Annotated in this window: 57 protein-coding genes, 1 other RNA gene and 1 pseudogene (1 of these 59 only partly in view); 32 read left to right on the top strand and 27 right to left on the bottom strand. The window is 51.1% G+C overall.

All coding sequences use genetic code 11. The features are described 5' to 3' along the window. From gatD to garD, 7 genes are all read right to left on the bottom strand, one after another. On the bottom strand, positions 1 to 539 hold the 5' portion of the coding sequence (gene gatD, locus ACLJZ5_RS08675; RefSeq protein WP_000844174.1) for a galactitol-1-phosphate 5-dehydrogenase. Its footprint begins 505 nt before the window's first position; only the first 539 of its 1,044 coding nucleotides appear in the window; the start codon lies at positions 537 to 539; its stop codon lies beyond the left edge, outside the window. A 43-nt stretch (positions 540 to 582) separates the two neighbouring features. Further along, entirely contained in the window at positions 583 to 1,947 is a 1,365-nt protein-coding gene (locus ACLJZ5_RS08670; protein WP_410958910.1) for a galactitol-specific PTS transporter subunit IIC, read from the bottom strand. A gap of 3 nt (positions 1,948 to 1,950) precedes the next feature. Continuing rightward, positions 1,951 to 2,235 carry a PTS galactitol transporter subunit IIB gene (gatB, locus tag ACLJZ5_RS08665; RefSeq protein ID WP_000824293.1) on the bottom strand — a complete coding sequence of 95 codons (285 nt, stop codon included), beginning with the start codon at positions 2,233 to 2,235 and terminating at the stop codon, positions 1,951 to 1,953. Positions 2,236 to 2,265: 30 nt separating this feature from the next. Further along, a complete protein-coding gene (gene gatA / locus ACLJZ5_RS08660) occupies positions 2,266 to 2,730 on the bottom strand; it encodes a PTS galactitol transporter subunit IIA (protein ID WP_000080445.1) in 465 nt (154 codons plus the stop codon). A 14-nt stretch (positions 2,731 to 2,744) separates the two neighbouring features. After that, positions 2,745 to 4,016 carry a tagatose-bisphosphate aldolase subunit GatZ gene (gene gatZ, locus ACLJZ5_RS08655; protein ID WP_024797477.1) on the bottom strand — a complete coding sequence of 424 codons (1,272 nt, stop codon included), beginning with the start codon at positions 4,014 to 4,016 and terminating at the stop codon, positions 2,745 to 2,747. A 119-nt stretch (positions 4,017 to 4,135) separates the two neighbouring features. Further along, the gene (locus ACLJZ5_RS08650) at positions 4,136 to 4,990 is read right to left on the bottom strand and encodes a tagatose bisphosphate family class II aldolase (RefSeq protein ID WP_000469979.1); all 855 of its coding nucleotides are present in this window, start codon (positions 4,988 to 4,990) and stop codon (positions 4,136 to 4,138) included. A gap of 257 nt (positions 4,991 to 5,247) precedes the next feature. Beyond that, positions 5,248 to 6,819, bottom strand: coding sequence for a galactarate dehydratase (gene garD / locus ACLJZ5_RS08645; protein WP_024797476.1), 1,572 nt, complete (start codon positions 6,817 to 6,819; stop codon positions 5,248 to 5,250). Positions 6,820 to 7,348: 529 nt separating this feature from the next. On the opposite strand from garD, the gene garL reads away from it, so the two are divergent. The 13 genes from garL (at position 7,349) to ACLJZ5_RS08580 (ending at position 23,011) form a co-directional block, all read left to right on the top strand. After that, positions 7,349 to 8,119 carry a 2-dehydro-3-deoxyglucarate aldolase gene (gene garL, locus ACLJZ5_RS08640; protein WP_001057715.1) on the top strand — a complete coding sequence of 257 codons (771 nt, stop codon included), beginning with the start codon at positions 7,349 to 7,351 and terminating at the stop codon, positions 8,117 to 8,119. A gap of 25 nt (positions 8,120 to 8,144) precedes the next feature. Continuing rightward, on the top strand, positions 8,145 to 9,035 hold the full coding sequence (gene garR, locus ACLJZ5_RS08635) for a 2-hydroxy-3-oxopropionate reductase (RefSeq protein ID WP_000178106.1): 891 nt from the start codon (positions 8,145 to 8,147) through the stop codon (positions 9,033 to 9,035). 97 nt (positions 9,036 to 9,132) lie between these two features. Next, entirely contained in the window at positions 9,133 to 10,278 is a 1,146-nt protein-coding gene (gene garK, locus ACLJZ5_RS08630; protein ID WP_000706458.1) for a glycerate 2-kinase, read from the top strand. Positions 10,279 to 10,310: 32 nt separating this feature from the next. Then, positions 10,311 to 10,685, top strand: an RNA gene (gene rnpB / locus ACLJZ5_RS08625) — RNase P RNA component class A. Between the two features lie 48 nt (positions 10,686 to 10,733). After that, entirely contained in the window at positions 10,734 to 11,072 is a 339-nt protein-coding gene (locus tag ACLJZ5_RS08620; protein WP_170915682.1) for a hypothetical protein, read from the top strand. 540 nt (positions 11,073 to 11,612) lie between these two features. Continuing rightward, positions 11,613 to 12,551 carry a transcriptional regulator TdcA gene (gene tdcA / locus ACLJZ5_RS08615; RefSeq protein ID WP_001534138.1) on the top strand — a complete coding sequence of 313 codons (939 nt, stop codon included), beginning with the start codon at positions 11,613 to 11,615 and terminating at the stop codon, positions 12,549 to 12,551. Between the two features lie 97 nt (positions 12,552 to 12,648). After that, positions 12,649 to 13,638, top strand: coding sequence for a bifunctional threonine ammonia-lyase/L-serine ammonia-lyase TdcB (tdcB, locus tag ACLJZ5_RS08610; RefSeq protein WP_000548366.1), 990 nt, complete (start codon positions 12,649 to 12,651; stop codon positions 13,636 to 13,638). 20 nt (positions 13,639 to 13,658) lie between these two features. Next, on the top strand, positions 13,659 to 14,990 hold the full coding sequence (gene tdcC / locus ACLJZ5_RS08605; protein WP_000108129.1) for a threonine/serine transporter TdcC: 1,332 nt from the start codon (positions 13,659 to 13,661) through the stop codon (positions 14,988 to 14,990). A 67-nt stretch (positions 14,991 to 15,057) separates the two neighbouring features. Then, positions 15,058 to 16,266 carry a propionate kinase gene (gene tdcD, locus ACLJZ5_RS08600; RefSeq protein ID WP_001001857.1) on the top strand — a complete coding sequence of 403 codons (1,209 nt, stop codon included), beginning with the start codon at positions 15,058 to 15,060 and terminating at the stop codon, positions 16,264 to 16,266. Positions 16,267 to 16,299: 33 nt separating this feature from the next. Next, positions 16,300 to 18,594, top strand: coding sequence for a formate C-acetyltransferase (pflB, locus tag ACLJZ5_RS08595; RefSeq protein ID WP_024797475.1), 2,295 nt, complete (start codon positions 16,300 to 16,302; stop codon positions 18,592 to 18,594). Between the two features lie 69 nt (positions 18,595 to 18,663). Then, the gene (gene tdcG, locus ACLJZ5_RS08590) at positions 18,664 to 20,028 is read left to right on the top strand and encodes an L-serine ammonia-lyase (protein ID WP_024797474.1); all 1,365 of its coding nucleotides are present in this window, start codon (positions 18,664 to 18,666) and stop codon (positions 20,026 to 20,028) included. 315 nt (positions 20,029 to 20,343) lie between these two features. Further along, positions 20,344 to 21,675 carry an amino acid permease gene (locus ACLJZ5_RS08585; protein ID WP_000443187.1) on the top strand — a complete coding sequence of 444 codons (1,332 nt, stop codon included), beginning with the start codon at positions 20,344 to 20,346 and terminating at the stop codon, positions 21,673 to 21,675. Between the two features lie 25 nt (positions 21,676 to 21,700). Next, complete coding sequence (locus ACLJZ5_RS08580) at positions 21,701 to 23,011, top strand: serine dehydratase subunit alpha family protein (RefSeq protein WP_023232316.1); 1,311 nt, start codon at positions 21,701 to 21,703, stop codon at positions 23,009 to 23,011. A gap of 112 nt (positions 23,012 to 23,123) precedes the next feature. On the opposite strand, the gene ACLJZ5_RS08575 is transcribed toward ACLJZ5_RS08580, so the two are convergent. Both ACLJZ5_RS08575 and ACLJZ5_RS08570 read right to left on the bottom strand, forming a co-directional pair. Continuing rightward, a complete protein-coding gene (locus ACLJZ5_RS08575) occupies positions 23,124 to 23,288 on the bottom strand; it encodes a hypothetical protein (protein ID WP_000039324.1) in 165 nt (54 codons plus the stop codon). A 23-nt stretch (positions 23,289 to 23,311) separates the two neighbouring features. Next, the gene (locus ACLJZ5_RS08570; protein WP_000633547.1) at positions 23,312 to 24,013 is read right to left on the bottom strand and encodes a pirin family protein; all 702 of its coding nucleotides are present in this window, start codon (positions 24,011 to 24,013) and stop codon (positions 23,312 to 23,314) included. Positions 24,014 to 24,117: 104 nt separating this feature from the next. Here ACLJZ5_RS08570 and yhaJ point away from each other — a divergent pair, with 104 nt between their 5' ends. Next, positions 24,118 to 25,014 carry a DNA-binding transcriptional regulator YhaJ gene (gene yhaJ / locus ACLJZ5_RS08565; protein WP_023226579.1) on the top strand — a complete coding sequence of 299 codons (897 nt, stop codon included), beginning with the start codon at positions 24,118 to 24,120 and terminating at the stop codon, positions 25,012 to 25,014. Positions 25,015 to 25,052: 38 nt separating this feature from the next. Here yhaJ and ACLJZ5_RS08560 read toward each other — a convergent pair whose 3' ends face one another. The 14 genes from ACLJZ5_RS08560 to ACLJZ5_RS08495 all read right to left on the bottom strand — a co-directional run bounded on the left by ACLJZ5_RS08560 (position 25,053) and on the right by ACLJZ5_RS08495 (position 35,457). Further along, positions 25,053 to 25,418, bottom strand: coding sequence for a DUF805 domain-containing protein (locus tag ACLJZ5_RS08560; RefSeq protein WP_000384139.1), 366 nt, complete (start codon positions 25,416 to 25,418; stop codon positions 25,053 to 25,055). A gap of 123 nt (positions 25,419 to 25,541) precedes the next feature. After that, a complete protein-coding gene (locus ACLJZ5_RS08555) occupies positions 25,542 to 26,528 on the bottom strand; it encodes a glutathione S-transferase family protein (protein WP_000531169.1) in 987 nt (328 codons plus the stop codon). 67 nt (positions 26,529 to 26,595) lie between these two features. Next, a complete protein-coding gene (locus tag ACLJZ5_RS08550) occupies positions 26,596 to 26,988 on the bottom strand; it encodes a DoxX family protein (protein WP_001592732.1) in 393 nt (130 codons plus the stop codon). A 247-nt stretch (positions 26,989 to 27,235) separates the two neighbouring features. Continuing rightward, positions 27,236 to 27,535, bottom strand: a complete 300-nt coding sequence (locus tag ACLJZ5_RS08545) for a YqjK-like family protein (protein WP_000095496.1) — start codon at positions 27,533 to 27,535, stop codon at positions 27,236 to 27,238. Further along, complete coding sequence (locus ACLJZ5_RS08540) at positions 27,532 to 27,930, bottom strand: phage holin family protein (RefSeq protein ID WP_000785626.1); 399 nt, start codon at positions 27,928 to 27,930, stop codon at positions 27,532 to 27,534. Before ACLJZ5_RS08540 ends, ACLJZ5_RS08545 begins: the two co-directional genes overlap by 4 nt. Before the next feature lie 2 nt (positions 27,931 to 27,932). Further along, complete coding sequence (locus ACLJZ5_RS08535; RefSeq protein WP_000031219.1) at positions 27,933 to 28,238, bottom strand: YqjD family protein; 306 nt, start codon at positions 28,236 to 28,238, stop codon at positions 27,933 to 27,935. 41 nt (positions 28,239 to 28,279) lie between these two features. Continuing rightward, positions 28,280 to 28,648: a DUF1090 domain-containing protein gene (locus tag ACLJZ5_RS08530; RefSeq protein WP_000877300.1), complete on the bottom strand. Its 369-nt coding sequence runs from the start codon at positions 28,646 to 28,648 to the stop codon at positions 28,280 to 28,282. A 144-nt stretch (positions 28,649 to 28,792) separates the two neighbouring features. After that, positions 28,793 to 29,176, bottom strand: coding sequence for an EnvZ/OmpR regulon moderator MzrA (gene mzrA / locus ACLJZ5_RS08525; RefSeq protein WP_000917516.1), 384 nt, complete (start codon positions 29,174 to 29,176; stop codon positions 28,793 to 28,795). A gap of 3 nt (positions 29,177 to 29,179) precedes the next feature. Beyond that, complete coding sequence (gene yqjA / locus ACLJZ5_RS08520) at positions 29,180 to 29,842, bottom strand: DedA family general envelope maintenance protein YqjA (protein WP_000422143.1); 663 nt, start codon at positions 29,840 to 29,842, stop codon at positions 29,180 to 29,182. Between the two features lie 449 nt (positions 29,843 to 30,291). Beyond that, positions 30,292 to 31,536 (bottom strand): serine/threonine transporter SstT, encoded by a 1,245-nt coding sequence (gene sstT / locus ACLJZ5_RS08515; RefSeq protein ID WP_000235363.1) that lies wholly within the window; start codon positions 31,534 to 31,536, stop codon positions 30,292 to 30,294. Between the two features lie 254 nt (positions 31,537 to 31,790). Then, positions 31,791 to 32,759, bottom strand: coding sequence for a TerC family protein (locus tag ACLJZ5_RS08510; protein WP_001098833.1), 969 nt, complete (start codon positions 32,757 to 32,759; stop codon positions 31,791 to 31,793). A 269-nt stretch (positions 32,760 to 33,028) separates the two neighbouring features. Beyond that, positions 33,029 to 34,027 (bottom strand): Gfo/Idh/MocA family protein, encoded by a 999-nt coding sequence (locus ACLJZ5_RS08505; protein WP_000617682.1) that lies wholly within the window; start codon positions 34,025 to 34,027, stop codon positions 33,029 to 33,031. 88 nt (positions 34,028 to 34,115) lie between these two features. Further along, positions 34,116 to 34,808, bottom strand: coding sequence for a vancomycin high temperature exclusion protein (locus ACLJZ5_RS08500; protein ID WP_000951045.1), 693 nt, complete (start codon positions 34,806 to 34,808; stop codon positions 34,116 to 34,118). A 151-nt stretch (positions 34,809 to 34,959) separates the two neighbouring features. Continuing rightward, positions 34,960 to 35,457 carry a M48 family metallopeptidase gene (locus tag ACLJZ5_RS08495; RefSeq protein WP_000202966.1) on the bottom strand — a complete coding sequence of 166 codons (498 nt, stop codon included), beginning with the start codon at positions 35,455 to 35,457 and terminating at the stop codon, positions 34,960 to 34,962. Positions 35,458 to 35,542: 85 nt separating this feature from the next. On the opposite strand from ACLJZ5_RS08495, the gene rlmG reads away from it, so the two are divergent. Further along, entirely contained in the window at positions 35,543 to 36,679 is a 1,137-nt protein-coding gene (rlmG, locus tag ACLJZ5_RS08490) for a 23S rRNA (guanine(1835)-N(2))-methyltransferase RlmG (RefSeq protein ID WP_000019989.1), read from the top strand. Positions 36,680 to 36,759: 80 nt separating this feature from the next. Here the strand turns inward: rlmG and ACLJZ5_RS08485 are convergent, their stop codons facing one another. Next, positions 36,760 to 38,778, bottom strand: a complete 2,019-nt coding sequence (locus ACLJZ5_RS08485; RefSeq protein ID WP_024797472.1) for an NADPH-dependent 2,4-dienoyl-CoA reductase — start codon at positions 38,776 to 38,778, stop codon at positions 36,760 to 36,762. Between the two features lie 170 nt (positions 38,779 to 38,948). After that, positions 38,949 to 40,328: a putrescine aminotransferase gene (gene ygjG / locus ACLJZ5_RS08480; protein WP_072100844.1), complete on the bottom strand. Its 1,380-nt coding sequence runs from the start codon at positions 40,326 to 40,328 to the stop codon at positions 38,949 to 38,951. A 429-nt stretch (positions 40,329 to 40,757) separates the two neighbouring features. On the opposite strand from ygjG, the gene ACLJZ5_RS08475 reads away from it, so the two are divergent. Next, positions 40,758 to 42,278 carry a PAS domain-containing methyl-accepting chemotaxis protein gene (locus ACLJZ5_RS08475; RefSeq protein WP_001582503.1) on the top strand — a complete coding sequence of 507 codons (1,521 nt, stop codon included), beginning with the start codon at positions 40,758 to 40,760 and terminating at the stop codon, positions 42,276 to 42,278. Positions 42,279 to 42,665: 387 nt separating this feature from the next. Next, a complete protein-coding gene (locus ACLJZ5_RS08470; RefSeq protein WP_000478462.1) occupies positions 42,666 to 44,234 on the top strand; it encodes a methyl-accepting chemotaxis protein in 1,569 nt (522 codons plus the stop codon). Here the strand turns inward: ACLJZ5_RS08470 and ACLJZ5_RS08465 are convergent. Beyond that, the gene (locus ACLJZ5_RS08465) at positions 44,231 to 44,878 is read right to left on the bottom strand and encodes a PadR family transcriptional regulator (protein WP_000983434.1); all 648 of its coding nucleotides are present in this window, start codon (positions 44,876 to 44,878) and stop codon (positions 44,231 to 44,233) included. The genes ACLJZ5_RS08470 and ACLJZ5_RS08465 overlap by 4 nt on opposite strands. A 231-nt stretch (positions 44,879 to 45,109) precedes the next feature. On the opposite strand from ACLJZ5_RS08465, the gene ACLJZ5_RS08460 reads away from it, so the two are divergent. From ACLJZ5_RS08460 to ACLJZ5_RS08405, 12 genes and pseudogenes are all read left to right on the top strand, one after another. After that, positions 45,110 to 45,877, top strand: a complete 768-nt coding sequence (locus ACLJZ5_RS08460; protein ID WP_017441493.1) for a siderophore-interacting protein — start codon at positions 45,110 to 45,112, stop codon at positions 45,875 to 45,877. Positions 45,878 to 46,181: 304 nt separating this feature from the next. Further along, on the top strand, positions 46,182 to 47,606 hold the full coding sequence (locus ACLJZ5_RS08455; protein ID WP_024797471.1) for an integrase family protein: 1,425 nt from the start codon (positions 46,182 to 46,184) through the stop codon (positions 47,604 to 47,606). Continuing rightward, positions 47,603 to 48,286, top strand: a complete 684-nt coding sequence (locus ACLJZ5_RS08450; protein WP_024797470.1) for a hypothetical protein — start codon at positions 47,603 to 47,605, stop codon at positions 48,284 to 48,286. Before ACLJZ5_RS08455 ends, ACLJZ5_RS08450 begins: the two co-directional genes overlap by 4 nt. A 58-nt stretch (positions 48,287 to 48,344) precedes the next feature. Beyond that, positions 48,345 to 48,551, top strand: a pseudogene (locus ACLJZ5_RS08445) (helix-turn-helix domain-containing protein). Positions 48,552 to 48,561: 10 nt separating this feature from the next. Next, entirely contained in the window at positions 48,562 to 49,401 is an 840-nt protein-coding gene (locus ACLJZ5_RS08440; protein ID WP_001650766.1) for a hypothetical protein, read from the top strand. A gap of 10 nt (positions 49,402 to 49,411) precedes the next feature. Continuing rightward, positions 49,412 to 49,660, top strand: a complete 249-nt coding sequence (locus tag ACLJZ5_RS08435; protein ID WP_000764070.1) for a host cell division inhibitor Icd-like protein — start codon at positions 49,412 to 49,414, stop codon at positions 49,658 to 49,660. Further along, entirely contained in the window at positions 49,653 to 49,871 is a 219-nt protein-coding gene (locus ACLJZ5_RS08430) for a hypothetical protein (protein ID WP_001284750.1), read from the top strand. Before ACLJZ5_RS08435 ends, ACLJZ5_RS08430 begins: the two co-directional genes overlap by 8 nt. Continuing rightward, positions 49,864 to 50,088, top strand: a complete 225-nt coding sequence (locus tag ACLJZ5_RS08425; RefSeq protein WP_001133617.1) for a hypothetical protein — start codon at positions 49,864 to 49,866, stop codon at positions 50,086 to 50,088. The genes ACLJZ5_RS08430 and ACLJZ5_RS08425 overlap by 8 nt, the downstream gene beginning before the upstream one ends. A gap of 4 nt (positions 50,089 to 50,092) precedes the next feature. Continuing rightward, positions 50,093 to 50,392 (top strand): DUF4222 domain-containing protein, encoded by a 300-nt coding sequence (locus tag ACLJZ5_RS08420; RefSeq protein WP_000727198.1) that lies wholly within the window; start codon positions 50,093 to 50,095, stop codon positions 50,390 to 50,392. Then, positions 50,389 to 51,807, top strand: a complete 1,419-nt coding sequence (locus tag ACLJZ5_RS08415; RefSeq protein ID WP_024797469.1) for a helicase RepA family protein — start codon at positions 50,389 to 50,391, stop codon at positions 51,805 to 51,807. Before ACLJZ5_RS08420 ends, ACLJZ5_RS08415 begins: the two co-directional genes overlap by 4 nt. A gap of 438 nt (positions 51,808 to 52,245) precedes the next feature. Continuing rightward, positions 52,246 to 52,737, top strand: a complete 492-nt coding sequence (locus tag ACLJZ5_RS08410; protein ID WP_000365968.1) for a hypothetical protein — start codon at positions 52,246 to 52,248, stop codon at positions 52,735 to 52,737. 566 nt (positions 52,738 to 53,303) lie between these two features. Continuing rightward, positions 53,304 to 53,564 carry a hypothetical protein gene (locus tag ACLJZ5_RS08405; RefSeq protein WP_001123052.1) on the top strand — a complete coding sequence of 87 codons (261 nt, stop codon included), beginning with the start codon at positions 53,304 to 53,306 and terminating at the stop codon, positions 53,562 to 53,564. 36 nt (positions 53,565 to 53,600) lie between these two features. On the opposite strand, the gene ACLJZ5_RS08400 is transcribed toward ACLJZ5_RS08405, so the two are convergent. Then, on the bottom strand, positions 53,601 to 54,074 hold the full coding sequence (locus ACLJZ5_RS08400; protein ID WP_000138190.1) for a hypothetical protein: 474 nt from the start codon (positions 54,072 to 54,074) through the stop codon (positions 53,601 to 53,603). A gap of 273 nt (positions 54,075 to 54,347) precedes the next feature. On the opposite strand from ACLJZ5_RS08400, the gene ACLJZ5_RS08395 reads away from it, so the two are divergent. The 3 genes from ACLJZ5_RS08395 to ACLJZ5_RS08385 form a co-directional block, all read left to right on the top strand. Next, the gene (locus ACLJZ5_RS08395; protein WP_024797468.1) at positions 54,348 to 55,502 is read left to right on the top strand and encodes a phage major capsid protein; all 1,155 of its coding nucleotides are present in this window, start codon (positions 54,348 to 54,350) and stop codon (positions 55,500 to 55,502) included. Positions 55,503 to 55,546: 44 nt separating this feature from the next. Then, complete coding sequence (locus ACLJZ5_RS08390; RefSeq protein ID WP_000381911.1) at positions 55,547 to 56,107, top strand: HK97 family phage prohead protease; 561 nt, start codon at positions 55,547 to 55,549, stop codon at positions 56,105 to 56,107. A 1-nt stretch (position 56,108) separates the two neighbouring features. Further along, on the top strand, positions 56,109 to 56,780 hold a 672-nt coding region (locus ACLJZ5_RS08385), incomplete at its 3' end, for a phage portal protein (RefSeq protein ID WP_410958907.1).

The following is a 56,780-nucleotide window of genomic DNA, read 5'->3' as shown; positions in this document are numbered from 1 at the left end:
GCGCACTGTAAGGCCAGCAGGCCAATTGTCCCGGCACCAACGATAATTACGTTTTTCCCCTCGCAGCCCTGCGCCAGATGAAAGGCGTGTAAGCCCACGGTAATCGGTTCGATAAACGCGCCATCTTCAATCGGCATATCAGACGGCAAGCGGAAAAGATTGGCCCGTTTGACCACCACATATTCCGCATTACCGCCTTCGCTGCGCGATCCTACAAACTGATACTGTTTGCATAAAGAAAAGTAACCGCGTTCGCATTGCGGACAGTGAAAGCAGGGAAGAAGCGGGACACAAGCGACGGCATCGCCGGGCTGCATATCCGTTACGCCTGTGCCGTAGGATTCAACGTAGCCGCTGAATTCATGACCTAACGTAATAGGATAATAATGGGCGCCCTGCGCGAAAATACGCGGGATATCTGACCCGCAAAGCCCTGAGCTAACGACTTTGACCAACACATCGTCCTCGGCTTGCAGTTGTGGTAAGGGGCGTTCTTCAACGCGCACGTCTCCCTCAGCGTGAATAACCACTGATTTCATAACATTCTCCAGGAAGGTGAGGGGAGCGATTGCTCCCCTAAAATTAAGAGGCGATTTGACTTTGCTGTAGCGCCGTGGCTTTCTCAGCCGCGACAAACTGTCGGGCGCGACGCCAGGTCAGCAGTACGCCGGCCAGATAGATAATGGCAATGACGGCGAAGCCGACGATATTCTGCCAGGTAAAAAGTTGAATCAGCAGCCAGGTGATGGGAGAACCGCCCTGATCCAGCGAGGCGACTTGTCCGCCTGCTTTTAGCGCTCCGGCATTGGCAGCCAGTTGGGTATGCAGGCCAATCGTCTGGGTGGCTATCATACCCATGATAATGACACCTGAAATCAGCGTGCGGAACAGGTTGCCCTGGTGTACCGCGACCGCCATCGCAATAAAGAAACCGATGGTGGCGAGGTCGCCGAACGGCAGCACCTGGTTCCCCGGTACTAAGACGGCAATCAGGATGGTCAGCGGAATGAATATCAGGCTCGCGGAGACAACAGAGGTATGACCGAGCAGTAGCGCTGGATCAAGGCCTATCAGGAACTCCTGCCCGCCAAATTTGGCCTGTAGACGTTTACGCGCATGTTTGGCGATAGGCGTTAGGCCATCCATAATAGGTTTAATGACGCGTGGCATAAGCAGCATCACCGCTGCGGTTTTGACCGCCAGTTGCAGAACGGCTTTGGCGTCGTAGCCTGCCAGTACACCAATCACCAGCCCCATCACGAAGCCGACAGTCACCGGCTCGCCAAACGGTCCGAAGCGTTTCTGGACATCGTCTGCGCTAAAGTGAATACGATTGAGACCCGGAATTTTTTCGATAATGGTATCAACGAGCACCGCCACGGGGCCCAGGTACGCGGATGAGCCGTGTGGGATTGCAATCCCCTCGAGGCCAAAATAGTCTCGGGTATCTTTGGCAAACCAGTCCCCCAGTTTGTAGACAAAGGCGGCATGAACCACAACGCCCAGAATCCCCAGCCAGTATGAACCGGTCGCCAGATGCAGCATGGCGCCCGTGAAGGTCATGTGCCAGATATTCCAGATATCGACATTCACCACGCGGGTCATGCGGGTCACCAGCATCAGGACGTTAACCCCGATGGCGACAGGGATCGCGACCAGCGCGATTTGTGACGCCCAGGTCATGGGCGATGAACCTGGCCAGCCGACGTCAATAACGTGGAGATTGATTTGGAAATGTTCCGCCATGGCTTTCGCCGCGGGGCCGATAGAATCCAGCATCAGGCCGATGACCAGACCAATACCCACGAAGCCGATACCAATATGCAAACCCGATTTAAAACAATCCCCAAGCTTCATTCCCAGCAGTTTAGAGAACACGATGATCACCAGAGGCAACATCACCGTTGGGCCTAAGTCGAGGATATAACGCATTATTTCGCTAAACATACGTTACCCCATGAGAATGGACAGAATTTTTTGCTGTAATGCTTCAATACCCACGCCGGAAACAAAAGGCATACCGTGAACGACGGGAATATCGCCAAAGGCGCGATCGACCCTGGCAGTGGTACAGATAAGATCGGCGCCGTCCATATAGGTTTCGATTTCGGTGACCCGGCATTGCACTAAGTCGAGCTCAATATGGTTGGCATCACACAGCTCTTTAATTTCTTCCGCAGCCATCGTTGAGGTTGCAACCGCACCACCACAGGCCACAATTACTTTACGTTTCATAGGGTATTCCTCATTATTATCAATTTATTATCAAACCTGGACGCATTGCTCAGGCTCAAGGATGGTTTCCTGAAAGCGTATCGCCAGTTCGGCATCCGGCGCGCTTAACAGGGCATCGAGGGTGCTTGGGTTCTGTAGCTCACTAAACAGGCGGCGCAGAAGTTTTAGCTGTGCCGCCGGGTTTTCAACGATTAAGGCGATGATTAACGAAACGGCAATCTCTTCGTCATCATCCGCCTGTTGAAACATGACCGGCTTATCTGGACGAATCAGATAGATAGCGGGTGATTTCGCATGAACCGCCTCGCAATGAGGGATAGCGACGGCGTGACGCTCCAGCGCAATGCCGGTAGGAAAAGACGCTTCACGTTCCACCAGCGCCTGCGGATAACTATCATGTACCACGCCTTTCGCCAGCATCTCTTTGCCAATGTGCGCCAGCGCCTGTTGGCTCGAGTCGAATGTGATTCCGGTTCGGACAAATAGTTGGCTCATAAATTCTCCATTATTCAGGCGGCATCCGGCGTGCAACCGAAGCGATAAGCGCGCAGAACATCCTGAATTTTGTCAATAATCAGGTTATGCGGCGTGGGGGGGAGCACGCCCTCAGACAGGCGTTCAAACTGTACGGGCATAAACTGGCTAATTAATCCCAGCGGCAATGTGACGTTGTTCAGATTGGCGATTAACTTCTCTACGCTTTGACGAATACGCGGGTGCGGCCAGTAATAGCGAATACGGTCAGACAAACTAAAGTGGATGTCGACCATCGCCTGGCTCCAGGTTGGACGGTAGTATTTTTTCCAGTAGCCTGGCTCGTTTAGCATAACTTCATCAATGACCTCCAGTACCCGACTACGTTGTTCCGGGGAGATCAGCTCGTTTTCCATTTGCGCAAGTGCGAAAATGGCTTCGCGCAGCGCGAAAGTGAGCGCCGGGCCGACCTTCAGAATGGCGTAATGATCGCGTACCAGCGCACGGTAGGCCTGTCGCGTCTGATAATCAGTCGAATGCGCTTCATAGACCATCGGCGTTTCTTTTATCCATGCGGAGAGCGCCTGTGCCGCCTGCGGCTGATAATGAATAATCTGGGTATGATCAAATTCAACGCCCGGCTGTACGACAATCGCGATAACCCGGTTCAATGCCTCCTCCAGCCCCAGGGCGCGAAAAGCAGCCTGATGCGTTTGCAGCGTGCGGGCCGCATCCTGTTCGCGGGTAACATGCACGGCGTTAATGGCGCTGGCTTCCCCGCCAGGAACCGGAACTTCAGTGCCGATAACATAGGTTAAATGGCGTTTTTGTTCGTCGGTCGCCGTCGTTTCCGCTGCCTGGCAAAGCAGGGCGGCGCGTTTAGCGACAACCATTGGGTCCAGCGGCGTCGGGTCGTCAGCGCAGGACATAGAGGCATCAAGATGGATTTTGCTAAACCCGGCAGCGACGTAAGCCTTAATGAGTTCGACGGATTTTTCCATCGCCGTATCTGCAGGTTCGTTTTGCCAGCAGTTAGGTCCCAGGTGATCGCCGCCTAAAATAAGCCGTTCTCGTGGAAAACCCACTTCCTGGGCGATGCCATAGACAAAATCACGAAAGTCAGCCGGTTTCATGCCGGTATAACCGCCAAACTGATTAACCTGGTTAGAGGTCGCTTCGATCAGAACTTTGTTCCCGCTATTCAGATCAAAACGTAATGCGGATTCAATCACCAGCGGGTGTGCTGAACATACGGAACAGATCCCTATCTGTTCCCCTGCTTTGTGACGAGAAATTATTTCTTTCACTTCTGGCTCCGATATCTTTTGTTTATCTTCATAATATTTTTGGTTTGAAGGCAAAGGATAATAATGGCTTTCGTGATCCAGCTATGAAAACGCCCTTTGCCGTGCTAAATCCGGGGGCTTTAGAGCTTCCCTTCACAACCGCAGTCGGCAATCACTTTACGTACAACCTCTTTCATGGCCGCTTTCGCCGGGATCATGTAATGGCGGGGATCGCTGGCCTCTGCGTGTTGCGTTAAATAGTTTTTAAGCGCGCCGGAAAAGGCGATTTTTAGCTCGGTGGCGACGTTAACTTTGCAGATGCCCAGCGAAATAGCGCGGGTAATATCGCGGGTCGGCAGGCCAGAGGCGCCGTGAAGGACTAAGGGGACATCAACCCGCTGACGAATTTCCGTCAGTCGTTCAAAATCAAGTTTTGGTTCAGCGGTGTAGAGGCCATGAGCGGTGCCGATAGCAATGGCTAACGAGTCGATACCCGTTTTTTCTACAAATTCCCGGGCCTGTTCCGGATGGGTATAAAGCGCATCTTTACCGTCAACGATAAGATCGTCTTCCTGCCCGCCGAGACGCCCAAGTTCAGCTTCAACGCTGACATCGTAGCGATGACAGTAATCAACCACGCTTTTCACCAGCGCAATATTGTCGGCAAAGGGGAAATGCGACCCGTCGATCATGACCGAGCGTACCCCAGCGGCGACTTTCATTTTGATGTCGGCCAGTTTTTCATGATGATCGAGATGTACCGCGAGAGGATGGTTCCAGCTTTTCGCCAGTTCTGCGGCGATAGCCACGATATTACCGACGCCTGCATAGCTAAAGGTGCCTGGCGTACCGGCGACAATCAGCGGAGAGCGCAATTCTGCGGCGGTTTCCACCACCACTTGCAATGTCTCCAGGTTGTGGATGTTAAACGCCGGCACAGCATAACCTTCCTGCTGCGCCTTCTTTAGCATTGTTCTGCCTGAAATGATAAACATCCTTCCTCCGAAATCTTTCGTTTGTTTTCTGTGAAAGAATTTATAGGCTTTCGGAATGTTTTTTTGTGATTTCGATCTGATAAATGAAAGTTTCGAAATAAAATGGAAGTTATCGAAAGTAAGGCGTAAAAAAAGCATGTCGGGCAGACATACTTCAGGCTACAGACTAAGGGCGAAAAAATACCGGGTAGCGCTGGCGCTTACCCGGTCTACAGATTATGCGGTTATACCCTGGTCGGAGAAGGGTACTGACTGGATCAGGTCACTGGCGCCGGGTTAAATATCGCCAGCTGGTTATGCAATCCCCACTGGTCCGAGAAAGTCTTTTTCCGGCCGCTGGCGACATCGAGAATAAAGTGAAACAGCTTCCAGCCCACATCTTCGATTGTCTCTTCACCCGTGGCGATGGTGCCTGCATTGATATCCATTAAGTCATACCAGCGGTTCGCCAGCTCGGTACGCGTCGCCATTTTAATGACCGGCACCGCCATCAGCCCGTAAGGCGTGCCGCGTCCGGTGGTAAAGACCTGTACGGTAATGCCGGAAGCGACCTGCTGCGTGCCGCAGACGAAATCGCTGGCGGGCGTCGCGGCGTAAATCAGGCCGCGTTTGGTGGGGCGCTGGCCCGGCGACAATACTTCGACAATGGCGCTCTTACCCGATTTAGCGATAGAGCCCAACGCTTTTTCCACGACGTTCGCCAGGCCGCCTTTTTTGTTGCCAGGGGACGGGTTAGCGCTGCGATCGGTTTTCCCCATATCAAGGTAGTTATCGTACCAGGCCATTTCATCCAGCAGGCGTTTACCCACGGCTTCGTTGATGGCGCGCGGCGTCAGAAGATGAATGGCATCGCGCACTTCGGTGACCTCCGAGAACATGACGGTCGCGCCGCAGCGTACCAGCAGATCGGAAGCATAACCCACCGCCGGGTTTGCCGTGACGCCGGAAAACGCATCGCTGCCGCCACACTGCATCCCGACGACCAGCTCGGAGGCCGGGCAGGTTTCGCGCTGGCGCTGGTTCAGTTTCGTCAGATGGCGTTCGGCGACCTGCAAAATATCGTCGACCATTGATTTAAAGCCGACATGCTGCTCGTCCTGTAAACGCACAATACTGGCGCTTTCAACGGCGATGGCGGGGACATCCTCGGTGCCTTCCAGCAGTCGTTCCGGCTGCAGTTTTTCGCAACCGAGGCCAATCACCATCACTTCGCCGCCAAAATTGGGGTTGAGCGCGATGTTATGAATTGTGCGAATCGGCACGACCGCCGCCGGCGCGTTGATTGCCACGCCGCAGCCGTACAGATGGTTTAGCCCTACAACGCCATCGACATTCGGGTATTTGGGCAGCAGATCGCGCTCAATTACTTTCACCACATAATCGACCACGCCCGCCACACAGTGCACGCTGGTGGTAATGCCAAGCAGATTTTTGGTGCCGACGCTGCCATCGGCGTTACGATAGCCCTCAAACGTGTAGCCTTCCAGCGGCGGCAGCGGTTCCGGTACTTTGGTCGCCAGCGGTAGCGTATTCAGCGGCGGCGCTTTTGGCAGTTCAACCAGCGACTCGTCGATCCAGCTTCCGCGCGGGATGTTGCGTACCGCATAACCGATGACTTCGCCATAACGGATGATTTCGCCGTGAGCGGGGATATCCGTCAGAGCGACTTTATGGCCTTGCGGAATATGTTCAGTCAGTTCCAGGCCATCCGGAAAACGTGTTCCTGCTTTAAGACCGTGGTCATTAACAATAATTGCGACATTATCGGTTTCATGTACTTTTATATAAAACGCCGATGGCGATTCCTGGCGAATTTCGATATTGGCCATTGTTCAACATTCTCCAGCCTGGATGATAGAAATAGGATTATCTATTTTGGTTATGGTTAAATCGTTAAATCTCAATATAAGAAATAAAGTTCATGCATAATGAAATAAGAATGACAGGAGTATAAATATAAGAATGTGATCCAGATCACCGCAAATTATGAAATTTTTTATGCAGGCCGGGTAAAGCGTAAATGTGTGCATTAGCGCCCAGTATCATGGGCGTATGCTCAAAAATAAGCGTTAAACAATCCCTTTTTAATGAGCGTTTGCACAATGATTATCCGCCATAGGCTGTTTATACTGAATGGCGAATTCAGTGTATCTGACGAGTTATTTGAAAATACCATGATAATAATAAAAGACGATAAAGATATCAGAACGGTATATTGTGCTACAGGATGTGTACCACATTAGAAATAGAATGCGGAGACCCATTCTGATTTCAGATAAGCATTTTATTGTCGTTGCTATAAGTTATGGTGGCGGCATCACATGTAGAGAATTAAAGAAATAAGCGAAGGTATAAGCGATGAATAACGCTATTTTCCCGAATAAGTTTAAAGCGGCGCTGGCGGCGCAACAGGTGCAGATTGGCTGCTGGTCTGCACTGGCAAGCCCAATCACCACCGAAGTTCTCGGTCTGGCGGGATTTGACTGGCTGGTGCTGGATGGCGAACATGCGCCGAACGATGTGACCACCTTAATTCCGCAGTTAATGGCATTGAAAGGCAGCGCCAGCGCGCCTGTAGTACGTGTGCCAACCAATGAACCGGTCATTATCAAACGGATGCTGGATATTGGGTTTTATAACTTCCTGATCCCCTTTGTTGAAACGCAAGAGGAAGCGGCTCGCGCCGTCGCCTCGACGCGTTACCCGCCGGAAGGCATTCGCGGCGTCTCCGTTTCTCACCGCGCGAATATGTTCGGTACGGTGCCTGATTACTTTGCGCAGTCGAACAAAAACATCACCATTATTGTTCAAATCGAAAGCCAGTTGGGTGTCGACAATGTTGATGCCATCGCCGCAACGGAAGGCGTTGATGGCATTTTTGTCGGCCCAAGCGATCTGGCCGCCGCGCTGGGTCATCTCGGCAATGCTTCTCACCCTGACGTGCAGCAGACGATTCAACATATTTTCGCCCGCGCTAAAGCGCACGGTAAACCGTGCGGCATTCTGGCGCCGGTAGAGGCGGATGCCCGCCGTTATCTGGAATGGGGCGCGACCTTTGTCGCCGTTGGCAGCGATTTAGGCGCATTCCGCGCCAGCACGCAGAAGCTTGCCGACACCTTTAAAAAATAATCCTGGTATGGAAAGAGAGAACGCTATGACGATGAAAGTTGGCTTTATTGGCTTAGGCATCATGGGTAAGCCCATGAGCAAAAACTTACTGAAAGCAGGGTATTCGCTGGTGGTGTCCGATCGTAATCCTGAAGCGATTGCCGACGTCATTGCCGCAGGCGCGGAAACGGCCTCTACGGCGAAGGCGATCGCTGAACAGTGTGACGTCATCATCACGATGCTGCCTAACTCTCCGCATGTGAAAGAGGTTGCGCTGGGCGAGAACGGTATCATCGAAGGCGCGAAGCCGGGAACCGTATTGATTGATATGAGTTCTATCGCGCCGCTGGCAAGCCGTGAAATCAGCGATGCGCTGAAGGCGAAGGGCGTTGAGATGTTGGATGCGCCGGTCAGCGGCGGCGAGCCGAAGGCGATTGATGGCACGCTGTCGGTGATGGTGGGGGGCGATAAAGCCATTTTCGACAAGTACTACGACCTGATGAAAGCGATGGCGGGTTCCGTGGTGCATACCGGCGATATCGGCGCAGGCAACGTCACAAAACTGGCTAACCAGGTGATCGTGGCGTTGAATATCGCCGCCATGTCTGAAGCGCTGACGCTGGCGACTAAAGCGGGCGTCAACCCGGATCTGGTCTATCAGGCGATTCGCGGCGGTCTGGCTGGCAGCACGGTACTGGATGCGAAAGCGCCGATGGTCATGGACCGAAACTTTAAACCAGGTTTCCGTATCGATCTGCACATTAAAGATCTGGCGAATGCGCTGGATACCTCCCACGGCGTTGGCGCGCAGCTCCCGCTGACCGCCGCCGTTATGGAAATGATGCAGGCGTTACGCGCGGATGGACACGGTAATGACGACCATAGCGCGCTGGCGTGCTACTACGAAAAACTGGCGAAAGTGGAAGTCACTCGCTAACGACGTTGTGCCCGGATGGCGTGTAGCGATCCGGGCCTGAATTTCAGGCTGGATAAGTGAAACGCCATCCGGCGTTGTGCAGTAACAGGCTACCACTATGAAAATCGTAATTGCCCCCGACTCCTACAAAGAAAGCCTTTCTGCCGCCGAGGTAGCGCAGGCGATAGAAAAAGGATTTCGGGAAATTTTCCCCGATGCGCAATATGTCTCTGTTCCGGTTGCCGATGGCGGTGAAGGAACGGTCGAAGCCATGATTGCCGCGACGCAGGGCGTTGAACGCGCCGCATGGGTGACCGGGCCGTTGGGTGAAAAAGTGAAAGCCTGCTGGGGAATGTCCGGGGATGGTAAAACCGCGTTTATTGAAATGGCGGCGGCCAGCGGACTGGCGCTGGTTCCGCCAGAAAAACGCAACCCTTTGATTACTACCTCGCGGGGAACGGGGGAGCTGATATTGCAGGCGCTGGAAAGCGGCGCAAGCAATATCATTATCGGCATTGGCGGCAGCGCGACAAATGACGGCGGCGCAGGGATGATGCAGGCGTTAGGCGCAAAACTGCGCGATGCAAACGGCGCGGATATCGGTTACGGTGGCGGAAGCCTTCATTGTCTAAGCGACATTGATATTTCAGAGCTCGATCCCCGTTTAAAACTCTGTGCTATTCGTGTCGCTTGCGATGTCTCTAATCCTCTGATCGGCGACAACGGCGCATCACGAATTTTTGGGCCGCAGAAAGGCGCGACCGAAGAGAACATTGTTGAGCTGGACAGAAATCTTGCTCACTATGCCGACATCATAAAAAAATCGCTGAATGTCGACGTAAAGGCGGCGCCCGGCGCAGGCGCGGCAGGCGGTATGGGGGCGGCGTTAATGGCTTTTCTCGGTGCGGAATTACGCAGCGGGATCGAAATTGTCACGGCGGCACTGAACCTGGAGGAGCATATCCACGACTGTACGCTGGTGGTGACGGGAGAAGGACGGATTGATAGCCAAAGTATTCGCGGTAAAGTGCCGATTGGCGTCGCGAATGTGGCGAAAAAATATCATAAGCCAGTGATTGGCATTGCCGGCAGCCTGACGCACGATGTAGGGATAGTGCATCACTATGGCATCGACGCTGTCTTTAGCGTACTCACGCGCATCGTGACGCTGGAGGAGGCTTTTCGGGGCGCTTTTGACAATATTTATCGGGCATCCAGAAATGTTGCTGCCGCTCTGGCGATAGGAATGCGCAGCGCAGGGTGACAAAGTCGCGCGAACCCTCTATACTGCGCGCCGAAGCTGACCAGACAGTCGCCGCTTCGTCGTCGTCCTTTCGGGGAGACGGGCGGAGGGGAGGAAAGTCCGGGCTCCATAGGGCAGGGTGCCAGGTAACGCCTGGGGGGGAAACCCACGACCAGTGCAACAGAGAGCAAACCGCCGATGGCCCACGTAAGTGGGATCAGGTAAGGGTGAAAGGGTGCGGTAAGAGCGCACCGCGCGGCTGGTAACAGTCCGTGGCACGGTAAACTCCACCCGGAGCAAGGCCAAATAGGGGTTCATAAGGTACGGCCCGTACTGAACCCGGGTAGGCTGCTTGAGCCAGTGAGCGATTGCTGGCCTAGATGAATGACTGTCCACGACAGAACCCGGCTTATCGGTCAGTTTCACTTCTTCATAAAACCCGCTTCGGCGGGTTTTTGCTTTTACAGGGCGGCAGGATGAGTGACTGTCCACGACGCTATACCCAAAAGAAAGCGGCTTATCGGTCAGTTTCACTTCTTCATAAAACCCGCTTCGGCGGGTTTTTGCTTTTACCGGGCGGCAGGATGAATGGCTGTCCACGACGCTATACCCGAAAGAAAGCGGCTTATCGGTCAGTTTCACCTCTTCATAAAACCCGCTTCGGCGGGTTTTTGCTTATCAGGCCGGTGAAGGGTATAGAGGTTGCAGAAGACGCCAGCGTCACCATCCGGCAATTAATTGACAGCCGTGGTGACATAATATTATTCGTTTTTGTGATGAGAAACACAAAACGCTATGGATTGCGCTCTTTTTAGTTGAAGTGAAAAGCAATCGATTTCTTTCACAAAATTACATCCTGAAAAACAGCAAGAAAGTGGTGTAAATTATTTGTTGTAAATGAAAATTAAATGTATGAAATATTTTGGTTAAAATTTTATTAAATGTTTCTTTGCAAACAAATAAGGTAAAAAAATGTGACGCGTAACGGTTTTTAAGCGCATTTACCTTCGGTTTATACTTAAATTTGAGAAATTACGCTTTAAATTTAACGCTGGAATTGCCGATAAAATGTCCCGTAATTGATTGAAATATCGTCTTCATGGGATGTCGAAAATAGGAGATAAAATAGGCTGGTTATCGCCATAATATATCGTTATCCCGACCCTATTTTTTGATTGAAATCAGGCTAAGTTGCTGTTTTGTTTTTGTAACTAATTGAAGTAATGGGTTTTCTTTATTTAATAAAGACCATGTAAAAATTGTGGTAAGTTAATTTGTGAGTGGTCGCACATAACCTTTAAGATTTAATTTGCTACACTTCCTGCCGTTCACAATGTTATTTCAGAGCGGTAGATATGAATACTCTTGTTCTCCCTAAAACACAGCATTTGGTGGTCTTTCAGGAAGTCATTAGAAGTGGTTCTATCGGTTCTGCCGCAAAATCGTTAGGGTTAACCCAACCCGCCGTCAGTAAAATCATTAGCGATGTTGAGGCCTATTTTGGCGTTGAGCTAATTGTACGCAAAAATACCGGCGTTACGTTGACCGAAGCGGGACAGGTACTGCTTTCCTGGTCTGAATCTATCACCCGCGAAATGAAAAACATGATCAACGAGATGAACAGTATGACGTGCAATACCGTTGTCGACGTCTCGTTTGGTTTTCCTTCGCTGATTGGCTTTACCTTCATGTCCGATATGATTCATAAGTTCAAAGAGGTATTTCCAAAAGCGCAGGTATCCATGTACGAAGCCCAGCTCTCTTCATTCCTGCCGGCCCTGCGCGACGGGCGGCTGGACTTTGCTATCGGTACGCTCAGTAATGAAATGCAGCTACAGGATCTGCATGTCGAGCCGCTGTTTGAATCAGAGTTTGTCCTGGTAGCCAGCAAGTCCCGAACATGCACCGGCACCATCACACTGGAGTCGTTAAAAGACGAACAGTGGGTGTTGCCGCAAACGAATATGGGCTACTACAGCGAATTACTCACCACTCTACAACGAAATGGCATCAGCATCGAAAACATTGTTAAAACAGATTCCGTTGTCACAATATATAATCTTGTTCTCAATGCTGATTTCTTAACTGTTATTCCCTGCGATATGACCACGCCTTTTGGCTCTAATCAATTTATCACGATACCCATAAAAGACACGTTACCCGTCGCACGTTATGCGGCGGTATGGTCTAAAAATTATCGTATCAAAAAAGCCGCTTCAGTATTAGTAGAATTGGCTAAGCAATATTCATCATATAATGGATGCAGACGCAGGCAGTTAATAGAAATTAAATGATATGGAATAAACATATTTAGCGAAATTGACGTCACCTGTTTCTTTTGAACAGTGGGCAACGGTAACTTATTTTTAATACCCAGGTTAAGAGGTTATAATGCACATTACATACGATCTCCCGGTTGCAATTGAAGATATCCTCGAAGCGAAAAAAAGACTGGCGGGGAAGATATATAAAACGGGAATGCCTCGCTCTAACTATTTTAGTGAACGTTGCAAAGGCGAAATATTTCTCAAGTTTGAAAATATGCAGCGTACGGGTTCATTTAAAATTCGTGGCGCTTTTAACAAACTTAGCTCGTTAACGGAGGCGGAAAAACGTAAAGGCGTCGTGGCCTGTTCCGCAGGTAATCATGCACAGGGCGTTTCTCTTTCTTGCGCAATGCTGGGTATTGACGGCAAAGTCGTGATGCCGAAGGGCGCGCCAAAGTCAAAAGTGGCGGCCACCTGTGATTATTCGGCGGAAGTGGTGCTCCACGGTGACAACTTCAATGACACCATTGCTAAGGTGAGTGAAATTGTCGAAACCGAAGGCCGCATTTTTATTCCGCCTTACGACGATCCAAAAGTTATTGCCGGACAGGGTACTATTGGTCTGGAAATTATGGAAGATCTGTACGATGTCGATAATGTCATCGTGCCTATTGGCGGCGGCGGTTTAATTGCAGGTATTGCCATTGCGATTAAATCGATTAACCCGACCATTAAAGTTATCGGCGTACAGGCCGAAAATGTTCACGGTATGGCGGCGTCTTATTACGCTGGCGAAATAACCGCGCACCGAACGACCGGCACCCTGGCGGATGGTTGTGATGTCTCCCGCCCGGGTAATTTAACCTATGAAATTGTTCGTGAATTAGTCGATGACATTGTTCTGGTTAGCGAAGATGAAATTCGTAACAGCATGATCGCTTTAATTCAGCGCAATAAGGTTATTACTGAAGGCGCTGGCGCACTGGCCTGCGCCGCACTATTAAGCGGGAAATTAGATAGCCATATTCAGAACAGAAAAACGGTCAGTATTATTTCTGGCGGCAATATCGATCTTTCTCGTGTATCACAAATTACGGGTTTAGTTGACGCTTAATCTTTTCGTGAGGATAGGATATGAGTACTACTGATAGCATTGTATCCAGCCAGGCAAAACAGTCGTCATGGCGTAAATCGGACACGACGTGGACGCTGGGTTTATTTGGTACCGCCATTGGCGCCGGGGTGCTGTTTTTCCCTATCCGCGCCGGGTTTGGCGGGCTTATCCCCATTCTGCTGATGCTGGTTTTAGCTTACCCCATTGCGTTCTATTGTCACCGGGCGCTGGCGCGTCTGTGTTTATCCGGATCTAATCCGTCCGGCAATATTACGGAAACGGTCGAAGAGCACTTTGGTAAAACGGGCGGGGTAGTTATCACGTTCCTTTACTTCTTTGCGATTTGTCCGCTGCTGTGGATTTATGGCGTCACCATTACTAACACGTTCATGACGTTTTGGGAAAACCAGTTGCAGATGCCAGCGTTGAATCGCGGTTTCGTGGCGCTGTTCTTGCTGCTGCTGATGGCCTTTGTGATCTGGTTTGGTAAAGATCTGATGGTTAAGGTGATGAGTTACCTGGTATGGCCGTTTATCGCCAGCCTGGTGCTAATCTCATTATCGCTGATTCCTTACTGGAACTCGGCGGTTATCGATCAGGTTGATCTCAGTAATATCGCGCTGACCGGGCATGATGGCATACTGGTTACGGTGTGGCTGGGCATCTCTATCATGGTGTTCTCCTTTAACTTTTCGCCCATCGTCTCTTCCTTCGTGGTGTCTAAGCGTGAAGAGTATGAGAAAGAGTTTGGCCGCGAATTTACCGAGCGTAAATGTTCACAGATCATCTCGCGCGCCAGTATGCTGATGGTCGCCGTGGTGATGTTCTTCGCCTTTAGCTGTCTGTTTACGCTCTCCCCGCAGAACATGGCGGATGCGAAAGCGCAGAACATTCCGGTACTTTCCTACCTGGCCAACCATTTCGCCTCTTTGTCGGGGACAAAATCCACTTTTGCAACGGTGCTGGAGTATGGCGCGTCTATCATCGCGCTGGTTGCTATTTTCAAATCTTTCTTCGGCCACTACCTGGGGACGCTGGAAGGGCTGAACGGCCTGGTGCTGAAATTTGGTTATAAAGGCGATAAAACCAAAGTCTCTATGGGCAAGCTTAATACCATCAGTATGATCTTCATTATGGGGTCTACCTGGGTCGTAGCTTACGCAAACCCGAACATTCTGGACCTGATTGAAGCGATGGGCGCGCCGATTATCGCCTCGCTGTTATGCCTGCTGCCGATGTACGCCATTCGTAAAGCGCCGTCGCTGGCGAAGTACCGTGGTCGTCTGGATAACGTGTTCGTCACCCTGATTGGTCTGCTGACCATCCTGAATATTGTCTATAAATTGTTCTAATCCTCACGTTTAGCCTGCATTCCGCCCCCAGGGCGCGGACGCAGGCTGACATCGACGGAGGCACTACATGAATGAATTTCCGGTCGTTCTGGTCATTAATTGCGGATCATCTTCTATCAAATTCTCTGTACTGGATGTCGCTACCTGTGATGTTTTAATGGCGGGAATAGCAGATGGAATGAATACTGAAAACGCCTTTTTATCTATTAATGGCGATAAGCCGATAAACCTCGCGCACTCTAATTATGAGGACGCGTTAAAAGCCATTGCCTTTGAGCTGGAAAAACGTGATTTAACGGATAGCGTGGCATTAATTGGTCACCGTATCGCGCACGGTGGAGAGCTATTTACGCAGTCCGTCATTATTACCGATGAGATTATCGATAATATTCGTCGGGTATCGCCTTTAGCGCCGCTGCATAATTACGCTAATTTAAGCGGCATTGACGCGGCGCGGCGCCTTTTCCCGGCCGTGCGTCAGGTGGCGGTATTTGATACCAGTTTCCACCAGACGCTGGCGCCGGAAGCCTATTTATACGGATTGCCGTGGGAGTATTTTTCCAGTCTGGGTGTGCGTCGCTACGGCTTTCACGGTACGTCGCATCGCTATGTTTCGCGGCGCGCGTATGAACTGCTTGACCTCGATGAAAAAAACTCGGGTCTGATTGTCGCGCATCTGGGCAATGGGGCGTCTATCTGCGCGGTACGCAATGGTCAGAGCGTGGATACCTCAATGGGGATGACGCCGCTTGAGGGGCTGATGATGGGTACTCGCAGCGGCGACGTTGATTTCGGCGCGATGGCGTGGATAGCCAAAGAAACCGGGCAGACGTTGAGCGATCTGGAGCGAGTGGTGAATAAAGAGTCCGGTTTGCTCGGCATCTCCGGGTTGTCATCCGACCTTAGAGTCCTGGAAAAAGCCTGGCACGAAGGACATGAGCGCGCCCGGTTAGCGATAAAAACATTTGTCCACCGTATCGCCCGTCATATTGCCGGACACGCGGCATCGTTACATCGGCTGGATGGCATTATTTTTACCGGTGGTATTGGTGAAAATTCAGTATTAATTCGCCAGTTGGTAATTGAACATCTGGGCGTACTGGGGCTTACGTTAGACGTTGAAATGAATAAGCAGCCGAACTCTCACGGCGAGCGTATTATTTCCGCTAACCCTTCTCAGGTTATTTGCGCTGTTATTCCCACGAATGAAGAGAAAATGATTGCCCTTGATGCCATTCATTTAGGCAACGTGAAAGCACCAGTGGAATTTGCATAACTTAACGGTTGTTCTGTAGAGAGATTATTTTTCATGAAGGTAAATATCGATACCAGCGATATGCTGTATGCCGAAGCATGGCGTGATTTTAAAGGTACGGACTGGAAAGAAGAAATTAATGTCCGTGATTTTATTCAGCATAACTATACGCCCTATGAGGGGGATGAATCTTTTCTCGCCGACGCGACGCCAGCGACCACGGCGTTGTGGGAAAAGGTGATGGCGGGAATACGTATCGAGAACGCGACCCATGCGCCGGTGGATTTCGATACCAACATCGCGACGACGATTACCGCGCACGATGCGGGATATATTGAAAAAGATCTGGAAAAAATCGTCGGTTTACAAACGGATAAGCCGCTTAAACGCGCTTTGCATCCGTTTGGCGGCGTTAACATGATTAAAAGTTCATTCCACGCTTATGGCCGCGAAATGGACGCCGATTTTGAATATACCTTTACCGACCTGCGGAAAACCCATAATCAGGGCGTATTCGATGTTTACTCGCCGGATATGCTGCGCTGCCGTAAATCCGGCGTATTAACCGGTTTGCCGGATGGTTATGGTCGCGGGCGCATTATTGGCGATTATCGTCGCGTCGCGCTGTATGGCATCCGTTATCTGGTGCGCGAACGCGAGCTGCAATTCGCCGATCTGCAGTCGAATCTGGAGCAGGGACAGAATCTTGAGGCGACGATTCGCCTGCGTGAGGAGTTGGCGGAGCATCGTCGCGCGCTGCTGCAAATGCAGGAGATGGCGGCGAAATACGGCTATGATATCTCCCGCCCGGCGCGGAACGCGCAGGAAGCGGTACAGTGGCTCTACTTCGCTTATCTGGCGGCGGTAAAATCGCAAAATGGCGGTGCAATGTCGCTGGGAAGAACCGCCTCGTTCCTTGATATCTACATTGAGCGCGATTTCAACGCGGGCCTTCTGACAGAGCAGCAGGCGCAGGAACTGATCGACCATTTCATCATGAAGATCCGCATGGTGCGCTTCCTGCGCACGCCGGAATTTGACTCGCTCTTTTCCGGCGATCCGATCTGGGCCACCGAAGTTATTGGCGGGATGGGGCTTGATGGCCGCACGCTGGTGACGAAGAACTCCTTCCGTTATCTGCATACCCTGCACACGATGGGGCCAGCGCCGGAGCCGAACCTGACCATACTGTGGTCAGAAGCGTTGCCGGTGGCATTCAAAAAATATGCTGCGCAGGTCTCCATCGTGACCTCATCTTTGCAGTATGAAAACGACGATTTAATGCGTACCGACTTTAACAGCGACGATTACGCCATCGCTTGTTGCGTCAGCCCGATGGTCATCGGTAAGCAGATGCAGTTCTTCGGCGCGCGCGCCAACCTTGCCAAAACGTTGCTGTACGCTATCAATGGCGGCGTTGACGAGAAACTGAAAATCCAGGTTGGGCCGAAAACCGCGCCGTTAACGGATGAGGTGCTGGATTACGACGCGGTAATGGAGAGCCTCGACCATTTTATGGACTGGCTGGCGGTGCAGTACATTAGCGCGCTGAACATCATTCACTACATGCACGATAAGTACAGCTATGAAGCTTCGCTGATGGCGCTGCACGACCGTGATGTGTATCGGACGATGGCGTGCGGCATCGCCGGACTGTCGGTGGCGGCGGATTCCCTGTCCGCCATCAGGTACGCTCAGGTGAAGCCGATCCGCGACGAAAATGGCCTTGCCATCGACTTTGCTATTGAAGGCGAGTATCCGCAGTACGGCAACAACGATGAGCGCGTGGACAGCATCGCCTGCGACCTGGTGAAACGCTTTATGCAAAAAATTAGCGTGTTGCCGACGTATCGCAGTGCGGTGCCGACGCAGTCCATTTTGACCATCACCTCGAACGTCGTGTACGGGCAGAAGACCGGCAATACGCCGGATGGACGCCGCGCCGGAACGCCATTCGCGCCGGGGGCGAACCCGATGCATGGTCGTGACCGCAAAGGGGCGGTAGCCTCGCTGACGTCGGTGGCGAAACTGCCGTTTACCTACGCCAAAGACGGTATTTCATACACCTTCTCGATTGTGCCTGCGGCGCTCGGGAAAGAAGATGCGGTGCGGAAAACCAATCTTGTCGGCCTGCTGGACGGCTATTTCCATCATGAAGCACAGGTAGAAGGCGGGCAGCATCTGAACGTCAATGTGATGAACCGTGAAATGTTGCTGGATGCGATTGAACATCCGGAAAACTACCCGAACCTGACGATCCGCGTTTCCGGCTATGCCGTGCGCTTCAATGCGCTGACTCGTGAGCAGCAACAGGACGTTATTTCGCGCACCTTTACTCAGGCGATGTAACGTGAACGGGGCGATCGTGTGGATCGCCCCGCGACGGATCTTCACTGAACGGTAATCTTAGGGGGAGATATGATTAGCGCATTTGATATTTTTAAGATTGGCATTGGACCTTCAAGCTCCCATACCGTAGGGCCAATGAATGCAGGAAAATGTTTTATCGATCGGCTGATCGACAGCGGCGACCTGCCGCGAACGACGCGCATCACGGTTGATCTTTACGGATCGCTATCGCTGACGGGCAAAGGCCACGCGACCGATACCGCCGTCATTATGGGCCTGGCGGGCAATACGCCGCAGGATGTCAATATTGATAGCATTCCGGCGTTTATCCAGGAGGTTGCCCGCAGCAGCCGTTTATCGGTGGCGGGTGGCGCGCATGTGGTGGATTTTCCCGTCGCCGACAGTATTTTCTTTCACGCTGAAACCCTGGCGTGCCATGAAAACGGTATGCGTATTACCGCCTGGCACGGACAAACGCCGCTTTTACACAAAACGTATTACTCTATTGGCGGCGGCTTTATTGTCGAAGAGGAACGCTTTGGCCAGTCGCACGACGTAGAAAAATCGGTGCCGTATGATTTTCATTCCGCCAGCGAACTATTGACGCTGTGTGAAAGACAGGGGCTCTCGGTTTCTGGCCTGATGATGCAAAATGAACTGGCTTTGCGGAGCAAAGAGCAGATTGACGCTGGCTTTGCCCGCATCTGGCAGGTGATGGCGACCGGAATTGAACGTGGCATGAATACTGAGGGCGTGCTGCCGGGGCCGCTGAACGTTCCACGCCGCGCGGTAGCGTTACGGCGTCTGCTGGTCTCCAGCGATAATCTCTCCCGCGATCCGATGAACGTCATTGACTGGATTAACATGTTCGCCCTGGCCGTGAGCGAAGAGAACGCGGCGGGCGGGCGAGTGGTCACCGCGCCGACCAACGGCGCGTGCGGCATTATTCCTGCGGTGCTGGCCTATTACGACAAATTCCGTCGTCCGGTCAATGCCAACTCTATCGCCCGCTATCTGCTGTCGGCGGGGGCGATTGGCATGCTGTACAAGATGAACGCCTCGATATCCGGCGCGGAAGTGGGGTGTCAGGGTGAGGTTGGCGTCGCGTGTTCGATGGCGGCGGCGGGGCTGACAGAACTGCTGGGCGGCAGCCCGGCGCAGGTCTGTATTGCGGCGGAAATTGCGATGGAGCATAACCTTGGCCTCACCTGTGACCCGGTGGCGGGTCAGGTACAAATCCCTTGTATTGAACGTAATGCGATTAACGCCGTTAAAGCGGTAAATGCGGCGCGAATGGCGCTACGCCGTACCTCTGAACCGCGGGTTTCGCTCGATAAAGTGATCGAAACCATGTACGAAACGGGTAAAGACATGAACGACAAATATCGCGAGACGTCGCGCGGCGGTCTGGCGATTAAAGTCGTTTGTGGATAGGCCCGACAGGCGCAGAGTGAGCAGGCTATGGGATAACGCAGAAGACAGAAGCTGAGAAAAGGGCGCACCAACGTGCGCCCTTTTTTGTTGTGATATGCGTCAAATAGAGAAAATAACAACATTAAACCAATAGTAAATAGAAAAGAATTCTTAACCCACAAGAAATGCAGGCGTTTTATTGGTAAGTTTTTCTCTTATCGTGCGCGTATGATTTTCTTATTACAAGAAAGTACCTGCACCTCACGTTCTGCATATCGCCTTGCTGCGGCACGAAAAATAAAAAAAACCTCTACCTACACATTGAGCGAGAATTTTATGGAATCGGCTAGTAATACCAGCGTAATCCTCGACGCATCAGCCCCGGCGCGTCGGGCAGGGATGACAGAAAGCGAATGGCGTGAAGCCATCAAATTTGATAGTACCGACACCGGCTGGGTCATTATGAGTATCGGGATGGCGATCGGCGCAGGGATCGTTTTTCTTCCTGTCCAGGTTGGCCTGATGGGACTTTGGGTCTTTTTACTCTCTTCTATTATTGGTTATCCGGCCATGTACCTGTTCCAGCGGCTGTTTATTAATACGCTGGCGGAATCCCCGGAATGTAAAGACTACCCCAGCGTGATCAGCGGCTATCTGGGCAAAAACTGGGGTATTTTATTAGGCGCGCTGTACTTTGTAATGCTCGTCATCTGGATGTTCGTCTATTCTACGGCGATTACTAACGACAGCGCCTCTTATCTGCATACTTTCGGCGTAACGGAAGGATTACTTTCCGATAGTCCATTTTATGGTCTGGTGCTGATCTGCATCCTGGTCGCGATTTCCTCACGCGGTGAAAAATTACTGTTCAAAATCTCCACCGGCATGGTGCTGACCAAGCTACTGGTAGTGGCGGCGCTGGGCGTCTCTATGGTGGGTATGTGGCATCTGTATAACATTGGCGCGCTGCCGCCGATGGCCCTGCTGATTAAAAACGCCATTATTACCCTGCCATTTACGCTGACCTCGATTTTATTTATCCAGACGTTAAGCCCAATGGTGATCTCTTACCGTTCACGCGAAAAATCTATTGAGGTCGCACGCCATAAAGCGCTGCGTGCCATGAATATCGCGTTTGGCATCCTGTTCGTTACCGTATTTTTCTATGCGGTTTCCTTCACCCTGGCGATGGGGCATGACGAAGCGGTGAAAGCCTATGAGCAGAATATTTCCGCCCTGGCGATCGCCGCGCAATTTATTAGCGGCGATGGCGCTGGCTGGGTCAAAGTGGTTAGCGTAATTCTGAACATCTTTGCCGTCATGACCGCCTTCTTTGGCGTTTATTTAGGATTCCGCGAAGCGACGCAAGGCATTGTGATGAATATCCTGCGCCGCAAAATGCCCGCCGAGAAGATTAAGGAAAATCTGGTACAGCGCGGCATTATGATTTTCGCTATTTTGCTGGCCTGGAGCGCCATTGTGCTCAACGCGCCGGTACTGAGCTTCACCTCTATTTGTAGCCCTATCTTCGGTATGGTGGGCTGTTTAATTCCGGCATGGTTGGTCTACAAGGTTCCCGCATTGCACAAATATAAAGGCGCTTCGTTGTACCTGATTATTATTACCGGTCTGCTGCTATGCGTTTCTCCGTTCCTGGCATTCTCTTGATATACCTGAGATTAAGGTTGTTGTTATGTTTGAATCTAAAATAAATCCATTGTGGCAAAGTTTTATCCTGGCCGTACAGGAAGAAGTAAAACCGGCGCTGGGGTGTACTGAGCCAATTTCACTGGCGCTGGCGGCAGCGGCGGCGGCGGCTGAACTTGACGGCACAGTTGAACGCATTGACGCGTGGGTTTCGCCTAATCTGATGAAAAATGGTATGGGCGTTACCGTTCCAGGAACGGGAATGGTAGGGTTACCGATCGCCGCGGCGCTGGGCGCGTTGGGCGGTGATGCGAAAGCCGGGTTGGAGGTGCTAAAAGACGCTTCCGCTAAAGCCGTTGCCGATGCAAAAGCGATGCTGGCCGCCGGACATGTCACAGTGATGTTGCAGGAGCCATGTAACGATATCCTGTTTTCACGGGCGAAAGTGTATAGCGGCGATAGCTGGGCATGTGTCACGATCGTCGGCGATCATACAAATATTGTGCGGATAGAAACCGACAAGGGCGTGGTATTTACCCAGGCCGATAATGCGCAGGAAGAAGAAAAAACCTCGCCACTGGGAGTGCTGTCTCATACCTCGCTGGAAGAGATCCTGGCGTTTGTGAATGCGGTGCCCTTTGACGCTATTCGCTTTATTCTCGATGCGGCCAGGCTAAATGGCGCGTTGTCGCAGGAGGGACTGCGTGGTTCCTGGGGGCTGCATATCGGTTCGACGCTGGCCAAACAGTGCGATCGCGGTCTGCTGGCGAAAGATCTCTCCACGGCGATTTTGATCCGTACCAGCGCGGCGTCAGACGCCAGAATGGGCGGCGCCACGTTGCCCGCGATGAGCAACTCCGGCTCCGGCAACCAGGGGATTACCGCCACGGTGCCAGTCATGGTGGTTGCTGAACATGTCGGCGCCGATGACGAGCGCCTGGCGCGCGCGCTAATGTTATCGCATTTGAGCGCTATCTATATTCACCATCAGCTTCCGCGTTTGTCGGCGCTGTGCGCGGCAACTACGGCGGCGATGGGCGCGGCAGCGGGTATGGCGTGGCTGATAGATGGTCGTTACGACACTATCGCAATGGCTATCAGCAGTATGATTGGTGATGTCAGCGGGATGATTTGCGATGGCGCGTCGAATAGCTGCGCGATGAAAGTCTCTACCAGCGCGTCGGCGGCGTGGAAAGCCGTACTGATGGCGTTGGATGATACGGCGGTGACCGGAAACGAAGGGATTGTGGCGCACAATGTCGAACAATCTATTGCGAATTTGTGTTCGCTGGCGTGTCGCTCAATGCAGCAGACAGACAAGCAGATCATCGAGATTATGGCCAGTAAAGCGCATTAATAATAACGCCCCGGCATGACGTCGGGGCAGCGTGTTGCCCGATGGCGCTGCGCTTATCGGGTCTACCCGTTATCAGCCGGATCGGGCGCTTGCGCCGCCATCCGGCATGATTTCAGGCTGCGGCCTCTTCTTCTGCCAGCCGGGCTTCGGCGTCCGCCACGATGGCTTCCAGTTCGGTTAGCATCTCTTCATAGCCCAGCGGCACAGCGGCGCTCATCGCCTCCTGTACGGCAGGTTTTACCACAGGCTGACGTTTCTTCGCCGATTTTTTGCTCATCTTGCGACTCCTTTTCTGGCTGGCTACACCGGTAAATCTACCAGTAATGCGCGCAGCGGCGTATCGGCAACCAGCGTAATGTTAGGTTCATCACGAATAAATGCGCCATCTCCGCAGGTTAACGCCTCGCGTTCTTCGTTGTGCGTCATCGCGTGGAACGTACCGTGAATCGATTGCAAATAGGCGCGCGGCCCGTGAAGCTGGAAATTAAGCGATTCGCCTTTCTCCAGCGTAATATGATGTACCCAGACCTGTTGGCGCAGTTGTAAGCTGTTTTGCTCACCGTCGGGCGAGGCAAGAAGCTGTTGTTGCGCCGCCAGGAGTGGGATTTTTTGTACCAGCGTGTTTTCCCGTTCAGGACAGGCGTCAAGCCACAGTTGCATTCGGGTTAACGGCTTAACTTTGCTGATATTATGTTCGCTGTAGCTAATGCCCGGCTGCGCGGCGAGCAGTAACGCTTCGCCCGCTTTAGCCTGTACATGGTTGCCGTCGCTGTCGCGGTATTCCGCTTCGCCGTCCAGAATCAGGTTTAAAATATCCACCTTTGGATAAGTTCGAGGCTGAAAAGAGGCGCCCGGCGCCAGCACTTCCTGGTTCAGTACGCGCAACGACGCGTAGCCCAGCAGTGTAGGGTCGAAATAGTGTCCAAAGGAGAAGGTATAGCGGGCCTGTAGCCATCCGTAGTCTGCCTGTCCACATTGTTTGGCGGTTCGGGTCGTAATCATCGTTATTAACCTCTCTTTACTTCCTTTTATGTTAAGGGGCTGGACGCTGCATTGTTAGCCAGATATTCTGCCCGGTATGTTCAAATTTCCTGAATGAGAACGTTATGGCTAAAGAGAGAGCGCTGACGCTTGAAGCATTGCGTGTGATGGACGCCATTGACCGCCGGGGCAGTTTTGCCGCAGCGGCTGATGAGTTGGGGCGGGTGCCCTCCGCGCTGAGTTACACCATGCAGAAGCTGGAAGAAGAGTTGGACGTTGTACTGTTCGATCGCTCCGGCCATCGTACAAAATTCACCAACGTCGGACGTATGCTGCTGGAACGCGGGCGGGTATTGCTGGAAGCGGCAGACAAGTTAACGACGGATGCTGAAGCGTTGGCCCGCGGTTGGGAAACGCATCTGACGCTGGTCACTGAAGCTCTGGTACCGACGCCTGCTTTTTTTCCGCTGATCGACCGGCTGGCCGCTAAAGCCAATACGCAGCTTTCATTGATTACCGAAGTACTGGCTGGCGCATGGGAGCGGCTTGAGCAGGGACGGGCGGATATCGTTATCGCCCCGGATATGCATTTTCGATCGTCGTCGGAAATTAACTCCCGTAAGTTGTATACGTTAATGAATGTGTATGTCGCCGCGCCTGACCACCCTATTCATCAGGAGCCGGAGCCGCTTTCGGAAGTGACGCGGGTTAAATACCGCGGCGTAGCGGTAGCGGATACCGCGCGCGAGCGGCCGGTATTAACGGTGCAACTGCTGGATAAGCAGCCACGTCTGACGGTAAGCACGATTGAAGATAAACGTCAGGCGCTGCTGGCCGGGCTTGGCGTCGCGACGATGCCATATTCGATGGTGGAACAGGATATTGCCGAAGGGCGGCTACGCGTAGTCAGCCCGGAATCGACCAGCGAAATCGATATTATTATGGCCTGGCGGCGCGACAGTATGGGGGAGGCAAAAGCCTGGTGCCTGCGGGAAATACCTAAGCTATTCTCCGGAAAATAAATAGCGCGCGGCGCTTTAAAAGCGGCGCCGCGCCGCCATCAGGAAAAACGTTTCGGATCGGGGCCGAAGCGGTTGTCGCCCGGCGTACCATTCTGGCAGTTGAACGCGATGATGATAAGCCAGCCGATAATGGGGATAAGTAGCAACAGTAGCCACCATGCGGAGCGGTCAGTGTCATGCAGACGACGGAACTGCACGGCCCACCACGGTAAAAAGATCAGAACGCCGTAAATGGTGGTCAGAACGCCTTCACCCCCGGCGCGTTGCCAGCCAAGCATGGCGTCCAGCAGGCCCAACACAAAGGTAAAGATGATATTGACCAGAATAAACATCCAGTACTCTTTGCGTCGCGCGCGGCCGCCAAATCCCAGATAATTTTTTAAAACCTTTAAATACCAATCCATTTTCGCCTCAATAATGGTTCAATCACTTGTTTTTAAAGTAATCAAACTAAGAATAGCCGCGAATGAAATGCTGGTAAATATTTGTGGTATTTATTAATAAGGCGTCCCGGAGGACGCCTGAAATTAGCCAAAGCGCACGTCGCGCCCGTGAGGTTCGAGCAGATCCTGCCACGGTCCGATGGAAATGATACCCGTGGGGTTAATCGTTTTATGGCTACGGAAATAGTGGTGACGAATATGGTCAAGATTAACGGTTTCAGCAATGCCCGGTATTTGATAGATATCGCGCAGGAAACCGTACAGATTCAGGTAGTCGCTGATTCGGTATTTGTCGCATTTGAAATGAGTCACGTAAACCGGATCAAAGCGTACCAGGGTCGTCCATAAGCGGATATCCGCCTCGGTCAACTGGTCGCCCGTCAGATAGCGGTGCTGTCCGAGAATCTGCTCCAGGCGCGCCAGCGCAGTAAATACCTTTTCTACCGCTTCATCATACGCTTGCTGGCTGGTGGCGAAGCCTGCTTTATAAACGCCGTTATTAACGTTGTCATAAATCCAGCCGTTTAACTCGTCAATTTTGCTTTGCAGCGCGGGGGGATAGTAATCCCCGGCTTTAGCGCCCAGCCCATCGAAGGCGGAGTTAAACATACGAATGATTTCGGCGGACTCGTTGCTGACGATAGTATGATTTTTTTTATCCCATAAGACCGGTACGGTGACACGGCCGCTGTAGTGTGGATCGGCGTGCAGATACAACTGGTAGAGAAATTCATGCTGATAGAGGGTATCGCCGGTGGCCGCCGGAAAAGTATCATCAAACGTCCAGCCGTTTTCCAGCATCAATGGATTCACGACGGAAACCGGAATAAACGGCTCCAGACCTTTCAGTTTACGGAAAATGAGCGTGCGATGCGCCCAGGGGCAGGCAAGGGAAACGTACAGATGGTAACGATCTTTTTCTGCGGCGAATCCGCCTTCGCCGGAAGGTCCGGGCGTGCCGTCAGCGGTAAGCCAGTTGCGGAAAGCCGACGCTGAACGCTGAAATTTCCCCCCGGAAGATTTGGTGTCATACCAGGTGTCGTGCCAGACGCCATCGATCAGTTGTCCCATGTCTCTCTCCTTCAGATGACAAAAGCGAGGCGCTATTCCCTCGCTTTTTTAATTGAGTATAGATTGCTTACCACTTTTTATTCAGCAGACGGTCAAGGCTGAACGCGCCAGGCCCGGTTAACGCCAGTAATAAGAATCCGCCGGCAATGGTCAGGTTTTTCATAAACATCAGCGAGTTTACACCTTCTGCAAAATTGCTATGGAAGATCAATGCCGTCAGCAACGTAAAACCAGCGGTGAAAAGCGCAGTGGTGCGGGTGAGGAACCCCAGCAGAATCGCCAGACCGCCGCCGAACTCAAGCAGTATGGTGAGCGGCAGCAGGAATCCTGGTACGCCCATCGCTTCCATATACTGCTGTGTGCCCGCATAGCCGCTAATTTTTCCCCATCCTGCGGTAATAAACAGAACTGGCATTAAAATACGCGCTATCAGTACACCAACATCTTCTAATTTTTTCATTTTATTCTCCAGGAGGCCGATTCGGCTGCTGCTGCTATTTTCATGAGCAATGGCGCGGTTTAGCGCGTCATTGTTATCGCTGGAGAGAATCATAAACGTGGCGTACAGGAATTGTTAGCAAGGAAAATTGCCAAATTTTTTCAAAAAATTTGAGTAATTGATAAAGGGACGATATGCATAAAAGTATCGCGCCACCAGGTGTAATCGGGCGATAACCTGATGGCGCGATGCTATAAAAGAAAAGATATTAACCGCGGAGCTGTTGTTGACGGAGGGTAGTTTTTACCAGGCGCCAGGCGCTCCAGATACCCAGGCCGCGTTTCGCCCAGCGTACCAACATATTAGGATGACGGATGGTCCAGATGGCCATTACGCTGCTACCGACCAGCGCCCAGGAGCGCAGGCTTAACACCGTATTCCAGCCGCGATCGTACGCGCCGGTGGTCTCCAGCCAGTCGCGACGGCTGGCGGACAGATCCAGCCGTTGCTGCTGGATCTGACTGAGAAGCAGCGCTTTACGTTTTTCGCGTTCGCCTTTGCTGCTCACGACTGATCGTCCTCCAGAATTTGCCGATCGTTAGCCAGTTCGTGCCGCGTATGGCGCAATAGCGTGGACTGACGCGCTTTGCGCAAAGTCCAGATGCCGCCGATTAGCGCAAGCACTAACAGCACAACAGTGGTAGCGATCATCGCGTTCAAACGGTACTGAGGATCGATAGCCCAGATGACCAGAACCATCAGGCTCATTAAGCCAAACGCCGCGAAGAGCATGGTAAGACCTACCATCAGCAAAAGCTGAAAGAGGTTCGCTTTCTCTTCTTCCAGTTCTACTACCGCCAGTCGCAGCCGGGTTTCCACCATCTCAACGATAATGGTGACAATCCGCTGCCCGATACCCAGTACGCTTTTGCCTGGTCCTTGTGCCTGTCGAGAGTCCGCCATAATTAACGACGCGTCAGCAGTACGCCCAACACCAGACCGACAGCGGCGCCAATGCCTACGCCTGTCCAGGGATTTTCGCGCACATAATCATCGGCGCGGGCGGCGGCGACGCGAGTCTGTTTGGCAATCACATCACCCGTTTCGCCCAGGCGGTAACGGCTCTCTTTCAGCGCGCGCTCGGCTTTGCTACGAATCTTACTCAACTCTTCTTTCGACTTTTCGCCCGAAGAGCTCAGCACTTCTTCAAGCGTATCGGTCAGGGATTTCAACTCAGCGCGCAGATGTTCCGTAGTGTTATCTTTCGACATAGTTTTCTCCAGGTGAGTGAGTATTTACATTCGGCGTTAATTTAGTAGTCTCTGGCCTCAAGTTTTTTTAGCTCATCCTGAGCCTCGGCCAGCTTACGTTCACGTTTGTCTATTTTATCCGCATCGCCTTTTGCTTTTGCCTCGGCTAAATCACGTTGGCGTTCGGCTACCTCTTCTTTTTGTTCAGCGACCTTTTTCTGATGCTCGGCGCGCAGCTTGCTGTCAGTACAATTGGCGCGTACTTCGCTGAGCGCCTTGTTCAGACCCTCAATACGGCGCTGATTGTTGTGCTTTTCAGCGTAGCTAATTTCCTTTTGTATATCCTGCTCTTTTTCCTGACAAAGCGAATTAGCGTAGCTACCGGCGCTAAGTGTAAAAAGCGTGATAGCCAAAGCGATGCGGTATTTCATTCCTGAACTTTCCCTTATGTTCGGACCCGTTGTCCGGGGCGGTGATCCCGATAATAACGCGGTGGGTTAAACACCGCTTTATTAATCATAGTCATTAAACAATGAAATCACCAAAGTGAGTGATATGATTCGGATTCCTGGAGGTTAGCCAAAGCGGTGTGAGCTTTCCCGTAAGCGGGACAGCCACTGTACCGTTTCGTTGTCATCGTCCTGCTGAGCGACGACATAACCGTGTGGTAACGTTTGATCAAGCACTGTTTTTGCTGCGGCGCTTTGCGCAGGGGAATCGAAGGTAATGAGCAACATGTCATTTTTAGGCGTAATGCTTTTAAAATGAATGCCGTTCGCATCCAGATGATGCAGAACTGAGAAGCCGTCTGGCATACTGGCGCCCTGGTTAACCGCGCGAATGGCCAGCGTCGACTCTTGCTGACGCAGCGTTGACCACGTCATCATGAGTATGGTCAGCATCAGTAGAAAAGCGCTGATCCAAATGAGTTGTCGGGCAGTTATGCGTGGTTTAAGCATAAGTTATCCCCGGCTCCCATACTTCTTTTTCCACAGCATGACCAGTGAACCCGCCAGGCCAAAAAAGAGCAGCACCACGGGCAGCAGCATCAGGCATGACATTAACTGATCTTCATACTTCATAAAGACGGGCGTTTTGCCCAGCAGATAGCCCAGCGACGTCAGGATAAGCACCCACAACAAGCCGCTCATCCAGTTGAAGAACTGAAAGCGCGCGTTATTCAGACCGGATATGCCGGCAATGGTGGGCAGCAGCGTTCTGACAAACGCGATAAAACGGCCTATCAATAGTGCCGACAGGCCGTGTTTATGGAAAAGGTGATGGGCGCGTTGATGATAATGTGCGGGGAGATGAGAGAGCCAGTTTTGCACGGTGCGGGTATTCCCCAGCCAGCGGCCCTGAATATAGCTGACCCAGCAACCCAGGCTGGCCGCGACGGTAAGCAGCAAAATGGTTTGTGGATAACCCATCGCGCCTTTGGCGATCAGCACGCCGACCAGGATCAACAGGCTGTCGCCAGGCAAAAAGGCGGCAGGGAGCAGCCCATTTTCCAGAAACAAAATCATAAATAACACAAAATATAACATGCCAATCATGGAAGGATTGGCCAGTGTTTCAAAGTCCTGAGCCCACAGGGCATTCAGCAATTGAGTCAGTAGTTCCATTCAGTATTCCTGGAGAATCGGTTAACGTCACGCCGGTGATCTGAGGTTTGCACTGCCGCAACAGAGTTGGAGTTTTTATCAGCGTTGCGGAAACGGCAAATTCGCGGCCTGAACTATTCCTTGTTAAGTTGTGAAGTAAGCAAGCACTAACACACAAAAATTCAAAATGCATCTAATTGTAACAAAGGTCAACGAAGTCCGTTATAGAAATTACGCGTCGTTGAGCTTTGATTTTGCTTATCGCAAAGGAGGGTGGCGAGAGGATTTACACAGGCTGACACTTTATACTGTACGCTGACCGAGCGCCGCGGCAGACGCCATCTACATATAACGTTACGCGAGGATGTCGCGCGTGAACATCAATTCGCTTTCCGTCACAGCCTATGGATTGGGAGATTCAGATCTATCGTTACGCCGGATGGCATACGCCATCCGGCATCAATAATCACTTAGCTACGCAAGGCGTTATTCGCCAGACGTTCGTCCTCTGCCTGGCAGGCTGCCGCAGTGAACAGAACATCGGTAGATGAGTTCAGCGCCGTTTCACACGAATCCTGCAATACGCCGATAATAAAGCCGACCGCTACTACCTGCATCGCGATATCGTTCGGGATGCCAAACATGTTGCACGCCAGCGGGATCAGCAGCAATGAACCGCCTGCCACGCCGGAGGCGCCGCAAGCACACAGCGAGGCCACCACGCTCAGCAGCAGCGCTGTAGGCAGATCCACCGGGACGCCTAACGTATGGACTGCCGCCAACGTCAGAACCGTAATGGTAATTGCCGCGCCGGCCATATTGATAGTGGCACCCAGCGGAATGGAAACGGAGTAAGTATCCCTGTCCAGATTCAGCTTTTCGCACAGCGCCATATTTACTGGAATATTGGCGGCAGAGCTGCGGGTAAAGAAGGCATAAACGCCGCTTTCACGCAGGCAGGCGAACACCAGCGGATAAGGGTTGCGACGAATTTTCCAGAATACCAACAGCGGGTTGACCACCAGCGCGACCAGCAGCATACAGCCAATCAAGACGACCAGCAGGTGCGCATAACCCCACAGGGTGGAGAAGCCGGTGGTTGCAAGCGTTGATGAAACCAGACCAAAAATACCGACTGGCGCGAAACGGATCACCAGTTTCACCATAAAGGTCACGGCGTTAGACATATCGTTCACGAGGTTTTTGGTGGTTTCATTGCCATGACGCAGGGCAAATCCCAGACCGACGGCCCACACCAGAATCCCGATATAGTTAGCGTTCAGCAGCGCGTCGATGGGGTTCGACACCATGCTCATCAGCAGACCGCGCAGGACTTCTACAATGCCGGACGGCGGCACGATATCTTGGGCGCTACTGGACAGATGCAGGGTTGAAGGGAAGGCGAAGCTGAACACAACGGCCGCCAGCGCGGCTGAAAAGGTGCCTAGCAGGTAAAGAAAGAGAATAGGGCGAATATTGGTTTTTTGGCCGTGCTGGTGGTTGGCGATCGAGGCCATTACCAGCATCAGCACCAGAACGGGGGCGACCGCTTTTAAGGCGCCGACGAACAGGGTGCCAAGCAAACCAACCGCTTCTGCCGCAGGCTTAGAAATCCATGCCAGTAAAATCCCCAGTACCAGACCCACTAAAATTTGTTTAACCAGACTGCCTTGCGCTAAACGCTGCAGTAGCCCTGATGCTCGTTGCGTAGCCATTTCATGTTCCTTGTATTGTGTTGCTGGTCATCTCCTGCACGCTCTTACGGCGCATCTTTCAGGATGTAACAAAGTGTTTGCCTGGTTGAGTATAAGGAAAGTTGAAGGTTCGGGAAGCGAAATATCCTGGATTTTTTGCTGTGATCATGTTTTATAACTTTATATTAACAACATTGTGACATGTTAAACAAAAACGCCCGACAGGTGTGCGCTGCCGGGCGTTTTTGACGGGGCAGGTTTACCCCGATAAAAGATTATTGCGCTCGTAGTTTCTTATCGCGCTGATGGTTAACCCAGGCGTTAATCACCAGCGTAATGGTCAGAATGCCAAACACTACGCCCAGCGAAATCGCGATAGGAATATGGTAGAAGTCGACGATCAGCATCTTAATGCCGATAAAGACCAGAATGACCGCCAGACCATATTTCAGCATCGAGAAGCGTTCCGCCACGCCGGACAGCAGGAAGTACATCGCGCGCAGTCCTAAGATGGCAAACAGGTTAGAGGTCAGTACGATGAACGGGTCGGTGGTGACCGCAAAGATCGCCGGAATACTGTCAACGGCGAAGATCACATCGCTGAACTCAACCATAATCAGCACCAGCAGCAGCGGCGTGGCATACAGCAGGCCGTTTTTACGTACGAAAAAGTGCTCGTTCTCGATCGTATCGGTCATGCGCAGATGCCCGCGCAGCCAACGCACCATCGGTTTTTCGCCAATGCCGGATTCGTCTTCCTTCGCCAGCGCCATTTTTACGCCGGTAAACAGCAGGAAGGCACCGAACACATACAGCAGCCATTCGAACTGAGTGATAAGCCAGGTACCGGCGAAAATCATGATAGTACGCAACACGATCGCGCCAAGAACCCCATACACCAGCACCCGGCGTTGCAGAGCCGGAGGGACGGAGAAATAGCTAAACAGCATCAGCCAGACAAAGACGTTATCTACGGCCAGCGACTTTTCAATCAGATAGCCGGTAAGGAACGCTAATGCCTGCGGGTCAGCAACTTCGCGCCCTTGCGTTTCAGCCAGATACCACCAGAAAGCGGCGTTAAACAGTAGCGAGAGCGTTACCCACAGGATTGACCATCCTGCCGCTTGTTTCATCGACATAGCATGTGCGCCACGGCGTCCCTGCAACAACAGGTCGATGGATAGCATTATCACCACAACAACCGCGAATCCACCCCATAATAATGGCGTACCAACAGTATTCATTATTTCTCCCCATGCAAAAAAAAACGGCTAACGCCGAATGGCATTAGCCGCTGCTTTTATGCATAGACCTTGCCATTCGGCAAGGTCTCACTTACAACAATAAAGGAATACGCTGACGCATTCCTTTATGGCTGCCCGGTGACCGGATGTGGTTTTGCACACATCGTAATGACGATCGACCGGCAATGAAGTTACTCCCCTTTGCGCGTAACAAAGTATGACAGGCCACGCGTAGAGTCAATGACCTGTAACATATGATTTACTTAATTTTACGCAGTAAGGGGATGGGTCAGATCGTCCGCCGGGAAGATGACCCCGGTTTGACGGCGTATTTCTGTCAGCCATTTTGCCGTGGCGCGACTTAGCGACAACCCCGGATGTTCCACGGCGTGGTTTTCAATAAGCTGGGCAAACGCCCCGGCTTCATACAGCATGGTATTAATATGCTGAGGCTGGGTCAGATCCTGCATCAGCGCGCCGCGCGGCGCAAAACACACTTTCTGGCATTCCGACAGCTTTTCAATGACCAGCGATCCCCTCTCGCCCTGAATTTCACTGGCCAGTACCGAGTCGCTGACTTTGGAATGCTGTAGCGTGACGCTAAAATCGCCGTAATCCATAACCACGACGCCGTGCGCATCTACTCCGCTTTCCAATAAATTCGCCGACGCCTGAACGCTGCGCGGTTCGCCCCATAGCGCGATCGCCGACGCCAGACAGTAATACCCGATATCCATAATCGAACCATTGGAGAAGGCCGGATTAAATGTATTCGGATTTTCACCGTTCAGATAGCGCTGATAACGTGAAGAGTACTGGCAGTAATTTAGGAATGCTTTATGCATTCTGCCGATTTTCGGCAACGATTCCCGCAGCAGCAGGAAATTGGGCAGGCAGGCGGTTTTAAAGGCTTCAAACAGTACCCGCTGATTATCGCGCGCGCAGGCGATAGCGGCATCAACCTCCGCCAGGTTAGAAGCCAGCGGCTTTTCGCACATGACATGTTTTTTATGCTGCAAAAAGCGCTGCGTCTGGGAGAAATGCAGGGAATTCGGGCTGGCGATATAAACCGCCTCAATCGCGTCGCTTTGCGCCATCGCTTCCAGCGAGGTAAACAGATGCTCGACGGGATAATCATTTGCGAAAGACTGCGCCTGTTCAAGACTACGGGAGTAAACGGCGGCGAGCCTGAATTTGCCGGTTTCATGGGCGGCGTCGACAAACTGGCGCGTGATCCAGTTAGTCCCAATTACAGCGAAACGTATCATAAACGTCAGCGGACTCCAGAAAGGGATTTTTCGTCAATGTAGCACGCCTTTCCGCCCTTGCCAGTGCGCTGCGACGCACTCTGGCATTTTACTGGCGAGAAGGGCACCCGTGTGCGCTATCAGCCCCAATAGTGACGCCAGCGCCCAGATATTTAGGCTGACGGTGCAAAATTTTGGCATCCAGCACCGCGCTAACCCGCGCCAGCTTTTCCCGAAGTCGTGTGTAGGTTCCGTGCCTTTTATTTAGATCCGGCGCGTTAACGCCGATAGCGTCAATGCCATATTGTTGCGCCAGCCAGATCGCCCGTTGATTATGGAATGCTTGCGAGATAATCGTAATGCGGCTTTCGCCAAACACTTTCCGGGCGCGAACTACGGAGTCCAGCGTGGAGAATCCGGCATAATCACAAAAAATGGCCGCTTCCGGCACACCTTTCGCTATCAGCGCCTGCTGCATCGCCGAAGGTTCATCGTACTCTTTTTTGCCATTATCGCCGCTGACTAACAGCCACTTCACTTTACCGGCGTGATACAACGCGGCGGCAGTATTAATCCGCCGGGTAAAATACCGATTGCCGGGTTTCGCGCCTAACACCAGCCCGACGTTGCGGGCGGGAACGGTCTGAATGTCATTCCATGTCAGATGCTGTGAGGCGTTGACGATAAGCCAGTTGGAATAGAAAAGCGCGACGCCTGCTGCGACAAGCAGAAAGCACGCCACTGTTAACGCCCGGCGTGTAAAACAGAGGCGGCGGATAAAACGGGCACATTGTGAGAGCATGGTTGTTGCGCGGTTCCGTTGGCGGTGGATAAAAAATACCCTCTACAGATCGTCATCCTTGACGTGGCGGCAGGCAATGAGCGAAATGCGAACGCGCCGATTTTATGCCCACGCCGTTAAAAAGATACGGGGGAAGGGGCATTTTCAGAATTTATTGTGCCGACAGCGCCTGATGCGTCAGCCACAGTCGCGTATCAAACTCCAGTTGATGGTACTGCGGTTCCATATGGCAGCAGAGCTGATAAAACGCTTTGTTATGATCTTTCTCTTTCAGGTGCGCCAGCTCGTGAACCACAATCATCCGTAAGAATGGCTCCGGAGCGTTGCGAAACACGGTAGCGACGCGGATCTCCGCCTTTGCCTTGAGCTTGCCGCCCTGAACGCGCGAGACAGCGGTATGCAGTCCCAGCGCATTTTTCAGCACATGGATCTTGCTGTCATACATCACTTTATTGATGGGCGGCGCATTGCGCAGAAACTGACTTTTCAGTTCCTGAGTATAGTGATATAGCGCTTTGTCAGTGGCGTAATCATGCGCGCCGGGATAACGTTTTTCCAGCACCGCTCCCAGGCGCTGCTCGGCGATTAAGGCGCGCACCTGGGCAAGGAGATGTTCCGGATACCCCTGAAGGTAAGTTAGTGAGGTCATCAAAGCTCCATGTTGCTGATAAAAAGTGTATACTCACGCACCCTTTTCAGGGATAACGCCGCAATTTTACCATTCAGGAGGCCTAATGAGCCACGTAGACGACGGTTTCCGTTCACTGACGCTGAAACGTTTTCCGCAAACGGATGATGTTAACCCGCTTCTGGCGTGGGAGGCGGCCGATGAGTATCTGCTGCAACAGTTGGATGAGACGGAAATTCGCGGCCCGGTGCTGATCCTGAATGATACGTTTGGCGCGCTAAGCTGTGCGCTGGCGGAGCATTCGCCATACAGTATTGGCGATTCGTATTTAAGCGAACTGGGTACGCGAGAGAATTTACGCCATAACGGCATCGCGGAGTCCAGCGTAACGTTTCTCGACAGTACCGCTGACTACCCGCAGGCGCCGGGCGTGGTATTGATTAAGGTACCGAAAACGCTGGCGTTGCTGGAACAGCAGTTACGCGCTTTACGTAAGGTCGTTACGGCGCAAACGCGTATTATCGCCGGCGCGAAAGCGCGAGATATTCATACCTCTACGCTGGAACTGTTTGAAAAAGTGCTGGGCCCAACCACGACGACGCTGGCGTGGAAGAAAGCGCGCCTGATTAACTGTACCTTCAGTCATCCGCAACTGGCCGACGCGCCGCAAACGCTAAGCTGGAAACTGGAAGATACAGGCTGGACGATTCACAACCACGCGAATGTGTTTTCTCGTACCGGATTGGATATCGGCGCGCGCTTCTTTATGCAGCATTTGCCGGAAAACCTCGACGGGGAGATTGTCGATCTCGGCTGCGGCAATGGGGTGATTGGCCTGAGCTTACTGGCGAAAAATCCGCAGGCGAACGTGGTATTTGTCGATGAATCGCCGATGGCGGTAGATTCCAGCCGTTTGAATGTAGAAACGAACCTGCCGGAAGCGTTCGAACGCTGCGAATTTATGATCAACAACGCGCTCTCCGGCGTGGAGCCGTTCCGTTTTAACGCTGTGTTCTGCAACCCGCCGTTCCACCAGAAACATGCGCTGACGGATAATATCGCCTGGGAGATGTTCCATCATGCCCGCCGCTGCCTGAAAATCAACGGCGAACTGTATATTGTGGCGAACCGCCATCTGGACTATTTCCACAAGCTGAAGAAGATTTTCGGTAATTGCGCGACGATAGCAACCAACAATAAGTTTGTTATTTTGAAAGCGGTGAAGCAGGGACGTCGTCGATAAGGCGCTCAAGCGTCATACCGGCCTATAAAACCGGTATGACGGCGTAAGCCCGATAAGCGCAGCGCCATCAGGCAAAGTCGTTAAATATCCAGCGCCAGTCGGGTGCCCTGGGCAATCGCCCGTCGGGCATCCAGCTCCATCGCGACATCGCATCCGCCGATAAGATGTACCGTTTTACCTGCGGCGCGTAACGGGTCCGCCAGCTCGCGGCGGGGTTCTTGTCCGGCGCAGATCACCACATGATCCACTTCCAGCAACTGCGGTTCGCCGCCGATCAAGAGATGTAATCCGTCGTCGTCGATCTTCTGGTAACTGACCGCCGGGATCATCTTCACGCCGCGCGCCAGTAACGTCGCGCGATGGATCCAGCCGGTGGTTTTACCTAACCCTTCGCCCGGCTTGCTGGCTTTGCGTTGCAGCATGACGATTTGCCGTGGACTACGTGCCAGGCGTGGGCCTTCCGGGCGCAGACCGCCTGCCTGTTGCAGGCTGGTATCAATTCCCCATTCCGTACAAAATTCAGCAATATTTTGGCTGGTGGATTCGCCGTGCTGGCTCAGATACATGGCCGTGTCAAAACCGATCCCGCCGCAGCCGATGATCGCCACTCGTTTACCAACCGGCGCCTTATCGCGCAATACCTCCAGGTAGGTCAATGCCTTTGGATGATCAATACCGTCTATCGGCGGGCGTCGCGGTACTATTCCGCAGGCGAGGATCGCTTCGTCAAAGGGCTGAAGATCCTCTGCGTTCACCCGTTGGTTCAGTTTCAGCGTAACGCCAGTAACATCGATCATTCGACGGTAGTAGCGCAGCGTTTCGTAAAACTCCTCTTTACCCGGGATCTGCCTGGCGATAGTAAACTGACCGCCAATTTCACTCTGGGCGTCAAACAGCGTGACATGATGGCCGCGCGACGCGGCGTTAATTGCGAAAGCCAGCCCCGCCGGGCCTGCGCCGACAACGGCCAGATTCTTTTTGCGTATGGCCGGCGCTATCGGCATGTGGGTTTCGTGACAGGCGCGTGGGTTCACCAGACAGGAGGTCACTTTGCCGATGAAGATCCGATCCAGACAGGCCTGATTACAGCCGATACAGGTGTTGATCTCATCTGCGCGTCCGGATTGCGCTTTAGTCAGGAATTCGGCATCGGCAAGGAAGGGACGCGCCATCGACACCATATCGGCATCGCCGCGCGTCAGGATCGTCTCGGCGACCTGCGGATCGTTAATGCGATTGGTCGCGATCAGCGGAACCGACACATGACCTTTGAGTTTCCGCGTCACCCAGCTAAAGGCGCCACGCGGTACTGGCGTGGCGATGGTCGGGATTCGCGCCTCATGCCAGCCAATGCCGGTATTAATTAGGCTTGCGCCTGCGGCTTCAATGGCTTGCGCCAGTTGTACCGTTTCGTCGAACGTGCCGCCATTTTCCACCAGATCGAGCATCGACAGGCGATAGATAATAATAAAGTCGTTCCCTACCCGCTGGCGTACCGCGCGTACTACCTCAACCGCGAAGCGCATACGGCTGGCATAGTCGCCGCCCCATTCGTCATCGCGATGGTTAGTTCGCCGCGTGAGAAATTCATTAATCAGATAGCCCTCTGATCCCATCACCTCTACGCCGTCGTAGCCTGCTTCCCGCGCCAGTTGCGCGCAATGCGCGAAGTCGTCGATTAACTGCAAGATTTCATCATGCGTCAGTTCATGCGGCATAAAGCGGTTGATTGGCGCCTGAATTGCCGACGGCGCGACCAGGTGCGGCTGATAGCTGTAACGTCCGGTGTGCAGAATTTGCAGCGCGATTTTACCGCCTTCCGCATGTACGGCATCGGTCACCACGCGGTGAGGCGTTAACTGGCTGGCATCGTTCAGCATCGCGCCGCCGGTCATCACGACCCCGGAGGGAACGGGCGCAATACCGCCGGTGACGATTAACGCTACGCCGTGTCGCGCGCGCTCGGCATAAAATGCCGCCAGGCGCTCGGCGCCATCAGGATGTTCTTCCAGACCCGTGTGCATCGATCCCATCAGCACGCGGTTTCTGAGAGTAGTAAAGCCCAGATCGAGCGGGGCGAACAGCGATGGGTAGCTCATAAGCGTATCCAGTATGTAAAATTATTGTTATGTGGTCGGATGAGTTACTACTGTAGCCGTCGCGAGGTAAAAGGGAAAAGGGGAATGTGGTGATTGTGATGGGATTCAAAAAAGAGGCTGCGACCCGGGGAAAACAGGCCGGATAAGCATAGCGCCATCCGGCATCGTTTTTAAACCTCTTCAACGCTCACCTGCATCGCCGCCAGCGCATTACGCGCTGATTTCAATACCTGTTCGCACAGTTCAATGGTTAGCGTGAGCGGTGGCTCGATACGAATTGTTTTCGCATTATTCAGCGTACCAGCGACCAGCACGCGTTGACGGAACATCTCACTGGCAAAACGGTAGCCCGTTTCGTTATCGACAAATTCAATGGCCATCAACATACCTTTGCCGCGCGCATCGTGTACCAGATTGGGATATTCACGCGCAAGTTGTCGAAAACCATCCAGGAGCGTATCGCCTTTTTGTTCCGCCTGGGCCGGGAGATTTTGCTCCAGCAGGACGTTAATGGTCGCCAGCGCGGCAGCACAAGCCAGCGGATTACCGCCAAAAGTGGTGGTATGCAGGAAGGGGTTGTCGAACAGAACCGAAAACACCTCTTCAGTCGCGATGGTGGCGCCAACCGGCATCACGCCGCCGCCCAGGGCTTTCGCCAGACACAGAATATCAGGCTGCACATTTTCGTGCTCGCAGGCAAACATCTTGCCGGTACGCCCCATGCCGGTTTGTACTTCATCCAGAATCATCAGCGCACCGAATTCGTCACAGAGCTTACGTACCTCTGTCAGGTATCCCTGCGGCGGCAGGATCACGCCGCCTTCACCCTGAATTGGCTCCAGAATCACGGCTGCTATCTCGTCGCCCGTTTTTTTGCCTTCGCTAAATGCCATGCTCATCGCGTCGATATTGCCAAACGGCACATGGCGGAAGCCCGGCAGTAAAGGCATAAAGGGTCTGCGGAAGGTGGATTTGGCCGTGGCGGAGAGCGCGCCCAATGATTTGCCGTGAAATGCGCCGCTGGTGGCGATAAAGGTAAACTTGCCGCGCGGCGACTGATACGCTTTTGCCAGTTTTAGCGCCGCTTCGACGGATTCGGTGCCGCTGTTACAGAAAAAGCTGTACTTGAGTTTCCCCGGTGTCAGCGCCGCCAGCGTTTTTGCCAGCATCGCCCGCAAGGGATCAAGTAACTCCTGGCTGTGGAGAGGCTGTTTTGCGAGTTGATTCTGGACGGCGGATACCACAACAGGATTACGGTGCCCCACGTTAAAGATGCCAAACCCCCCAAGACAGTCGATAAACTCCTGCCCCTGGGTGTCGACAAGCGTATTCAAACTGCCCGCTTGCCACTCTACGGCTCCGTAATCCCCGCCGGCGGTAACAGATTTCCGGTATTCCAGAAATCCTGGATTTACATGCTCTTTAAAGTAGTCAATGACCTCTCGGTTTAGTGCTTTCATTTCCTCATGGTTTAGCGTTCGCTTCTCGATGAGATTCAGTGCGTGCGCGCTACAGGCCAAAGCCGATGCGCTGGAAGGTAACCTGTTCAAAATGAGCTCCAGAGGGCCGTGTATCACATGATACTGAATTAAGTATTGCAGGGATTAGCGGGGGTCTAAGCCCATAGTGAAAATCGGGATAAACACCAAGAATAATCACATTTACACAACATTTAATGTCATGCGTTAACAATTGGATGCATTTTGAGCAGATCTTGTTTTACGGTTTACGGTGTGTTGCGGTAGCGGCGGCGTGAGAAAAAGGTGAGCCAGGGCAGATTTTAAAGAAAAAGGTTGTCTACGCTAAACAATTTCATAATGAAAATAAGGCGCAGGATGAGGTGAAAATCGTACAAATATTAAGGATTAATCGCAAATTGCGATCCAGAGCAATTTTAACAACTAAAGATAAATAGATTAGCGCCGAAATAACATCTGAGCGAAAAATTAACATCCAGATAACCTGCACAGGACGCTATCATGTCTTCTCATCCCTACGTCAGCCAGCTAAATACCCCGCTGGATGATGATACCACTCTGATGTCTACGACCGACCTGGAAAGCTATATCACTCACGCCAATGACACTTTTGTCCAGGTGAGCGGCTATCAGTTAAACGAGTTACTGGCGCAGCCACATAATCTGGTGCGTCATCCGGATATGCCGAAAGCTGCCTTCGCAGATATGTGGTACACCCTAAAACAGGGCGAACCGTGGAGCGGCATTGTGAAAAACCGGCGTAAAAACGGCGACCATTATTGGGTGCGGGCCAACGCGGTACCGATGATACGTGAAGGGCGTGTGACGGGATATATGTCGATCCGTACCCGCGCCACGGATGATGAGATTGCCGCCGTCGAGCCTTTATATCAGGCGCTAAATGAAGGGCGGTGTAGTAAACGTATTCATAAAGGCCTGGTGGTTCGTCAGGGTTTGCTGGGCAAACTGCCCGCTATGCCTGTTCGCTGGCGAGTGCGTAGCATTATGGGGCTAATGGCCGTAATGCTGGCGTTGGCGCTGTTCGGTACGGATGCGTCATGGCAGGCGTTGCTGTTGGGCGCGTTGGCGATGCTGGCAGGTACGGCGCTATTGGAATGGCAAATTGTGCGTCCCATTGAAAATGTGGCGACGCAGGCGCTGAAAGTGGCGACCGGCGAACGCAACAGCGTACAACATCTTAATCGTAGCGATGAGTTGGGGCTGACGCTGAGGGCCGTAGGGCAGCTTGGCTTGATGTGCCGCTGGCTGATCAATGACGTATCAAGTCAGGTTTCCAGCGTCAGAAACGGCAGTGAAAGGCTGGCGAAGGGTAATAATGATCTGAACGAACACACCCGTCAGACCGTGGAGAATGTTCAGGAAACGGTAACGACCATGAATCAGATGGCGGAGTCCGTGAAGCTCAACTCCGAGACGGCTTCCGCTGCGGATAAGCTTTCCATGGCGGCCAGTAGCGCGGCGACTCAGGGAGGTGAGGCGATGGATACGGTGATTAAAACGATGGATGATATCGCTCACAGTACGCAACGTATCGGGACGATCACCACGCTAATTAACGATATCGCTTTTCAGACGAATATCCTGGCGCTGAATGCGGCGGTAGAAGCGGCGAGAGCGGGCGAGCAGGGGAAAGGGTTTGCCGTGGTTGCTGGCGAGGTACGTCATCTTGCCAGCCGCAGCGCTAACGCGGCGAACGATATTCGTAAATTAATTGATGCCAGCGCAACAAAGGTGCAGTCAGGCTCCGAGCAGGTTCACGCCGCAGGCCGTACCATGGATGACATTGTAGCCCAGGTGCAAAATGTCACCCTGCTTATCGCACGGATCAGCCAGTCGACTCAGGAACAGACAGATGGGCTTTCCAGCCTGACTCGCGCCGTGGACGAGTTGAACCGCATAACCCAGAAGAATGCGGCGCTGGTGGAAGAGAGCGCACAAGTCTCCGCGATGGTAAAACACCGTGCCAGCCGGCTGGAGGATGCGGTCACGGTACTGCATTAAGTTTATTTGTAGGTAGCAACGGTAATGACATCCGCCCGGTAGCAACAAGCTTACCGGGCGGATGTGCTCTGATAGAAGGCGGTGCCTGCCATCATAGAGAGTACCAGTGGCCTGTGATGTTAAAAATAATGTGATATTTATTCCTTCTCCCTTGTCTACCTATTAATAGGTATAAACTCAGTTAATAAATAAGAAATGGTTAACCTTTTAGCGTATTTCTTTCATTATTAGTGCCAATTTATGTCACTTTTGGTTCATCTTTCTGTGAACAATAAAAATTACTTACTAATAATGTTCCGAAATAAAAAGCGATCAATATCATAAAGTTAGTAACATTATTGCCGATAAATCTTCCTGTATGAGGATATGCAATCCCAGGGAGAAAATATGTTTTTGCATAACATTAAAATACGTTCAAAATTATTTATGGCCTTTGGCTTATTCATTGTTCTCATGGTGGTGAGTTCCGCTCTGTCTTTGTTTAGCCTTGATCGGGCTAATACGGGTATGCAGGACATTATTACCAATGATTATCCCACCACGGTAAAAGCCAATCTGTTAATCGATAATTTTAATGATTTCATCATCGCGCAGCAGCTCATGTTACTGGATGAAGAGGGGCGCTGGAGCCAGAGCTCGCAGAAAGAACTCAGTGAGATAAGCCAGCGCATTTCGGCGTTACTGGATGAGCTTTCCAGGGAAAATAGTCACGATGCGGATTCACAGAAAATCATTAATGAGATCCGTGAAGCGCGCCAGCAATACCTGGAGTCCAGATTCCGTATTTTGAAAGATATTCAAAGCAATAATCGTCAGGCGGCCATTCAGGAGATGATGACCAGAACGGTGCAGGTGCAAAAAGTCTATAAGGACAAAGTCCAGGAACTTATCGCTGTTCAGGACGCGCAGATGCATGAAGCGAGCGTGCAGGTCAAAGAGGATTTTAAAAATAATCGGACGCTGTTAATCACTTTGGCGCTGATAAGCATCGCCGCCGGAGGCGTAATGGGATGGTATATTGTGCGTTCTATTACCCGGCCGCTTGATGACGCAGTACGCTTTGCCGAGGCGATTGCCGATGGCGATCTGACTCGTCATATCACCACCGACTATAAAGATGAAACAGGCGTACTACTGCAAGCATTAATGGCGATGAAAACGCGTCTGCTGGATATCGTACAGGAAGTGCAAAACGGTTCGGAAAGTATCTCCACGGCGGCAGCGCAAATTGTCGCCGGTAACCAGGATTTGGCGGCGCGTACGGAAGAGCAGGCCAGCTCGGTTGAAGAAACGGCGGCGTCGATGGAACAGATTACCGCCACGGTTAAAAATACGGCTGACCATACCAGTGAAGCGACCAAACTCTCTGCCGGCGCCGCCAGCGTGGTGAAAAACAATGGGGAGATGATGAATCAAGTGACGCAGAAAATGCGCGTCATTAACGACACGGCAAATCGTATGTCGGATATCATCAATATCATTGATTCCATTGCCTTTCAGACCAATATTCTGGCGCTGAACGCGGCGGTTGAAGCGGCGCGCGCGGGCGAACATGGACGTGGTTTTGCCGTTGTCGCCGGAGAGGTTCGCCAGTTGGCGCAAAAGAGCGCCTCGTCAGCCAGTGAAATCCGTAATTTGATTGAAGATTCAACCAGTCAGACTCAGGAAGGGATGCACCTGGTGGAGAAAGCCAGCGCCCTGATTAATGGCATGGTGGATAACGTCGAAGAGATGGATGTGATATTACGTGAGATTGGGCAGGCCAGCCGCGAGCAAACTGACGGTATTTCGCAGATTAACAGCGCGATTGGCCTGATTGACGCCGCCACGCAACAAAACTCCTGCCTTGTGGAAGAGTCTGTTGCCGCCGCAGCGTCGCTGAACGAACAGGCGTTACATTTAAAAGAGCTGGTTAACGTGTTCCGCGTCCGCGAAGAGGACACGCAGCCCGCTTAATCCAGTTCGGCGATTTCCAGCGCCGCGCGATCAATCACGCCGATAATGCGTTTGATTTGCGCGTCGTTGATATCGCTGTGGTTTATCCGCAGATCCAGCACGGCCTTGAAGTTATCCAGCGCCCGCTTCATCTGCGGATTTTTACGTAACTCCATGCCCACACAACGGGCTTTTAGCCGCGCCTGAATATGCGTCAGGTGTTCGCGATTTTCATCAAGCCATTGCGCGCCGTTCGCGGTAATCGCGATTTTTTTCCGCCCGCCTTCTTCGTCGCTAATCGTGATAAATTGCTGATCCTGTAAAAAATCCAGCGTAGGGTAGATCACGCCAGCGCTTGGCGTATAGCCGCCCCCCGTCAGGTTTTCTATCGCTTTAATCAGTTCATAGCCGTGGCTGGCGTCCCGGGTCAGGATATCAAGAATGACCAGCCGAAGTTCCCCGTGGCCAAAAAATCGCTGGCGTCGACCACCGCCCTGTCCATGACGACCACAGCCGTGTCCGTGACGGTGTTCGCCGCCGCAACTGGCGTTCTCATGCTGATGCGCGCTATGGCAGCCTTCATGCTGATGTTCTCGATCTTTGCAGCAACCATCGTGCTTATGATCCCGGTTTTTGCAACACCCTTCATGTTGATTTTGCATCATTGCCTCCTGCTTATTTAGATATATCTAATTTATATCTAAATGATGGGTTTTAGCAAGGGTAAAAGAGATTGTTTATATAAGCTATTAATTTATAATGTTTTATTTTAAGGTTATAGTTAGCGACGTGTTGCCAGGACACTATCAAAAAACAGTTGCATTTTTACTGATTAACAATCATTATCATTTAAAACTTTAATTTAGATATATCGTATTACTTCACGAAGGCAAAAAATGACGACATCATCCGTACGCTACCCACAACGTGTTCGTAATGAACTGCGTTTTCGCGAGCTGACCGTTCTGCGGGTAGAACGTATTAGCGCAGGATTTCAGCGGATCGTACTTGGCGGCGAGGCGCTGGACGGTTTCACCTCCCTGGGCTTTGACGATCACACGAAAGTTTTTTTCCCTGAGCCAGGCTGTCGCTTTACGCTCCCGACAGTCACTGAGGAAGGCATTATCTGGGGGGAGGGCGTTCGTCCGGTCTCCAGGGATTACACGCCGCTGTATGACGAGGCGCGTCGCGAGCTGGCGCTGGATTTCTTTATCCACGATGGCGGCGTAGCCAGCCGTTGGGCAATGGAAGCCCGTGAAGGCGATACACTGACGATCGGCGGGCCGCGCGGTTCGCTGGTGGTGCCGGAAGATTATGCTTGTCAGGTTTATGTCTGCGATGAGTCCGGTATGCCTGCGCTACGTCGTCGTCTGGAATCGCTTAGCCGTCTGCCTGCGCGCCCTGCGGTAACCGCGCTGGTGAGCATTCAGGATGCGGCATACCGCGATTATCTCGCCCATTTGACGGACATTACTGTGGAATATGTTGTTGGCGGCGATGAACAGGCAATGCAAACGCGTCTGTCGCAGCTGACAATACCTGAATCAGACTATTTCATCTGGATTACTGGCGAAGGCAAAACGGTAAAACGTTTAAGTCAGTGCTTTGAAAAGGGGTTTGATCCACACCTGGTACGTGCGGCAGCCTATTGGCATCGTAAATAGCGGTATGGGGCGAGCTCTGTCAGAAACAAAAAAGCCACTCTTTAGAGTGGCTTAATTATGTGATTTTAAAGCTAAAATTTGGTGGCCCCTGCTGGACTTGAACCAGCGACCAAGCGATTATGAGTTAGAATGCAACTTCTTACCTGAAAATACTTATCTATAATTTTCAGTAACTTAATTGATATGAAAATACTGTATAAATAACCAGAAATACTCTAAAATACTCCTTTGCGGTATCCTATAGGTATCCTAGAGCAAAACAAGCGATTTTCAGGATACCCCGATCGCTTGGTGTGGAGTGTTTGTGGAAACATTCAAATTTACGAAAACTAAGCTCGAAAACCTCCCACCTGCCGAACGTGGCCAGGTTGAGTACGGCGATACCATCGTTAATGGTCTGCGCATCCGTATTGGCACCAGTGGTGTGAAAAGCTTCTGTATCTCACGTAAGAGAAATGGAAAATTCATCCGGGCCACGCTGGGCCGTTTTCCGGATCTTACTATTGATAATGCCAGGGCAAAGGCACTCGAAATGTTGGGTGACGTAGCGACCACCGGGAAAAATCCTAATGTGGAAAAGCGTGTCAATGAGAAGGCATCTGTCACGCTTGCTGATGCGCTGGATGCCTATATTAAGAACCGTGGCCACCGCCTTAAACCCACAACCGAAAAGCAATATCGCGCTATCTTGCAAAATTACTCCGGCGACTGGATGAAACAGTCCCTCGCTACTATTTCGCGTGATCGTGTTGAGCATCGTCACAAAGCAGTAACTGATGGTTCAGTCTGGTTTGGCGCTGATAAAGAAACGCTCAGGGCTGGGGTAGGAAGCGGTAGCAAAGCTCAGGCTGACCTGTGGGCCAGAGCTCTGCGCGCCGTATATCGTTTCGCACATGATCATTATCGTGATGAAGAAGGGAGAACGCTGTTACCTGACCCGCCAACACAGGTGCTGAGTACAAAGCGTCAGTGGCATGGCACGATCAGAAAGACAGAGCGCATCCGCACCCATGACTTTGCTCGTTGGTTAAATGCCGTCGCTGTAGTTCGTGATAAGGCCGAAGAAGGACGAGATGATGTAGCTGCCGCAATATGTGACGCTGTAGAAATGTCGATGTTCACCGGGCTGCGTAAATCTGAAATATTCGAACTAACCTGGAATCGGGTGAATATTGGCGGTCGTTATTTCTGGATAGATACCACCAAGAACGGCGATCCGCTCGAGCTTCCGATCACTGAAACTCTGCTGAATCTGTTCCGGCGCCGACTGAAAATGAAAAACGGAAATGAGGCTTTAGTGTTTCATGGAGTTAAAGGAGTCATTAAAGAATATCGCCATGTAATTGATCGAATCAGTGCCGCCACCGTCCCAGACCCCAATCCTGATTTGCTCCAGCCAATCCCATTCAAATGGCACGATGCCCGCCGTACATTCGGTACAGTTGCCGAGCTGGTGGGCGTTGGTAGTTATATCCTCAAGCGACTAATGAACCACCGAACGATGAGAAGTGCAGATGTTACTCAGGGCTATCTTCATTTTGGTGCTGATGAACTACTCGAGCCAGCTATCAGAATTGAACGGGCTGTTCTTGAATATGCTGGCTTGGTGGAAAGTAAAAGAGGAATAGATGCTCAGTTACTGTCCGTCATGGAAAATTTAAGTGATGAAGATAAACGTAAGCTTTTATTTGATCTGCTGAATTCTAACAATGCTGAGGAAAAATCATGAGCCTGGAAAAATACTTAGATTCTGGACGGCTAAATTTTGTTGATGTTTTCATGCGCACTGCTAGAAATTTTGGAGATCTACAATTTAACTATAAAAGAGACTTAGGTAACGAACTAAAAAAAGATATCAACAGAATATCTCGTGGGCATTTGAAGTCTATTTTACAAAAAATGCGCAAAGATAAACCGTCAAAGGATGATGCTGATTTTGAAGAGCAAACACTGGCCAAGGTGTTTTTTATATTGGAGGCTCATGATTTTACTACATTAGCGGAAGATATGGCTTTAGTTATTGAAAGAAGAAATATAAAAGAGCGCTGTCAGAAAATTATATATAAAGAAATTGCTGAGGGATCAGCATTTAAGCAGCGTAGCATTGCGGCATCTGGCCCACGACACCGCCTATATGATGAAATCGTGGCAATTATGAAATCTACCTGGAAACATAATCCGGCACTTTCAAAAAGAAAAATGATCTCAAAATTATTGATACGTTATGAAGATAAAGTGGATGAAAAAACGCTAAGAGATTGGATAACAAAAGGAAAACTGGCTCCACCAAGACCCAGACAGAACAAAAATTCAGATCTGGTTATCCCACCAGAATATGCCAGCAAAAAAATATTTGAGGGAGGGGGGGAAGTAGCTCCTCACCCCCATAATCATGTACTCACCTTATAGAAAAAAATCAAAAAATTATAGTAGCTCCGTTGCTAACCAGACATACACGGAGCTACTTATGCATTTGGTTGAATCGAATTATTCTAAAAGACTCACTCGTAATGAGGCCGCAGCTCATCTTGGTGTGAACCCATAGACGCTGGCGAACTGGGCGCATACTGGCAAGGTAAAAATTCCCTTTCATAAGGTCGGTAGGAAGGTCATTTACTTCAAGTCTGATCTGGATGCTTATCTGGATTCCACCCGCAGAACGCAGACGGTTTAAGGAGCTGGATATGGCACATAAAACAAAGGCGGCCATGCCGGGCCGCTATTTATCTAAGATGTTCATTTCTATTTATAACATCTTATGCATCCATAATGAGATAGGCTCAATGATTTTTATGTATCCTCCATATGCCCAAACAAATGTGCCAAATATTGTTAAACCGACACCGATGACCTCTGCTTTTATTTCTTCTCGTACTTCAATGCGAGCTTTTGAAATATTTTCTTCTCTCATTCTCTTAGATTCTTCAGGACTTAGCGGAGGACCTGTAACCCCACTACGTGAGTTAATTTCAGCTTCGCGGTTAGATAGTTTTTTTAAAGTTGTGAATTTTATTGTATACAGTAATCCGAATACTGAAATGATCGCTCCAGAGCTTGCAAATAAATTCATGTCATTAAGATATTGCCCAAATAAAAAACTTGCACCGCAGAATACAATTAATAGGATTAGTGATGTTTTTGCACCAAGTATCTTGAAAAAGATGGTTCTGAATTTTTTCATTACTAATTATCTCAATATTATAAGCGTGATTCAATTTTTTGGCTCAATACCACGTCTCCGTAACTCCGCTCTACCTAACTCCTTTAGCCAGTTACTGGTACTGGTGTTTTCAGCTTGCGCTAGCTCATCAAATTGTTTGCGTAGTTCAGCAGGAATGCGGATTGGTAGCATTGGTGACTTGCCGCCACCCTTAGGTTGTTTATCTCGAGATATTGACATGTATATGCCTATAGGTTTATGGTTAACTCAAATAGGCATATACAATAACATGTGTGAGTCTATAAAAACAACGCCCCGTAGTGCTCGCAACACATACAGGGCGTCTAACCAAACCGTTAGTTGAGGTAACAGTTATGGCTGATAAACAGCATACCCAAACTCACCCCAAATTTACATGGCTATTCCTCGGTATAACGAAAGGACAGACCTGCACGCCTGTAGTTATCCGCATCGCTGCCGACACCGAAGAAGAAGCTCACGAGTGGTATTTCCGCAGGGATCTGACCTTTGTTACAAAGATTCGCTCTGAATGTTTGCTGTACCAGTACGTCAACGGCGCCTATGAGTTGACGATTCCCGGACAGGAGGTACTTCATGGCTAACAAAACCACCCTGATAAATGACCTCCCCATTTGGCAGGAAGTTGATAGCGCGTTGGGGCAGGTTTTGTCCCTACAAATTGCGCTTGAGCTGGCTGCTCATGAAATGGATAAGGACGATGTTGTTGCCGCGATGTGTGGCATACGGCATCTGGTTTACCACGTGGCTGGGGAACTCGAGAATGTTGGCAAAATGGAGGTGCGTCATGCCTAACCAGCCACAAGTTTACGAAATTTTTGACGTGGTTCGTCGGTCTGATGGGATGGTTATGAATCATATCTCATCTGGCAATCGCTATATGGTCTATACGCTAAACGGATTGGTATCGGTTAGGACATTAATGGCAGACGAAATTGTGGGTACTCCTAAACTCTTTGAGCTGATTCTTGAACGCGCCGGTTATCGCGTAACACCAGTCAAAAAGGACTAACGCCATGAAAAAGAAAATTAACAGCTTAACTGCTGGTGGTCAGACTCGGCCTGAAATCCTTCCGGGCGATATTTTCAAGGATAACCGGGGCGAACGGGTAACGGTGAAAATGGTTACTGATAACCGGATTACGTATATCAGGGAGGGTTATTCCGGAGAGTGTGTTTTCCCGGTCGAACGGTTTGAAAGGGAGTTCAGCCTGGTGAAACGTCAGACATTCAGCGAATGGTGCAAGTCAAACAACACAGTAGAAAAAATTCAGTATTTGCGGGCTTTAATTGCTGCTAAGAGAGCTGGCAAATGAAACGTGCTCCGAACTTAAAATTTCTGCCAAAGGAAAAATTCACAGAGGCAATCATTTTTGCCGGGGCTGATGCTTACGCTCATGCAAAGGGATGGGAAGAGGGCCTGGGTAAACAAATTGCCGAAGATACAACGCCTCCTGTCTGGCTGGGGCCTAAGCAACTGGCGGAACTGGATAACCTGCAAATTATTGATAAGGGGCGGCATAGTGCTCGTGTATATCTGGCAGGGAACATTGAACCGAGACTGATAAACGCCATTGGCGAGAAGCTGGCGCAGGCAGGAGTGCAAGATGCCAAGCTATACAAGGGGATTCCCGACCACCAGCCGGAGAACTGGAAAGAGTATCTTTCACGTTTGCGCGAACGGATTGAGGATTCTGTACTAGAGGATTCTATGCGTCATAGTTTGCCGCTGAGCGTTGGATCTGATGGATATGACCAAGAACAAGATTACACGCTAAAAAGCTATCTCCCTGCTAACAGCCTGAGCAGTATTTACGGCCCCAGTGGATCTTACAAAAGTTTTCTAGCTGTATCCTGGGCCTGCCATGTTGCGGGGGGATTTAAATGGGCTGGAAAATCTGTCTCACCAGGTGCTGTGATGTACGTTGTTGGAGAAGGGGGGATCGGTGTTCCACGCCGTATTAAAGCATGGGAGAAATTGCATCATGTGAAGCTGGATAATCTTTTTCTGGTCAATCGTCCTGTCTTCCCGGTGCGTCGTGAGGAAACAGAAGAGATGATAAAAGCTGCAAAGGATGTGAAATACCGAACGGGACAGCCGGTACGCCTGATCGTCGTAGATACGCTGGCCCGTTGTTTTGGCGGTAATGATGAGAATGATGCCCGGGATATGGGGGCGTTTATTGAAGGCTGCGACGTTATAAAGCGTGAAACCGGTGCCACATTACTAGTGGTCCACCATTCTGGTAAGGATGATACAAAGGGAGCTCGGGGCTCCAGCGCATTCAGGGCTGCACTTGATGCAGAGTTTAACATTCGGCGTGAGGGGGAAGGTGGGGCAATAATTCTTACCTGCACCAAGATGAAAGATGCAGAAGAACCCAAACAAGCTGCTTTCGATTTGCGTACGGTAGAACTGTTCACCGACCGCGATGGTGAAATAGTCTCGTCGCTGGTTGTTCGTGATATACCACGTGAAGCAAGGGAGTTGGACCCTGAACTGGCGGAGATTAAGAATCTGACGGGCAATCATGCAGCACTCTGGCAGAGTATTCGCAGCAGGAAAGCAAAAGGAGAAACATGCAACAAAGCTGTTTTGCGTGATGATATGGAGGCCATGATGGGAGATAAGGCTAGAAAATCCTTTCACAAATGGCTGGAGAAACTGATCCGCGATGGGCTAATAGAGGTCGATTATCAAGGCGTGATTACACTACTCTCAGGCGAATAATTGCGGCAGCAAATGCGGTTGGTGCGCTAATTATTTAAAATCTGTGCTGTTGCCGCACTTCTTTCATATATACCTGGAAAAAGTGCGGCGGTAAGTTGATATGTCCTTAACTCCGCATGAGCACTGGGTTTGTGCCATTTTAACCCATATTGCTTGCCGCACTCACATGCGGCAAAAGAAAATGCGGCGTGAAATGCGCAAAGAGCGGCAAGGGTGATTTGGATTTTAGAACGTAAGCGAGCAAAGGTACTATGTACACTTTGATTCAGCTTGTTCGTACTACATTATCGCTATTCACTCCTCATCACTCCAATTTACAATGCTATGCTAATCCTACAGATCTTTTAAAGATCTTGTGTGTTGTGATCTTGCGCAATGAGAAATATTGTGCCATTATCCTTACAAGTTGAGTTCTATCTGCTTAAGGAGGTTAGAATTATGGACTTGTCCAAGGCTAACTTTTACAGTTTTATCGACCAATATGCTGACATAACTGGCGCGTCGCCAAGTACTGCAGGTAACGTCCGTAGCGTTTGCTATTTGGTTAAAGAGTCCCTTTCTGACAGTGTACCTGCAGATAAGTGGGATACGACCGGCATTATTAACACTTACGTTATGGCCAATGGTATTGCTGAGGATACGCAAAAATCCTACATCAGCCGCTTTAACGGAGCTGTCGCAAAATTTATTGCGTATGAGAAAGGCGAAGATGTGACAGTGAAGCAGCGTAGATCGCCTGTGAAAAACAGCCAATCATCGCCGGTCAGTTTGCAGAATACTTTAGTCAAAACCTTTGAACTGCCGATTCCTCTTCGTGACGAACTTACCGTAATCATTGGTAATCTTCCTCGTGATTTGACTAAAGACGAGGCGAGAAGGATCAGTACTATTATTGAGTCCTTTGCGGTTTCACAACCAGCAAACGACTAAACAAAAAAGCCCTGCTTGGTAGCAGGGCTTTAGGGGGAAGAAAATGGATTTTCTTCCAGAGTGCAGATTAACCGCAGCTCTTTAAGCGTGAGAACTTAAGAATAGCGGTTAACCTGCGTAGTTACAAGGCTGGATAGGATTACAGCTTGTACATAAAAACAGGTAATGTTTATGGCTAACGGAATCTGTCCAAAATGTGGTAACGCTTGTGAGGTCATATTTAGACCCTACAAACGCAACCCTGACGGGACCCTGAGTTATCCTAAACGGGCGAAGGTATTTGCTATCCCCGTGTGCAACTGCTAAGTGTTAGTTGCTTTGAAATCAACCCGACTTCGGTCGGGTTTTTTGTATTCAAAACATCCTTCTATAAGATAAATTATCTAGCGGATCTACTTAGCTAAATAATCAACCACTTATCAGTCAATTGATATAATAGACAGTATCGCATACTTTAAAGTTTGCTTTGTTTTTTAATGCATTGAATTTATTGGTTAATTTTCAAAATCAGAAAGGTTAGTGGTTTAAGGGATATTTATTTAATTTTATAGGTCTGGAGTCGAGACATGCCAATCACAAATGAAGAACGTATTGAACATATGGAAAAGTTTAATCTAACCAGTTTGGACACAATGCCTACTGCTGATTACCGGGAGGCATTAGAACAAGAAGCTTTTTTTTGGGACGATCCGCACGGTTTCATTATGCATACCCTTTCTGGGGAACGTATCGTCACAAATACAGAACAACTTGATGCCTTACTTGAGCATTTGGAAGGATACAGGGCTCTGTTACCAGATCCCCCGATGTGGATGAGCGAGAAGTAAACAACAGGCCTGGACTAGTGCCAGGCCTGTAATCAGTCAGAAGTCGATATCAACTTCTCTTTGAAATTTTGAAGTTAGACTAAGCGCCTCGCTCGGGCATTTCCCGTTCTCAACTAGCGCAGACCAAAACTCATTATCGTAGCAACCGTCAAGGTACAGATATCGGCAAATATCGATTAAATCACCTCTATTCCATCCTTTAGAGCTGTAGCCTCGAACGCCTAATTCATCCTCCAGGTCATAAAATGTGAGCCCTTCATTTTTACGCCAAGCATCATCAAGACGCTTTAACAGAAACTCTACTTTCTCTTTTGATGCGGTGAAATACTGAGCATAAAACTCGTGAGGTTTACGGGGGACGCTGCCATCGGTATCGCTCATCAATGGGTAAACGCCGGACTCCCAGGCGTGGAGATATGCGTCGCTAAATTCATCATGATGCTTGCCAATGTGAAGAATCTGTATCCTTTGCTGAGCGAACAAGGCACCCATAACGTCATTTTCAGTCATAAAATCCCTTATTAATTTAATGGTTTCCGTCTCGCATAATAATTTTACTCGCTTGTTTTGTAAATTATTTGTGCGTCATCTTTCAAGACTGTTCGGAGTAAAAATACATCATTTACAACGATAATTTGATCCATATCTTGAAGAGTGGCCCTCAGACGTGAGCCGCCACTGTCCACCCGGTTCTTCCGGCAGATCCGCGGTTTTCTCTCCGGGTGGACATCCCTTAAAGCGCTGGTTTCACGTCTCAACGTTAATTGTTACGGAAACCACTCCATGAAGAAATTACTCGAATTACGTCAGCAAAAAACCGAAATCAAAACGCAGATGCGTAACCTGCTTGAAAAAGCCGACAGCGAAAAACGCAGCCTGACCGATGAGGAAGGCACGCAGTTTGACGAACTCCGCATCCGCGCCGGGACACTCGATACTGAAATCAGTCGCTACGAAGCCATAGCCAGCGAAGAACGTAACCAGCCAGGCCACCCGGTGAACGAAAACGGCGTAAGCAACGACGAACTAAGTACCTACATTCTGACCGGGGAAGCCCGCAGCCTGTCTACCAGCATTCCGGAGGACGGTGGCTATACCGTTATTCCTGAACTTAACAAACAGATTATGCAGCAGCTTAACGATGAGTCCGTTATGCGCAAAATCTGCACCGTGAAAAAAATCGGCAGTAACGAGTTTAAACAGCTTGTCTCTGTGGGCGGAGCGGGGGGGAACCACGGCGAGGAAGGAAAAGCCCGTGGTGAGACAACTACGCCGAAACTGGAAGAAGTCAGTATCCGCCTGTTCCCGGTTTACACCTATCCGAAGACCACGCAGGAAATTATCGATTTTTCTGGTGTGGATATCATGGGCTGGCTGTCCTCTGAAATTGGCGATGCTTTCGTCGATACCGAAGAAGCGGATCTGGCATCCGGAGACGGCGTGAAAAAAGCGAAGGGTTTTCTCTCTTACCCACTCAGCCCGGACGGTGACAAAACGCGTCCGTTCGGCACAATCCAGAAGGTCACCGTGAGTGTACTTAATGCGGATTTTCTGATTGACCTGAAATTTAAACTTCGTGCGAAGTACCGCAAAAATGCCGTATGGGTAATGAACTCCACCACGGCGGCCTCCGTTCAGAAACTGAAAAACGGTAACGGGGATTACATCTGGCGCGACCGTTTACAGGCAGGTGATCCAGATACGCTGCTGGGCCTCCCGGTTGAATATCTCGAAACCATGCCGGACGACCTGATCGGTATTGGCGACTTTAAACGTGGCTATTTCATCGTTGACCATGAGACAGGCACCCGCACCCGCCCGGATAACATCACCGAACCGGGCTTTATCAAAATTCATACGGATAAATACCTGGGCGGTGGTGTGGTTGATTCCGGCGCCATCAAGCTGCTCGAAATCTCTGCTTCCTCCACCAAATAATTCACAGGGGCTTCGGCCCCTTTCTGGTCTTTATGGAGTCCGTTATGGATACCGTTAATTTTGAAATCCGCACCTCTGAACTTATCGCCAAAGAGCGCAGGCTGGTGGGCTATGCGGTGCGCTGGAACAGCCTGTCAGAAATTATCTGGGACGAATTCCGCGAACAGTTTACGCCGGGAGCATTTGCTGGCTATCTCGCATCCGGTAATGATGTGCGCTGTTTATTTGAACATGACTATACCCAACTGCTGGGGCGTACCAGATCCGGCACGCTGATACTGTCGGAAGATGATACGGGTCTGCGATTTGAACTAACACCACCTAATACTCAGTTAGGTAATGATGTGCTGGAGCTGGTGGAACGGGGCGATATAGAAGGCATGTCGTTTGGATTCCGGGCGTTGAAAGAGAACTGGGATATTACCCAGTCGCCTTATCTGCGTATCGTCACCGCTGCTGAACTGCGAGAAATTACGATCACTTCTCTGCCTGCTTACCCGGAGTCCGGTGTGGAAATTGCACACCGCTCGCTTTATTCCCAGTATCCTGAGTTACGCCGCGCTGGCGATAACCGCCGACGCTGGGCCGAACTGGTGGAGATCTGATATGTGGACTCTCTGGCCTTTCAGCCGTAAGGCAGAACAACGCAGCATGGCCATCGATGAATGGCTGGTGATGGTGGGCATACCTAATACCGGATCCGGCGAATATGTATCTGCGGGGACGGCGGAATCTCTGCCGGCTGTCATGAACGCCGTATCGGTCATCAGTGAAGCAGTGGCAACCATGCCCTGTTATCTCTACCGGGTAACGAATGATAAAGGGCGTGAGGCGCGGGAGTGGCTGAGTAATCACCCGGTTGATTATCTGCTGAATGAGCAGCCGAACGACTGTCAGACACCGTACCAGTTTAAACGCACGATGATGCGGCACTGTCTGCTGAACGGTAACGCTTATGCGGTGATCCGCTGGGGCCGTGACGGACAGCCTGAATCATTGCATCCATATGCACCGGGGACCGTAGTTCCGGAGCGTCTGTCCGGACACCGTTACAAATACACTATTACTGAACCCTTTAGCGGAATCACCCGTACTTATCTTCAGGAAGAGATTCTGCATCTGCGTTATGCCACGGACGATGGTTTTCTGGGGCGCTCACCGATAACCATCTGCCGTGGGGGGGGGGGGGGGGGGGGGGGGGGGGGCGGGGCGCCGCCCCCGGCCCAAGCGCGACAGGGGAGGGGAGGGGGCGCGGGGGGGAGCTCCAACAAGACAGAG

This window comes from Salmonella sp. 5800, from assembly GCF_046558195.1.
Taxonomy (GTDB): Bacteria; Pseudomonadota; Gammaproteobacteria; order Enterobacterales; family Enterobacteriaceae; genus Salmonella; species Salmonella enterica.
This window is presented reverse-complemented; position numbering and strand designations above follow the sequence as displayed.

Excerpts from the sequence above, each read along its gene's own strand:
- ACLJZ5_RS08670 (WP_410958910.1), bottom strand. The coding sequence starts at position 1,947 with ATGTTTAGCGAAATAATGCGTTATATCCTCGACTTAGGCCCAACGGTG.
- gatB (WP_000824293.1), bottom strand. The coding sequence starts at position 2,235 with ATGAAACGTAAAGTAATTGTGGCCTGTGGTGGTGCGGTTGCAACCTCA.
- gatA (WP_000080445.1), bottom strand. The coding sequence starts at position 2,730 with ATGAGCCAACTATTTGTCCGAACCGGAATCACATTCGACTCGAGCCAA.
- ACLJZ5_RS08650 (WP_000469979.1), bottom strand. The coding sequence starts at position 4,990 with ATGTTTATCATTTCAGGCAGAACAATGCTAAAGAAGGCGCAGCAGGAA.
- garD (WP_024797476.1), bottom strand. The coding sequence starts at position 6,819 with ATGGCCAATATCGAAATTCGCCAGGAATCGCCATCGGCGTTTTATATA.
- garL (WP_001057715.1), top strand. The coding sequence starts at position 7,349 with ATGAATAACGCTATTTTCCCGAATAAGTTTAAAGCGGCGCTGGCGGCG.
- garR (WP_000178106.1), top strand. The coding sequence starts at position 8,145 with ATGACGATGAAAGTTGGCTTTATTGGCTTAGGCATCATGGGTAAGCCC.
- garK (WP_000706458.1), top strand. The coding sequence starts at position 9,133 with ATGAAAATCGTAATTGCCCCCGACTCCTACAAAGAAAGCCTTTCTGCC.
- ACLJZ5_RS08620 (WP_170915682.1), top strand. The coding sequence starts at position 10,734 with ATGAGTGACTGTCCACGACGCTATACCCAAAAGAAAGCGGCTTATCGG.
- tdcA (WP_001534138.1), top strand. The coding sequence starts at position 11,613 with ATGAATACTCTTGTTCTCCCTAAAACACAGCATTTGGTGGTCTTTCAG.
- tdcB (WP_000548366.1), top strand. The coding sequence starts at position 12,649 with ATGCACATTACATACGATCTCCCGGTTGCAATTGAAGATATCCTCGAA.
- tdcC (WP_000108129.1), top strand. The coding sequence starts at position 13,659 with ATGAGTACTACTGATAGCATTGTATCCAGCCAGGCAAAACAGTCGTCA.
- tdcD (WP_001001857.1), top strand. The coding sequence starts at position 15,058 with ATGAATGAATTTCCGGTCGTTCTGGTCATTAATTGCGGATCATCTTCT.
- pflB (WP_024797475.1), top strand. The coding sequence starts at position 16,300 with ATGAAGGTAAATATCGATACCAGCGATATGCTGTATGCCGAAGCATGG.
- tdcG (WP_024797474.1), top strand. The coding sequence starts at position 18,664 with ATGATTAGCGCATTTGATATTTTTAAGATTGGCATTGGACCTTCAAGC.
- ACLJZ5_RS08585 (WP_000443187.1), top strand. The coding sequence starts at position 20,344 with ATGGAATCGGCTAGTAATACCAGCGTAATCCTCGACGCATCAGCCCCG.
- ACLJZ5_RS08580 (WP_023232316.1), top strand. The coding sequence starts at position 21,701 with ATGTTTGAATCTAAAATAAATCCATTGTGGCAAAGTTTTATCCTGGCC.
- ACLJZ5_RS08575 (WP_000039324.1), bottom strand. The coding sequence starts at position 23,288 with ATGAGCAAAAAATCGGCGAAGAAACGTCAGCCTGTGGTAAAACCTGCC.
- ACLJZ5_RS08570 (WP_000633547.1), bottom strand. The coding sequence starts at position 24,013 with ATGATTACGACCCGAACCGCCAAACAATGTGGACAGGCAGACTACGGA.
- yhaJ (WP_023226579.1), top strand. The coding sequence starts at position 24,118 with ATGGCTAAAGAGAGAGCGCTGACGCTTGAAGCATTGCGTGTGATGGAC.
- ACLJZ5_RS08560 (WP_000384139.1), bottom strand. The coding sequence starts at position 25,418 with ATGGATTGGTATTTAAAGGTTTTAAAAAATTATCTGGGATTTGGCGGC.
- ACLJZ5_RS08555 (WP_000531169.1), bottom strand. The coding sequence starts at position 26,528 with ATGGGACAACTGATCGATGGCGTCTGGCACGACACCTGGTATGACACC.
- ACLJZ5_RS08550 (WP_001592732.1), bottom strand. The coding sequence starts at position 26,988 with ATGAAAAAATTAGAAGATGTTGGTGTACTGATAGCGCGTATTTTAATG.
- ACLJZ5_RS08540 (WP_000785626.1), bottom strand. The coding sequence starts at position 27,930 with ATGGCGGACTCTCGACAGGCACAAGGACCAGGCAAAAGCGTACTGGGT.
- ACLJZ5_RS08535 (WP_000031219.1), bottom strand. The coding sequence starts at position 28,238 with ATGTCGAAAGATAACACTACGGAACATCTGCGCGCTGAGTTGAAATCC.
- ACLJZ5_RS08530 (WP_000877300.1), bottom strand. The coding sequence starts at position 28,648 with ATGAAATACCGCATCGCTTTGGCTATCACGCTTTTTACACTTAGCGCC.
- mzrA (WP_000917516.1), bottom strand. The coding sequence starts at position 29,176 with ATGCTTAAACCACGCATAACTGCCCGACAACTCATTTGGATCAGCGCT.
- yqjA (WP_000422143.1), bottom strand. The coding sequence starts at position 29,842 with ATGGAACTACTGACTCAATTGCTGAATGCCCTGTGGGCTCAGGACTTT.
- sstT (WP_000235363.1), bottom strand. The coding sequence starts at position 31,536 with ATGGCTACGCAACGAGCATCAGGGCTACTGCAGCGTTTAGCGCAAGGC.
- ACLJZ5_RS08510 (WP_001098833.1), bottom strand. The coding sequence starts at position 32,759 with ATGAATACTGTTGGTACGCCATTATTATGGGGTGGATTCGCGGTTGTT.
- ACLJZ5_RS08505 (WP_000617682.1), bottom strand. The coding sequence starts at position 34,027 with ATGATACGTTTCGCTGTAATTGGGACTAACTGGATCACGCGCCAGTTT.
- ACLJZ5_RS08500 (WP_000951045.1), bottom strand. The coding sequence starts at position 34,808 with ATGCTCTCACAATGTGCCCGTTTTATCCGCCGCCTCTGTTTTACACGC.
- ACLJZ5_RS08495 (WP_000202966.1), bottom strand. The coding sequence starts at position 35,457 with ATGACCTCACTAACTTACCTTCAGGGGTATCCGGAACATCTCCTTGCC.
- rlmG (WP_000019989.1), top strand. The coding sequence starts at position 35,543 with ATGAGCCACGTAGACGACGGTTTCCGTTCACTGACGCTGAAACGTTTT.
- ACLJZ5_RS08485 (WP_024797472.1), bottom strand. The coding sequence starts at position 38,778 with ATGAGCTACCCATCGCTGTTCGCCCCGCTCGATCTGGGCTTTACTACT.
- ACLJZ5_RS08475 (WP_001582503.1), top strand. The coding sequence starts at position 40,758 with ATGTCTTCTCATCCCTACGTCAGCCAGCTAAATACCCCGCTGGATGAT.
- ACLJZ5_RS08470 (WP_000478462.1), top strand. The coding sequence starts at position 42,666 with ATGTTTTTGCATAACATTAAAATACGTTCAAAATTATTTATGGCCTTT.
- ACLJZ5_RS08465 (WP_000983434.1), bottom strand. The coding sequence starts at position 44,878 with ATGATGCAAAATCAACATGAAGGGTGTTGCAAAAACCGGGATCATAAG.
- ACLJZ5_RS08460 (WP_017441493.1), top strand. The coding sequence starts at position 45,110 with ATGACGACATCATCCGTACGCTACCCACAACGTGTTCGTAATGAACTG.
- ACLJZ5_RS08450 (WP_024797470.1), top strand. The coding sequence starts at position 47,603 with ATGAGCCTGGAAAAATACTTAGATTCTGGACGGCTAAATTTTGTTGAT.
- ACLJZ5_RS08440 (WP_001650766.1), top strand. The coding sequence starts at position 48,562 with ATGGCACATAAAACAAAGGCGGCCATGCCGGGCCGCTATTTATCTAAG.
- ACLJZ5_RS08435 (WP_000764070.1), top strand. The coding sequence starts at position 49,412 with ATGGCTGATAAACAGCATACCCAAACTCACCCCAAATTTACATGGCTA.
- ACLJZ5_RS08430 (WP_001284750.1), top strand. The coding sequence starts at position 49,653 with ATGGCTAACAAAACCACCCTGATAAATGACCTCCCCATTTGGCAGGAA.
- ACLJZ5_RS08425 (WP_001133617.1), top strand. The coding sequence starts at position 49,864 with ATGCCTAACCAGCCACAAGTTTACGAAATTTTTGACGTGGTTCGTCGG.
- ACLJZ5_RS08420 (WP_000727198.1), top strand. The coding sequence starts at position 50,093 with ATGAAAAAGAAAATTAACAGCTTAACTGCTGGTGGTCAGACTCGGCCT.
- ACLJZ5_RS08415 (WP_024797469.1), top strand. The coding sequence starts at position 50,389 with ATGAAACGTGCTCCGAACTTAAAATTTCTGCCAAAGGAAAAATTCACA.
- ACLJZ5_RS08410 (WP_000365968.1), top strand. The coding sequence starts at position 52,246 with ATGGACTTGTCCAAGGCTAACTTTTACAGTTTTATCGACCAATATGCT.
- ACLJZ5_RS08405 (WP_001123052.1), top strand. The coding sequence starts at position 53,304 with ATGCCAATCACAAATGAAGAACGTATTGAACATATGGAAAAGTTTAAT.
- ACLJZ5_RS08400 (WP_000138190.1), bottom strand. The coding sequence starts at position 54,074 with ATGACTGAAAATGACGTTATGGGTGCCTTGTTCGCTCAGCAAAGGATA.
- ACLJZ5_RS08395 (WP_024797468.1), top strand. The coding sequence starts at position 54,348 with ATGAAGAAATTACTCGAATTACGTCAGCAAAAAACCGAAATCAAAACG.
- ACLJZ5_RS08390 (WP_000381911.1), top strand. The coding sequence starts at position 55,547 with ATGGATACCGTTAATTTTGAAATCCGCACCTCTGAACTTATCGCCAAA.